46 protein-coding genes (1 of these 46 cut by a window edge) are annotated in these 54,096 nt (G+C 72.2%); 18 read left to right on the forward strand and 28 right to left on the reverse strand.

What is annotated here, in order from left to right; genetic code table 11:
- Nucleotides 1-340, forward strand: the end of a protein-coding gene (locus tag L3K22_RS03230) for a GNAT family N-acetyltransferase (RefSeq protein ID WP_263310120.1). Its footprint begins 935 nt before the window's first position; the window shows 340 of its 1,275 coding nt (coding positions 936-1,275); the start codon falls outside the window, past its left edge; its stop codon occupies nucleotides 338-340.
- 77 nt (nucleotides 341-417) lie between these two features.
- A complete protein-coding gene (locus tag L3K22_RS03235) occupies nucleotides 418-1,047 on the forward strand; it encodes a thymidine kinase (RefSeq protein ID WP_263310121.1) in 630 nt (209 codons plus the stop codon).
- A gap of 51 nt (nucleotides 1,048-1,098) precedes the next feature.
- On the opposite strand, the gene L3K22_RS03240 is transcribed toward L3K22_RS03235, so the two are convergent.
- A complete protein-coding gene (locus L3K22_RS03240; protein WP_263310122.1) occupies nucleotides 1,099-1,503 on the reverse strand; it encodes a hypothetical protein in 405 nt (134 codons plus the stop codon).
- A gap of 282 nt (nucleotides 1,504-1,785) precedes the next feature.
- Here L3K22_RS03240 and L3K22_RS03245 point away from each other — a divergent pair, with 282 nt between their 5' ends.
- A complete protein-coding gene (locus tag L3K22_RS03245; RefSeq protein ID WP_263310162.1) occupies nucleotides 1,786-5,238 on the forward strand; it encodes a bifunctional proline dehydrogenase/L-glutamate gamma-semialdehyde dehydrogenase in 3,453 nt (1,150 codons plus the stop codon).
- A 242-nt stretch (nucleotides 5,239-5,480) separates the two neighbouring features.
- Here L3K22_RS03245 and L3K22_RS03250 read toward each other — a convergent pair whose 3' ends face one another.
- The 3 genes from L3K22_RS03250 to L3K22_RS03260 all read right to left on the reverse strand — a co-directional run bounded on the left by L3K22_RS03250 (nucleotide 5,481) and on the right by L3K22_RS03260 (nucleotide 9,867).
- The gene (locus L3K22_RS03250; RefSeq protein WP_263310123.1) at nucleotides 5,481-6,083 is read right to left on the reverse strand and encodes a hypothetical protein; all 603 of its coding nucleotides are present in this window, start codon (nucleotides 6,081-6,083) and stop codon (nucleotides 5,481-5,483) included.
- Nucleotides 6,084-6,826: 743 nt separating this feature from the next.
- Nucleotides 6,827-8,215, reverse strand: a complete 1,389-nt coding sequence (locus L3K22_RS03255; protein WP_263310124.1) for a UTP--glucose-1-phosphate uridylyltransferase — start codon at nucleotides 8,213-8,215, stop codon at nucleotides 6,827-6,829.
- Nucleotides 8,216-8,217: 2 nt separating this feature from the next.
- Nucleotides 8,218-9,867: an ATP-binding cassette domain-containing protein gene (locus tag L3K22_RS03260; RefSeq protein WP_263310125.1), complete on the reverse strand. Its 1,650-nt coding sequence runs from the start codon at nucleotides 9,865-9,867 to the stop codon at nucleotides 8,218-8,220.
- Nucleotides 9,868-10,172: 305 nt separating this feature from the next.
- Here L3K22_RS03260 and L3K22_RS03265 point away from each other — a divergent pair, with 305 nt between their 5' ends.
- Nucleotides 10,173-10,991: a DUF899 family protein gene (locus tag L3K22_RS03265; RefSeq protein ID WP_263310126.1), complete on the forward strand. Its 819-nt coding sequence runs from the start codon at nucleotides 10,173-10,175 to the stop codon at nucleotides 10,989-10,991.
- On the opposite strand, the gene L3K22_RS03270 is transcribed toward L3K22_RS03265, so the two are convergent.
- Nucleotides 10,985-11,866 (reverse strand): DUF817 domain-containing protein, encoded by an 882-nt coding sequence (locus L3K22_RS03270; RefSeq protein ID WP_263310127.1) that lies wholly within the window; start codon nucleotides 11,864-11,866, stop codon nucleotides 10,985-10,987. The genes L3K22_RS03265 and L3K22_RS03270 overlap by 7 nt on opposite strands.
- A 150-nt stretch (nucleotides 11,867-12,016) precedes the next feature.
- Here L3K22_RS03270 and L3K22_RS03275 point away from each other — a divergent pair, with 150 nt between their 5' ends.
- The 3 genes from L3K22_RS03275 (at nucleotide 12,017) to L3K22_RS03285 (ending at nucleotide 16,195) form a co-directional block, all read left to right on the forward strand.
- Nucleotides 12,017-12,715 carry an HAD family hydrolase gene (locus tag L3K22_RS03275; RefSeq protein WP_263310128.1) on the forward strand — a complete coding sequence of 233 codons (699 nt, stop codon included), beginning with the start codon at nucleotides 12,017-12,019 and terminating at the stop codon, nucleotides 12,713-12,715.
- 11 nt (nucleotides 12,716-12,726) lie between these two features.
- Nucleotides 12,727-14,532: a methionine--tRNA ligase gene (metG, locus tag L3K22_RS03280; RefSeq protein WP_263310129.1), complete on the forward strand. Its 1,806-nt coding sequence runs from the start codon at nucleotides 12,727-12,729 to the stop codon at nucleotides 14,530-14,532.
- Between the two features lie 205 nt (nucleotides 14,533-14,737).
- Nucleotides 14,738-16,195 (forward strand): sugar porter family MFS transporter, encoded by a 1,458-nt coding sequence (locus L3K22_RS03285; protein WP_263310130.1) that lies wholly within the window; start codon nucleotides 14,738-14,740, stop codon nucleotides 16,193-16,195.
- A gap of 30 nt (nucleotides 16,196-16,225) precedes the next feature.
- On the opposite strand, the gene L3K22_RS03290 is transcribed toward L3K22_RS03285, so the two are convergent.
- From L3K22_RS03290 to L3K22_RS03310, 5 genes are all read right to left on the reverse strand, one after another.
- The gene (locus L3K22_RS03290; RefSeq protein WP_263310131.1) at nucleotides 16,226-18,094 is read right to left on the reverse strand and encodes a transketolase; all 1,869 of its coding nucleotides are present in this window, start codon (nucleotides 18,092-18,094) and stop codon (nucleotides 16,226-16,228) included.
- A gap of 96 nt (nucleotides 18,095-18,190) precedes the next feature.
- Nucleotides 18,191-18,919, reverse strand: coding sequence for a PIG-L deacetylase family protein (locus L3K22_RS03295; RefSeq protein ID WP_263310132.1), 729 nt, complete (start codon nucleotides 18,917-18,919; stop codon nucleotides 18,191-18,193).
- Nucleotides 18,920-18,928: 9 nt separating this feature from the next.
- Entirely contained in the window at nucleotides 18,929-20,044 is a 1,116-nt protein-coding gene (locus L3K22_RS03300; protein WP_263310133.1) for an FAD-dependent oxidoreductase, read from the reverse strand.
- 50 nt (nucleotides 20,045-20,094) lie between these two features.
- Nucleotides 20,095-21,399: an O-acetylhomoserine aminocarboxypropyltransferase/cysteine synthase family protein gene (locus L3K22_RS03305; protein ID WP_263310134.1), complete on the reverse strand. Its 1,305-nt coding sequence runs from the start codon at nucleotides 21,397-21,399 to the stop codon at nucleotides 20,095-20,097.
- A 111-nt stretch (nucleotides 21,400-21,510) separates the two neighbouring features.
- Nucleotides 21,511-22,374 carry a siderophore-interacting protein gene (locus tag L3K22_RS03310; protein WP_263310135.1) on the reverse strand — a complete coding sequence of 288 codons (864 nt, stop codon included), beginning with the start codon at nucleotides 22,372-22,374 and terminating at the stop codon, nucleotides 21,511-21,513.
- Nucleotides 22,375-22,485: 111 nt separating this feature from the next.
- On the opposite strand from L3K22_RS03310, the gene L3K22_RS03315 reads away from it, so the two are divergent.
- Nucleotides 22,486-24,003, forward strand: coding sequence for a phytoene desaturase family protein (locus tag L3K22_RS03315; RefSeq protein ID WP_263310136.1), 1,518 nt, complete (start codon nucleotides 22,486-22,488; stop codon nucleotides 24,001-24,003).
- A gap of 102 nt (nucleotides 24,004-24,105) precedes the next feature.
- Nucleotides 24,106-25,644: a peptide MFS transporter gene (locus L3K22_RS03320; RefSeq protein ID WP_373317980.1), complete on the forward strand. Its 1,539-nt coding sequence runs from the start codon at nucleotides 24,106-24,108 to the stop codon at nucleotides 25,642-25,644.
- 205 nt (nucleotides 25,645-25,849) lie between these two features.
- On the opposite strand, the gene L3K22_RS03325 is transcribed toward L3K22_RS03320, so the two are convergent.
- On the reverse strand, nucleotides 25,850-27,166 hold the full coding sequence (locus L3K22_RS03325) for a hypothetical protein (protein ID WP_263310137.1): 1,317 nt from the start codon (nucleotides 27,164-27,166) through the stop codon (nucleotides 25,850-25,852).
- 269 nt (nucleotides 27,167-27,435) lie between these two features.
- Between L3K22_RS03325 and L3K22_RS03330 the strand changes: the two genes are divergently transcribed.
- From L3K22_RS03330 to L3K22_RS03340, 3 genes are all read left to right on the forward strand, one after another.
- Nucleotides 27,436-27,963 carry an HNH endonuclease gene (locus L3K22_RS03330; RefSeq protein ID WP_263310138.1) on the forward strand — a complete coding sequence of 176 codons (528 nt, stop codon included), beginning with the start codon at nucleotides 27,436-27,438 and terminating at the stop codon, nucleotides 27,961-27,963.
- Between the two features lie 83 nt (nucleotides 27,964-28,046).
- Entirely contained in the window at nucleotides 28,047-29,582 is a 1,536-nt protein-coding gene (locus L3K22_RS03335; protein ID WP_263310139.1) for a UDP-N-acetylglucosamine 1-carboxyvinyltransferase, read from the forward strand.
- A gap of 74 nt (nucleotides 29,583-29,656) precedes the next feature.
- The gene (locus L3K22_RS03340; protein ID WP_263310140.1) at nucleotides 29,657-30,274 is read left to right on the forward strand and encodes a TetR/AcrR family transcriptional regulator; all 618 of its coding nucleotides are present in this window, start codon (nucleotides 29,657-29,659) and stop codon (nucleotides 30,272-30,274) included.
- Here L3K22_RS03340 and L3K22_RS03345 read toward each other — a convergent pair.
- From L3K22_RS03345 to L3K22_RS03380, 8 genes are all read right to left on the reverse strand, one after another.
- A complete protein-coding gene (locus tag L3K22_RS03345; RefSeq protein WP_263310141.1) occupies nucleotides 30,264-31,088 on the reverse strand; it encodes an ABC transporter ATP-binding protein in 825 nt (274 codons plus the stop codon). The two genes, L3K22_RS03340 and L3K22_RS03345, sit on opposite strands and share 11 nt — an antisense overlap.
- Nucleotides 31,085-32,029, reverse strand: a complete 945-nt coding sequence (locus L3K22_RS03350) for an ATP-binding cassette domain-containing protein (protein WP_263310142.1) — start codon at nucleotides 32,027-32,029, stop codon at nucleotides 31,085-31,087. The genes L3K22_RS03345 and L3K22_RS03350 overlap by 4 nt, the downstream gene beginning before the upstream one ends.
- The gene (locus L3K22_RS03355; RefSeq protein WP_263310143.1) at nucleotides 32,026-33,027 is read right to left on the reverse strand and encodes an ABC transporter permease; all 1,002 of its coding nucleotides are present in this window, start codon (nucleotides 33,025-33,027) and stop codon (nucleotides 32,026-32,028) included. Before L3K22_RS03355 ends, L3K22_RS03350 begins: the two co-directional genes overlap by 4 nt.
- A gap of 1 nt (nucleotide 33,028) precedes the next feature.
- Nucleotides 33,029-34,039, reverse strand: coding sequence for an ABC transporter permease (locus L3K22_RS03360; protein WP_263310144.1), 1,011 nt, complete (start codon nucleotides 34,037-34,039; stop codon nucleotides 33,029-33,031).
- A 7-nt stretch (nucleotides 34,040-34,046) separates the two neighbouring features.
- The gene (locus L3K22_RS03365; RefSeq protein ID WP_263310145.1) at nucleotides 34,047-35,861 is read right to left on the reverse strand and encodes an ABC transporter substrate-binding protein; all 1,815 of its coding nucleotides are present in this window, start codon (nucleotides 35,859-35,861) and stop codon (nucleotides 34,047-34,049) included.
- A gap of 185 nt (nucleotides 35,862-36,046) precedes the next feature.
- On the reverse strand, nucleotides 36,047-37,942 hold the full coding sequence (locus L3K22_RS03370; protein ID WP_263310146.1) for an FAD/NAD(P)-binding protein: 1,896 nt from the start codon (nucleotides 37,940-37,942) through the stop codon (nucleotides 36,047-36,049).
- Nucleotides 37,939-38,163, reverse strand: coding sequence for a hypothetical protein (locus tag L3K22_RS03375; RefSeq protein ID WP_263310147.1), 225 nt, complete (start codon nucleotides 38,161-38,163; stop codon nucleotides 37,939-37,941). Before L3K22_RS03375 ends, L3K22_RS03370 begins: the two co-directional genes overlap by 4 nt.
- A gap of 74 nt (nucleotides 38,164-38,237) precedes the next feature.
- Entirely contained in the window at nucleotides 38,238-38,363 is a 126-nt protein-coding gene (locus L3K22_RS03380) for a hypothetical protein (RefSeq protein WP_263310148.1), read from the reverse strand.
- Between the two features lie 251 nt (nucleotides 38,364-38,614).
- On the opposite strand from L3K22_RS03380, the gene L3K22_RS03385 reads away from it, so the two are divergent.
- From L3K22_RS03385 to L3K22_RS03395, 3 genes are all read left to right on the forward strand, one after another.
- On the forward strand, nucleotides 38,615-40,165 hold the full coding sequence (locus L3K22_RS03385) for a DUF1846 domain-containing protein (protein ID WP_263310149.1): 1,551 nt from the start codon (nucleotides 38,615-38,617) through the stop codon (nucleotides 40,163-40,165).
- A gap of 138 nt (nucleotides 40,166-40,303) precedes the next feature.
- A complete protein-coding gene (locus L3K22_RS03390; RefSeq protein WP_263310150.1) occupies nucleotides 40,304-41,092 on the forward strand; it encodes a hypothetical protein in 789 nt (262 codons plus the stop codon).
- 149 nt (nucleotides 41,093-41,241) lie between these two features.
- Nucleotides 41,242-41,472, forward strand: coding sequence for an alpha/beta hydrolase (locus tag L3K22_RS03395; RefSeq protein ID WP_308445901.1), 231 nt, complete (start codon nucleotides 41,242-41,244; stop codon nucleotides 41,470-41,472).
- Nucleotides 41,473-41,494: 22 nt separating this feature from the next.
- On the opposite strand, the gene L3K22_RS03400 is transcribed toward L3K22_RS03395, so the two are convergent.
- The 4 genes from L3K22_RS03400 to L3K22_RS03415 form a co-directional block, all read right to left on the reverse strand.
- The gene (locus L3K22_RS03400) at nucleotides 41,495-42,442 is read right to left on the reverse strand and encodes an endonuclease/exonuclease/phosphatase family protein (protein WP_263310151.1); all 948 of its coding nucleotides are present in this window, start codon (nucleotides 42,440-42,442) and stop codon (nucleotides 41,495-41,497) included.
- A gap of 216 nt (nucleotides 42,443-42,658) precedes the next feature.
- Nucleotides 42,659-43,465 (reverse strand): Ltp family lipoprotein, encoded by an 807-nt coding sequence (locus L3K22_RS03405; protein WP_263310152.1) that lies wholly within the window; start codon nucleotides 43,463-43,465, stop codon nucleotides 42,659-42,661.
- Between the two features lie 267 nt (nucleotides 43,466-43,732).
- Nucleotides 43,733-44,074, reverse strand: a complete 342-nt coding sequence (locus L3K22_RS03410) for a hypothetical protein (RefSeq protein ID WP_263310153.1) — start codon at nucleotides 44,072-44,074, stop codon at nucleotides 43,733-43,735.
- A complete protein-coding gene (locus L3K22_RS03415; protein WP_263310154.1) occupies nucleotides 44,071-45,315 on the reverse strand; it encodes a TRAFAC clade GTPase domain-containing protein in 1,245 nt (414 codons plus the stop codon). Before L3K22_RS03415 ends, L3K22_RS03410 begins: the two co-directional genes overlap by 4 nt.
- Nucleotides 45,316-45,428: 113 nt before the next feature.
- On the opposite strand from L3K22_RS03415, the gene L3K22_RS03420 reads away from it, so the two are divergent.
- Entirely contained in the window at nucleotides 45,429-47,081 is a 1,653-nt protein-coding gene (locus L3K22_RS03420; RefSeq protein WP_263310155.1) for a nuclease-related domain-containing DEAD/DEAH box helicase, read from the forward strand.
- Here L3K22_RS03420 and L3K22_RS03425 read toward each other — a convergent pair.
- The 4 genes from L3K22_RS03425 to L3K22_RS03440 all read right to left on the reverse strand — a co-directional run bounded on the left by L3K22_RS03425 (nucleotide 47,065) and on the right by L3K22_RS03440 (nucleotide 49,908).
- Nucleotides 47,065-47,928 (reverse strand): CorA family divalent cation transporter, encoded by an 864-nt coding sequence (locus tag L3K22_RS03425; RefSeq protein WP_263310156.1) that lies wholly within the window; start codon nucleotides 47,926-47,928, stop codon nucleotides 47,065-47,067. The genes L3K22_RS03420 and L3K22_RS03425 overlap by 17 nt on opposite strands.
- An 18-nt stretch (nucleotides 47,929-47,946) precedes the next feature.
- Nucleotides 47,947-48,123, reverse strand: coding sequence for a hypothetical protein (locus L3K22_RS03430; protein WP_263310164.1), 177 nt, complete (start codon nucleotides 48,121-48,123; stop codon nucleotides 47,947-47,949).
- A gap of 386 nt (nucleotides 48,124-48,509) precedes the next feature.
- Nucleotides 48,510-49,007, reverse strand: coding sequence for a nuclear transport factor 2 family protein (locus L3K22_RS03435; protein ID WP_263310157.1), 498 nt, complete (start codon nucleotides 49,005-49,007; stop codon nucleotides 48,510-48,512).
- 55 nt (nucleotides 49,008-49,062) lie between these two features.
- Entirely contained in the window at nucleotides 49,063-49,908 is an 846-nt protein-coding gene (locus L3K22_RS03440) for an SDR family oxidoreductase (protein ID WP_263310158.1), read from the reverse strand.
- 191 nt (nucleotides 49,909-50,099) lie between these two features.
- On the opposite strand from L3K22_RS03440, the gene L3K22_RS03445 reads away from it, so the two are divergent.
- A complete protein-coding gene (locus tag L3K22_RS03445; protein ID WP_263310159.1) occupies nucleotides 50,100-51,647 on the forward strand; it encodes a DHA2 family efflux MFS transporter permease subunit in 1,548 nt (515 codons plus the stop codon).
- A gap of 4 nt (nucleotides 51,648-51,651) precedes the next feature.
- Here the strand turns inward: L3K22_RS03445 and L3K22_RS03450 are convergent, their stop codons facing one another.
- Nucleotides 51,652-52,362: a hypothetical protein gene (locus L3K22_RS03450; protein WP_263310160.1), complete on the reverse strand. Its 711-nt coding sequence runs from the start codon at nucleotides 52,360-52,362 to the stop codon at nucleotides 51,652-51,654.
- A gap of 142 nt (nucleotides 52,363-52,504) precedes the next feature.
- Between L3K22_RS03450 and recQ the strand changes: the two genes are divergently transcribed.
- Nucleotides 52,505-54,096: DNA helicase RecQ (gene recQ / locus L3K22_RS03455; RefSeq protein ID WP_263310161.1), on the forward strand; the 1,592-nt coding region annotated here is incomplete at its 3' end.

A 54,096-nucleotide genomic window follows, 5' to 3' on the forward strand; every position in this document is an offset into this window, starting at 1 on the left:
GCTCGAGGTCACGGACGACACGGTCCCCGCAGGCACCTGCCGTGCCGAGGGGCTCTTCGACGTGCACGTGGCCGACGGGCGCGTGCGCGCCGTCCCGGTCCCGAGGAGCGGGGCGGCCTCGGCGCAGTCGTCGACCGGGCCGTCTCCCGCCCCCTCGGGCGAGGCGACCGCGGGAGGGGTCCTGCTCGACGTCCACTCGGCCTCGCTGCTGCTCGTCGGCGGCCGCTCCCTCGCCGACGCCCGTCGGCTGGGACTGCGCGCCGAGGCCGACGCGCCCGCCGAGTCGCTGCTCGACGCGCTGCTGGCCGGCCCCCGGCCGAGCGTGCTCGACGCGTTCTGAGCCCGCGCACCCCGCCCCTCCGCGCCCGTCCCTGCGCCCACTCCCCCGACCCACCGCGACCCCGGAGCACCCCACCCATGGCCAAGCTGCACTTCAAGTACGGAGCGATGAACTCCGGGAAGTCCGACACCCTGATCAAGACCGCCTACAACTACGACGAACGAGGGCTGGCGACCCTGACGGTCAAGCCCGCCCTGGACACCAAGGGCGAGGACTGGGTGGTGGCCCGCGGCGGGGCGAGCCGGCGCGTGGACGTGCTCGCCCATCCGGGCGAGGACCTGCGGGAGCGGGTCTCCCGGGCCGCCGACGAGCGGGGCCTGCGGCCGCTGCACTGCGTGCTCGTGGACGAGTCCCAGTTCCTCGAGCCGCTGCAGATCGACCAGCTCTTCCGCATCGCGAAGCAGGACGCGATCTCGGTGATCTGCTACGGGCTGCGCACCGACTTCCGCACCACGACCTTCCCCGGGGCGCAGCGGCTGTTCGAGCTCGCGGACAACGTGGAGAAGCTGCCGACGATGTGCCGCTGCGGCGCGCAGGCCGAGTTCAACTGCCGGCGCGTCGGCGAGCGGTTCGTGTTCGAGGGCGACCAGGTCGCGATCGACGAGGAGGCCGGAGGGGCGGTGGTCGACGCCGTCACCTACATGTCGCTGTGCGGGAACTGCTTCATGGACGAGCAGCGGCGCGCCGGCGTCACCGTGCTGGGGTGAGGCCGGCGCGCCGCTGCGCGTCGGGGCGGGCCCGTCGGACCCGGGGCCTGCTCAGGAGCTGAGGGGCTTGTCCTCGCCCACCTCGGCGTCGCCGCCGGCGGCCGCGCTGCCGTCGGCAAGGTCCGTGTCGGCGGAGGCGTCCGCGACCTTCGCCGCGTCCTCGTCGAGGGTCGCATCGGAGCTGTTCGAGAGGCGCTCCTTCGCGGCGCCGGCCGCGCCGACCACCGCTCCCTGGGCGGCGGAGGCGACCTCGGGGGCCTTGTCCTTGACGGTCCCGGCGGTGTCCTGCGCGACGCGGGTCGCGGTGTCCTTGGCCTGCGTCGCGCGGCGCTGGACCTCGGGATCGTCGGCGACCTGGCGGGCAGTGCGCTCGAGGGACTCGTAGGGGCCGCGGCCCGCACGGGACCCGATCACGAAGCCGATGCCGAGACCGGCCAGGAAAATGAACTTCTTCATCGATGCCTCCAGTGGCGTCCGGGTGGTGTGTGGTGCGGTGTGCTCCCGCATCGTGTCACAGTCGCCGTGGTGCTCGGAGCGGATCCTGACCGGACGGTCCGCGCGGAGTCGTCCCGGAACCGTCCCGATCCGGTCACAGGATCTCCACGTCTGGGCGCCGCTCGGGGCCGCCGCGGGCCCGCCGAGGACCTACGATCGGGGTGACGGGCGATGGTGCCCGCGCCGTCGCCCGCGAGGGTCCGGCGAGATCCGTGATCGAGGAGAAGACCCGCGTTGTCCCCCGTGCCCCAGCCCTCCGACCGCGACGCCCTGCGCACGACCGCCCTCACCGCCGAGGACGTCGCCGCCCAGGTGCGCGCCTGGGTGCAGGAGGCCGCCGGACGCGAGGTCCCGGCCGCCGCCGGACTCCTCTCCGACCTGCTGCGCGATCCGAAGGGGCTCGACTTCACGCTCGCCTTCGTGGACCGGGTGATCCGCCCCGAGGACCCCCACGCTGCGGCGGTCGAGCTGCGTCGCCTCGCCCAGGACCCGCCGGCCTTCCTCCCCGCCCCGCTGCGCCGCGTCGTCGGCCTCGGCGGCGCCGCCTCGCGACTGGCGCCCTCGGTCGTGGTGCCCACCGCCCGCGCCGCCATGCGCAGGATGGTCTCCCATCTGATCCTCGACGCCCGGCCCGGGCCGCTGACCGCCTCCCTCTCCCGGCTCACGGCCGACGGGACCACGCTGAACATCAACCTGCTCGGCGAGGCCGTGCTCGGCGCGCAGGAGGCGGCACGGCGCCTCGCGGGCGTGCACGAGATCGTCTCACGGCCCGACGTCGACTACGTCTCGATCAAGGTGTCCTCGATCGTGGAGCACCTGCCGCTGTGGGGCGCGGCCGAGACCGTCGACCACGTGGTCGAGACGCTGCTGCCGATCTATCTCGACGCCGCACGCGCCGACTTCCCCACCTTCCTGAACCTCGACATGGAGGAGTACCGGGATCTCGAGCTGACCCTGGAGGTCTTCGAGACGCTCCTGGACCGTCCCGAGCTCGCCCAGCTGCACGCCGGGATCGTGCTGCAGGCCTATCTCCCCGATGCGCCGCGGGCGATGGCGCGGGTGCGCCGCTTCGCCGAGCGGCGGGTCGCGGACGGCGGCGCACCGGTCAAGGTGCGGCTGGTCAAGGGGGCGAACCTCGCGATGGAGAAGGTCGACGCCTCGGTGCACGGCTGGCCGCAGGCCCCGCTGCCCTCGAAGCTGGAGACCGACGCGCAGTACAAGCGGATGCTGCTCGAGGCGATGGACCCGGGCCGGCTCGAGGCCGTGCACCTCGGCGTCGCCGGGCACAACCTCTTCGACGTCGCCTTCGCCCACCTGCTCATGGCCGAGCGCGGGATCCCCACCGGTCCCGGGCACGGCGTCGAGTTCGAGATGCTCGCGGGCATGGCCCCGGGGCAGCAGGCCGTGGTGCGGGAGGCGACCGGGACGATGCGCCTGTACGTCCCGATCGTCCACCCGCGTCATTTCGACGTGGCCGTCTCCTACCTGGTGCGTCGTCTGGAGGAGAACGCCTCCTCGGAGAACTTCCTCTCCGCGGCCTTCGACCTCGACTCCTCCGAGGAGCTGTTCGCCCGCGAGCAGGACCGGTTCACCCGCGCCCTCGACCTCGCCCGGAGCGAGGACGCCCCGGACACGCACCGGGTCCAGGACCGTGCGGCGGAGACCGGAGCGCGTCTCGAGCTGGGCAGCCTCGCGCTGCCCGCGGTGCCCGGCGCCTTCCACGGCACCCCGGACACCGATCTGTCCACGGCCGGGAACCAGGAGTGGGCCGCCGGCATCACCCATCGCATCCGCGGCTCGGAGCTCGGCGTCGAGGAGTCCCGCGCCGCGCGCCTTACCACGACGGACGAGGTCGAGGCGACGGTGCAGACGGCGCTCGCGGCGCAGCCGGCCTGGGCCGCGATGCCGGTCGAGAAGCGCGCCCTGGTGCTCCGCCGAGTCGCCGGCACCCTGGCAGCGCACCGCGCCGAGCTGCTGGAGGTGATGGCCTCCGAGACGGGGAAGACCTTCGAGCAGGGCGATCCCGAGGTCAGCGAGGCGATCGACTTCGCGCTCTACTACGCCGAGCAGGCCGAGCGCCTCGCCGCGCGGGGCGACCTCGCGCTGACCCCGCGCGCCCTGACCCTGGTCACCCCGCCGTGGAACTTCCCCGTCGCGATCCCGACCGGCGGGGCTCTCGCCGCGCTGGTGACCGGCAGCGCCGTGATCATGAAGCCGGCCCCGCAGGCGCGACGCTGCGGGGCGCTGCTGGGCGGTCTCTTCCACGAGGCCGGGGTGCCGGAGGGCGTGTTCACGCTCGTGGACGTGCCCGAGGACGAGGTGGGCCGCTCCCTCATCGCCCATCCCCGCCTCGACCAGCTGATCCTCACCGGCGCCTACGACACCGCCGCCCTGTTCGCGTCCTGGCGCCCCGATCTGCGGATCCTCGCCGAGACCAGCGGCAAGAACGCGATCATCGTGACCCCGCAGGCGGATCTCGACCTCGCCGCCCGGGACGTGGCGCTGTCGGCCTTCGGCCATGCCGGGCAGAAGTGCTCCGCGGCGAGCCTCGTGATCACCGTCGGCTCCGTCTCCCGCTCCCGCCGCTTCAACGCGCAGCTCGCCGACGCGGTGCTGTCCCTCGAGGTCGGCGAGCCCGTCGACCCGACGGTGCGGATGGGGCCGATCATCGAGCCGCCCGGCGAGAAGCTCGCCGCGGGCCTCACAGAGCTCGGGGAGGGCGAGACCTGGCTCGCCGAGCCGCGACAGCTCGACGAGGAGGGACGGCTGTGGACGCCGGGCGTGCGGATCGGCGTGCGCGAGGGCTCCGCCTTCCACCGCACCGAGTACTTCGGACCGGTCCTCGGCATCATGCACGCCGACACCCTCGAGGACGCCCTGCGGATGCAGAACGGCACCGACTACGGGCTCACCGCGGGGCTGCACTCCCTCGAGCCCTCCGAGATCGCCTGGTGGACCGAGCACGTCGAGGCGGGGAACCTCTACGTCAACCGGGGCATCACCGGCGCGATCGTGCAGCGACAGCCCTTCGGCGGCTGGAAGCGCTCCGCGATCGGGCAGACCGCGAAGGCGGGCGGCCCGCACTACCTGCTGCACCTGCAGGACCTCGCCGACTCCGCTTCCGTCCCCTCCCGCACCGAGGACGGGCAGGCCTGGCTCGAGGCGGCGCGCGACTCCGACCGCGCGGAGATCGACGAGTTCTTCGCCGCGCGCGACGAGCAGGAGGTCCACGGCGAGATCAACCTGCTGCGCCACCTGCCGCTGCCGGTCATGGTCCGCGCGGCCGACGGGACGACGCCTGCCGAGCTCGAGCGGGTGCTGCACGCCGCCCGTACCGCCGACGCCGAGGTCGAGGTCTCGGTCGCCGACGAGGCGCTGCTCCCGACCGCGCGGGCCGGGGACACGCCTGCCTCGGTCGTCCACGAGGACGCGGCGACCTTCGCCGCCCGTCTCGGCCGGCTCGCCCAGCGCCGCGTGCGCGTGATCGGAGAGGTCGACGACGCGCTGCGGGCCGCCAACGCCCAGCGCGTGGAGGTCGCCCTGTTCACCGGCCCCGTGCTCGCCTCGGGGCGCGTCGAGCTGCTGACCTTCCTGCGGGAGCAGGCGATCAGCGCGACGAACCACCGCTACGGGAACCCGCTGCCCCACCCCCTGGACCTCACCGGCGGCAAGGGCTGGGCCACCGGCCCCCGCTGACCGCCCGGGGGCGGGGCCGGCCTGACCCCGTCGGCCGGCCCGTCCCCGCCGGCCCGGCCGCCGCCGCCCGGACGCCGGCACATCGAGTGGCAGGTTTCGATCGGTATCACTGAGCGATACCGGTGGAAACCTGCCACTCGATCTCGTCGGCGGGCCTCCACACCCACCTTTCCGCCGAGGAGCGGCTGGACGCCCGGCTCAGCCCCGCGGCGCGCCGCTCTCCACCCAGCAGCGAGCCGCGCTCAGCCCGGCCGCCACCCGCCCCGCACCAATTCGCGACGCACCTTCGCCACCGCCGGAGCGCAGCCGGCTCGGAGATCCTTCGCCGTCGTACGCAGTTCCACCCACCCCGCATCACGCCGACGATCCCCTCGGTCGATGTCACGGTCCTGCTGCCGACGGTCCAGATGGGACGGGCCTTCGTGCTCGAGCACGAGCTTCCACCGCGGCCAGTGGAGATCCGGCTCTCCGAGCTCGACGACCTCCCCTCCTGCGAGCTCCTGACGTGCCGGTGCATTCGCGAGCGGCTCCGGCAGCCCGGCGGCGACCATCGCAAGACGCAGCGCGGTCTCCGGCGGGGAGTCGCTGGACATCCTCACCTGCGCGATCGCCTCACGTACCCGGCGAGCACCGCGACCACGATGGCCGTCTGCCGCAGCGACGAGCTCGGGGATCGTGGCGTACGGCCGGGACCGTCCCTCGTACTCCTGACGCGGGCTCCGGACCAGGTGGTCACCTATCGCCACCAACGCACCAACGTCGAGGACAGAGCCCAGGCTGAGGAAGGTCCCGACCCGGGACACGAGGCGGACAGCCGGACCGTTCCGCGCCTCGAGGAGCCCCACCGCCTCTGCCTCCATACGACTCCAGCGCACAAGCCGGGTGCCCTGCCGGCGCCTACCGGGTGTAGCCATGTGGACCCGTCTGTCGACGGCACCGCCTCGCGGAGGAAGGATCTCCGAGCCCACGACCACGTGAACCTGCCTGGAAGGTTCGGTCACCGGCATCGAGAAGACGCCGGGCAGGGGCATCCCCCACAGTCGCGCCGCGGTGAGTCCTGCCGCGAAGGCCGTCGGATCGACCCTGCACAGGGCGGCGACGATCTCGCGTTCGGTGACGGTCCGGTCTGCTCTCGCCCAGAGACCTCGGACCAGCGGCCGGAGGTCGCTGCGTGTCAGGCGCGTCGGGTCCACCCCGGCCCCCAGCGCCTCGGTGGTGGAGAAGACGGCGTACCGCAGTGTCTCGGGCAGGGGGCTCGGAGCGCGGGACATCCCGACAGCATCGGAGGTCGTCGCACCGAACCGTCCCAGGCATCCACAACGGCCTGCTCACGGCTCGACGGAGACGTCTCCTCCCCACCACGCCGGCCCGGCGGTGCTCCGGAACTCCGACGCTGAGGGTCGTGCCCCACCCTGTGCGTCCCTGTACACAGATCGAGTGGCAGGCTTCAACCGGTATCGCTCAGTGATACCGGTCGAAACCTGCCACTCGACGTGCCAGCGGACGGGCGCCGGCCCGGTCGGGGCCGACGAGGCGGCTGGTTCGGTGCGAGCCGGCCCGGGGCCGACGGCCCCGGCTCCGGCCGGGGTCAGCCGGCGGCGGGGGTGCCGAGGCGGGCGCCCTCGGGCACCTCGCCGCCCTCCTCGCCGAGCACGGCTTCGCCCACCACGGCGACGTCGGCCCCGAAGGTCCAGTCACCCTGCACGTCCAGGCTCGTGGCCTCCTTGAGCGAGGGCACGCCCTGCGGGAAGCGGAGCTCGAAGTCCTGGATCAGCTTGTAGGAGCCGGACTCCAGGGACACCGACGGCACGCTCTGAACCTGCTGGACCAGGGCGTTCCGCTCGTCGAGAGCGTAGGCGTCGGAGCGGATCAGGAGCAGGTCGCTGGTGGCCTTCACGGGTAGGAACCGGTCGCGGCCCACGACGATCGCGGTCGCGCCGTCGAACACCTCGATCGCGGCGCCCATCGCGGACTCGATCTGGTAGACGGGCGTGGAAGACTTGTCGGAGGGGTCCACGGTCTTCTCGTTGCGGATCAGCGGCAGCCCCATGACGCCGTCGCGCTCCTTGAGGATCGCGTCGAGCTGCTCGAGGTCCCACCACAGGTTGTTGGTGTGGAAGAACGGGTGGCGGTGCTCGTCGGTGAAGTAGTCCATCTCCTCGGCCGGGGTCTGCGCGGTGTCGCGCAGGATGAGCCGCCCGTCGGACTTGCGGAGGGCGAGGTGGCCGCCCTTGCGGTCCGCGGGGGTGCGGCGGCACAGCTCGGCGGCATACGGCGCGCCGGTGGAGGCGAACCAGGCGGCGAGCACCGGGCTCGGCACGGTGCCGAGGTTGTCGGAGTTCGAGACGGAGGCGTACTTGAAGCCGGCGTCGAGCAGCTGCTGGAGCAGGCCCGAGGTCTGCAGGGCGGTGTAGATGTCGCCGTGGCCGGGCGGGCACCACTCGAGGTCGGGGTCCGCCTCCCACTCGACGGGCGTGAGGTCGTCGGTGCGGAGCTTGGGCTCCTTGTTCTGCAGGAAGTCCAGCGGCAGGTCGCCGACGGGCAGGTCGGGGTACTTCGAGAGCACCTCGAGGGTGTCCTCGCGGGTGCGGAAGGAGTTCATGAAGATCAGCGGCAGGCGCGAGTTCGTGCCGCGGCGGGCGGCGAGTACCTGCTCGACGATGAGATCCAGGAAGCTCTTCCCGTCCCGCACGGGGAGAAGCGACTTCGCCCGGTCCAGCCCCATGGAGGTGCCGAGGCCGCCGTTGAGGTTGATGATCGCGAGCTTGTCGAAGACCTTCTTCGCCTCGGCCACGTCGATCTTCACGTCGTCGAGGTGGGTGGGGTCCAGGTACGGCTCGATCGTGTCCTCGGGGATCGTGCCGGTCACCCCCTCCTCGAGCTGCCCGTAGTAGTGGGAGAAGACGTCGATCGCGGTCTGCGCGACCCCTGCGTCCTTCATCTTCTGCTGCGCTGCGGCGATTCCTTCGTTGCTCATGGTCACAGCGTATCGACTCCCGCTCGCCCGGCCGCGCACCGCACCGCCTCGCCGAGATCGAGGCGCGGCCAGTGCGCCAGGCGGCGCAGCACGGTGCGGTCATGGCTGGCGACGACCACGGCCGACGGGGTGCGCTCGAGCGCCTCCAGCAGGTCGTCCACACCGCTGATGCCGAGGTGGTTGGTGGGCTCGTCCACGAGCAGCACGTCGGGCCGCTCGGAGAAGAGCCGGGTCAGGGCCCGGCGGCGCCGTTCCCCCGGGCTGCCGCGTCGCGGCTCCTGTCGCTCGTCCTCCTGGGCGAGGAGGGCCAGGCGGGCACGGCCGAGCACTCGCACCGCTCCTGCGTCCGGCGCGAGGTCGCCCGCGAGCACCTGCAGCAGCGACGTCTTCCCGGCGCCGTTGGGTCCGACGACCAGCAGCCGGTCCCCGCCCTCGAGGCGCAGCGTCGTCTCGGGCAGCCGGGGCGGGACCGACGGGTCCGGTGCCCGTTCCGCACCGGCGGAACCGGCACCGGCGTAGCCCCCACAGGCCGAGCCCGGAGCGTCCCGGCCCCGATCGGCCCGGTCCACCCGCACGCCATCGGCGCGCAGCAGCGGGGTCCCGGCGGACGTGCCGGAGTCCGGCAGCGACAGCCGCGGCGGCGGGGGCGGCACGTCCAGGCGGTGCTCCTCGAGCCGGGCGAGCCGGTCGTTCAGGGCGCGGACGGTGCCGGGTGTGCGGGACTGCCGCTGGTGCTTGCCGGTGCCCTTGTCGGGTCGCCATCCGGTCGACAGGCGCGAGCGGGCCGCATCGGCTCCCGCCTGGAGGCGATGCTGCTCCTCCTGCTGGGCGCGGTAGGCGTCCTCCCAGGCCGTGCGGGCGCGGCGCCGGGCCTGCTCCCAGTCGGCGAGCCCGCCGCCGACGAGCAGGGGGCGTCCGTCCTCGGTGGGGTCGAGGTCGAGCACGGAGGTGGCGACGTCCTCCAGCAGCGCCCGGTCGTGGGAGACCAGGGCGACCGCGCCGGGGTGCTCGCGCAGTGCCCGCGTGAGGTGCGCGAGCCCCCTCGCGTCGAGGTGGTTGGTGGGCTCGTCGAGCAGCAGGATCTCGTCGCGGGCGGCGATCACGCCGGCCAGCCGCACCCGGTACCGCTGTCCCACCGAGAGGGCGGTCAGCTCGCGCTCGCGCTCGGTGACGGCGCCGACCTCCTCGAGGGCGACCTCGAGCCGCCGCGGCGCGTCCCAGGCGTCCAGGGCGGTGACCCGGGCGAGAGCGTCGTCGTAGCGTCGCGCGGCCTCGGCGGTGCCGTCGGCGAGCGCGTCGGCGGCGGCGTCGTGCTCGCGCAGCGCGGCGAGGGGCCGGGCGAGCAGCGCATCGAGCAGGTCGCCGACGGTGCGGGGGCCGGCGGCGTCGGCGGTGGTGAGCTCCTGGCGCACCATGCCGAGGGCGCCGTGGCGCTCGACGGTGCCGGCGTCGGGCTCGAGCGTCCCGGCCAGCGCGTCCAGGAGGGTGGTCTTGCCGCGTCCGTTCTCGCCGACCACGGCGAGCACGGTTCCGGGGACGAGGGTGAGGTCGATGCCGGTGAGGAGGACGCGCCCGCCGCGCGAGAGCTGCAGCTCGCGGGCGCGGAGCTGCAGCTCGCGGGCGCGGAGATGAGAGGTGGTCCGCTGGGACATGGTTCGGGTGCCTTCCGGTGGTGGGTGTCACCGGGCACGGCGGAGCGCCGCCCGGTGGAGGTCCGGACGGCAGCGCGAGGTGGTGGAGGGGCGCCGCCGTCAGCGGCGGGCGCGGGGGCGCGCGATGGCGCAGGTGCCGAGGAAGCAGGTCGTCATGGGGCCACCGTAGGATCGACCCGGCGGCGCTGTCACCCGATTTCCGCCCGGTCGACGCCGGAGGCCTTCCCCCGGCACCCGAGCGGTGCTTGACTCGTGGTGGAGCGCACCGGGCACCGCCGTCCGACGCGCGATCCGTTGGAGGCGACATGACCGACCATCCGCACAGGATTCCTGCCGACGACGCTCCTGCCGACGGCGCCGGCGCTCCCGGTCCCGGCCTGCCCGAGGTGGTGGACCGGGAGACCTGGGAAGCCGCCCGCGCCGAGCTGCTGCTCGAGGAGAAGGCGCACACCCGCGCCGGCGACGCCCTCGCCGCGAAGCGCCGCCGCATGCCGATGCTCGAGGTCGACGGCGACGCGACGGTGGTGGGGGCCGACGGCCCCGTCCCCTTCCGCAGCCTCTTCGAGGGGCGTGACGAGCTGCTCGTCTACCAGCACATGTGGTGGGACGGCGCCCCGCACCAGGGCCAGTGCGAGGGCTGCACGATGACTGCCTGGCATCTGCACGACGCGTGCTATCTGCGCGCCGCCGGCGTGTCCTTCGCGATCCTCACCACCGGCGCCTGGGAGGAGGTCGCGCCGTTCGTGGCGTTCATGGGCTACACCGAGCCGTGGTTCTCGGTGCGGGAGACGGCCCCGCCGATCGGCGGCGACATGGGCTACCTGCAGTGCTACGTGCGCGAGGGCGAGGGCGACCGCGTCTTCCTCACCTACGCGATCACGGGGCGCGGCACGGAGATCTCCGATCCGACCCTCGCACTGCTGGACCTGACCGCCTTCGGCCGGCGCGAGGCCTGGCAGGACATGCCCGCGGGGCGCGTCGCCGAGCGCGACGCCTGCTGGTTCTGGCGCACCGACGTCGACGGGAACCCCACCTGGGGGCCGACGGGCCGGCCGGCGGCGCAGTGGACGCGCCCCGGTGCGACCGCGCAGACCACCCTCGGCCGCACCGGCATGCATCACTGAGCCCGTTCCGGCCTCCGCGGCCGATGCACGAGCGTGACGAGCACGACCGACACCATCATCAGCAGCAGCCAGGAGACGAGCTTCGAGGCCGGCACGAGCTCCCAGCCAGCGCGCTGATGAGGGTAGATCCACGCCCCGGCGGCGGTGCCGACGTTCTCCGCGATCCACAGCAGCCCCGCGACGCCGAGGAAGGCGGCGATCACGGGCATCCGCCGCCAGGGCGCCCGGCGATGGACGCGCAGCGACATCGCGCACCGCCCGTAGAGCAGCAGCGTCGCCGCGAGCAGCACCCAGCGGGCGTCAGGCAGGTAGTGGTGGGTGAAGAAGTTCGCGTAGATCGCCGCTGCCAGCGCCGCGGTCGCGAGCAGCGGCGGGTAGCGGGTGAAGCGCAGGTCGAACAGGCGCATCACGCGCACCATGTAGGAGCCGACGGCCGCGTACATGAACCCTGTGTACAGCGGCACCTCGCCGATCCGCAGGAATCCGTCGGCCTCGTACGCCCAGGATCCGACCGCCGTCTTGAACACCTCCATCGCGGTCCCGACCACGTGGAAGAGGGCGATCACGCCCATCTCCCGCAGGCTCTCCAGGCGCAGGGCCAGCATCGCGACCTGCACCGCGACCGCCGCGAGGACGAGCGCGTCGGCGCGAGCGAGCGGCGCATCGTCCGGGTGGAGCACTCGCGCGGTCACCAGCAGCACGAGCATCACCGCTCCGAACACGCACGCCCAGGCCTGCTTGAGGCCGAACACGACGAGCTCCACGAGGCGGGCCCGCCACGTCCCGACCGTGGTCGCGAGGGCCGAGGTGCGGCGCTGCGCCCACCGGTCGATCCGCTCCTCGAGCGGCGTGAAGGGGACACGGTCAGGGGTCATCCGCCCAGTCTCGTCGCGCGATGCGCAGGTCCTCGCGAGACGTCGTGGGCGTTCCGGGGAGAGGGCGGGGAGCTCCTGAGGAGCCGAGCCGACAGCGGCGGCATCGTCATGGTCGGCCGCGACGCCGCACCCCGGGCCTACGATGAGCGGATGTCCTCCGACGGCACGACGCGCACCGACTCCCTGCTCGCCCTGGGAGAGCTCGTCGCCGAGCACGGAATCCGGGTCGTGGTCTCGGACCTGGACGGCGTGCTGCGGGTCTTCGACGCATCGCTGTGGGACGAGCTCGATGCGATGACGGGGACGACGGAAGGGACGAGCTTCCGAGCGATCCTCGGCCATCCCTACCTCGACGAGGTGGTCAGGGGGCGCGGCACCCATTCCCGCTGGCGAGAGCTCGCCGCGGAGCAGCTCGTGGCCGAGGGCAGCGCTCCCGCCGACGCCCGAGCCGCTGTGAGGCGCTGGGCGGCCACCCCGGCCGAGGTCGACGAGCGCGTGCGCACGATGTTGCTCCACCTCCGATCCGCCGGCGCCCCGGTGTTCGTCCTCACCAACGGCACCGACCGCGTCCCCGAGGAGCTCGCCGCGCTCGGGCTCGAGGACGTCGTCGGCGAGGACGGCCGGTTCCTGCTGAACACCGCGGACCTCGGCGCGGCCAAGCCCGACCCGGAGGCCTTCGCCCGGGCGAGGGCGCGGATCGGCGAGGTGCTCGGCGAGGAGATCCCGCCGGAGCGGATCGCGTTCTTGGACGACTCGCCTCGTCACGTCGAGGCCGCGGCGAGGTGCGGATGGCACGCGGTGCTGCACCGCGCATCGGGGACGGAACGCGCCGCGCCCCGCCTCCCCTAGAATCGGTTCCCATGAGCACAGTCCTGTCCGCGGTCGCCTGGCCGTACGCCAACGGTCCCCGCCACATCGGCCACGTCGCCGGCTTCGGCGTCCCCTCCGACGTCTTCTCGCGCTACATGCGGATGGCGGGCCACGACGTGCTCATGGTCTCCGGCACCGACGAGCACGGCACGCCGATCCTCGTCGAGGCCGACAAGGAGGGCATCTCCGCCCGCGAGCTCGCCGACCGCAACAACCGGCTCATCGTCGAGGACCTGGTCGCTCTCGGCCTCTCCTACGACCTGTTCACCCGGACCACGACCCGCAACCACTACCAGGTGGTGCAGGACATGTTCGTCGCCGTGCGGGATAACGGCTACATGATCGAGCAGACCACCTCGGGCGCGATCTCCCCGTCGACCGGCCGCACCCTCCCCGACCGCTACATCGAGGGCACCTGCCCGATCTGCGGCGCGGGCGGCGCGCGCGGCGACCAGTGCGACAACTGCGGCAACCAGCTGGACCCGACGGACCTCATCGACCCGGTCTCCCGCATCAACGGCGAGACCCCGGAGTTCATCGAGACCTCGCACTGGTTCCTCGACCTGCCGGCGCTCGCCGCGGAGCTCGGCCGCTGGCTCGACGAGCGGGAGGCGACCGGGCTGTGGCGCCCGAACGTGATCCGGTTCAGCCAGAACATCCTCGAGGACATCAAGCCCCGTGCGATGACCCGCGACATCGACTGGGGCATCCCGGTCCCGGGCTGGGAGGACCAGCCGAACAAGCGCCTGTACGTCTGGTTCGACGCGGTGATCGGCTATCTCTCCGCCTCGATCGAGTGGGCGCGCCGCTCCGGGGACCCCGAGGCATGGCGTCGCTGGTGGAACGATCCGGGCACCCTCGCCTACTACTTCATGGGCAAGGACAACATCGTCTTCCACTCGCAGATCTGGCCGGCGGAGATGATCGCCCAGAACGGCGAGGGCGACAAGGGCGGGGAGCCAGGCCGCTTCGGCGAACTGACCCTGCCCACCGAGGTGGTCTCCTCCGAGTTCCTCACGATGGAGGGCAAGAAGTTCTCCTCCTCCAAGGGGATCGTGATCTACGTGCGCGACGTGCTCGAGCGCTACCAGCCCGATGCGCTGCGCTACTTCATCTCCGCCGCGGGCCCCGAGAACCACGATGCGGACTTCACCTGGGTCGACTTCGTCTCCCGCACCAACAACGAGCTGGTCGCCGGCTGGGGCAACCTCGTCAACCGCACCGCCGCGATGATCGCGAAGAACGTCGGGGAGATCCCGGCCGCGGGCGAGCTCGAGGACGTCGACACCGCGCTGCTCGACCAGATCCGCACGGGCTTCACGACCGTCGGGAAGCTCATCGAGAGCCACCGCCAGCGCGCCGCGATCGCAGAGATCATGCGCCTGGTGGGCGAGGCGAACGCCTACGTCTCCCGCACCGAGCCGTTCAAGATGAAGGCCGAGGAGCAGCGTCCGCGCCTGCTTACCGTGCTGCACGTGCTCGCCCAGGCGGTCACCGATCTCAACACGATGCTCGCCCCCTTCCTCCCCCACTCGGCCAACGCCGTGGAGAAGGCGCTCGGCGGGGACCGGGAGATCGCCCCGATACCCCGCATCGACGAGGTCGAGGACCTCGACGGCGGCCCGGGCTACCCGATCATCACCGGTGACTACACGGCCGTGCCCGCCTGGGAGCATCGCCCGGTGACCGTGGGGCAGACCGTGGTGAAGCCGACCCCGATCTTCGCCAAGCTCGACCCGGCCGTGGCCGAGCAGGAGCTCGAGAAGCTCGAGGCGGAGGCCGCCGACGACGCCTGATCTCTCCGGCTGCGGAGCGGGAACCCTGACCACGACCGCTCTGTAGTAACACTTTCGGAGGAAAGTGTTACTACAGGGCCTGCTGGCGATCCTCGACGACTACGCGGAGCAGGTCCGCCGCAGCGGCTGAGGGGCAGTCCTCTCCGCCCCCGGAGGTGTACGGTGACCGGCACGTGGACGACGCGTCTGACGCCGAGCCGAGGAGATGGTCCCCATGAGCGCACCCGCGAAGACCCTCAACCCGAAGGTGGTCGGGATCAGCATCGCCGCGGCCGTCGGCGGCTTCCTCTTCGGCTTCGACACCTCGGTGATCAACGGCGCCGTCGGAGCCCTCTCCGCGGAGTTCTCGCTCGGGGCGGGCCTGACCGGCTTCGCCGTCTCCTCCGCGCTGCTCGGCTGCGCCGTGGGCGCCTGGTTCGCGGGCTCGCTCGCCAACCGCTTCGGCCGCATCCCGGTGATGGTCATCGCGGCGATCCTGTTCTTCGTCTCCGCGATCGGATCGGGACTCGCCGTCGGGGTGTGGGACCTGATCGCGTGGCGCGTCGTGGGCGGGCTCGGCGTCGGCGCCGCGAGCGTCATCGCCCCCGCCTACATCGCCGAGGTCGCGCCGGCGAGGTATCGCGGCCGCCTCGGCTCGCTGCAGCAGCTCGCGATCGTGCTGGGAATTTTCGTGGCACTGCTGTCGAATGCGGTGATCGCGAACACCGCGGGCGGCGCCGCGGAGTCCTACTGGTTCGGGGTCGCCGCCTGGCGCTGGATGTTCATGATCGAGGCCGTGCCCGCCACCGTCTACGGCGTGATGGCCCTGTTCCTGCCCGAGTCCCCGCGCTACCTCATCGGCAAGGGCGAACGGGACAAGGCCTCGAAGGTGCTCTACGACTTCACCGGCGAGCTCGACGTGAACCTCAAGATCGAGCAGATCCGCCGCTCCCTGGAGCGGGAGCAGAAGGAGAGCCTGCGGGACCTGCTCGGGGGCCGCTTCGGGCTGCTGCCGATCGTGTGGCTCGGGATCGCGCTGTCGCTGTTCCAGCAGCTCGTGGGAATCAACGTGATCTTCTACTACTCCACCACCCTGTGGCAGTCGGTCGGCTTCGACGAGTCGCAGGCGCTGCTGACCTCCACCATCACCTCGGTGATGAACATCGTCGCCACGATCATCGCGATCCTGCTGGTGGACCGGGTGGGTCGCCGCGTCATGCTGCTCGTCGGCTCGGCGGGCATGACCGTGTCGCTGGGGCTCATGGCGCTGGCGTTCTCCTTCGGGGAGACGGCGGCCGGCGCGGAGTCGGTCACGCTGCCCGACCCGTGGTCGACCGTGGCGCTGATCAGCGCCAACGCCTTCGTGATGTTCTTCGGCATCACCTGGGGCCCGCTGGTCTGGGTGCTGCTGGGCGAGATCTTCCCCAACCGCATCCGCGCCTCCGCCCTCGCGGTCGCAGCCGCGGCCCAGTGGGCCGCGAACTTGGCAGTCTCGGCGACCTTCCCGACCCTGTCGGAGATCGGCCTGAGCTTCGCCTACGGCCTGTACGCGACCTTCGCACTGCTGAGCCTGCTGTTCGTGGCGCGCTGGGTGCCCGAGACGAAGGGCCGCGAGCTGGAGGACATGGACCAGCTGCGCCTGGGACGGCGGGGGGCGGCCGACGACGTCGCGGCCGACGGCTGAGCACAGTCCCGCCGCCCCCGCGCAGGAGGCTCAGCCCTCCAGCACCGCCCGCGCCGCGCGCGCGATGTGCGCAGCGTCGATGCCGGCCCAGTCCAGCAGCTCGGCGGTGGTGCCGGAGCCCGGCACCCCGTCGACCGCGAGGTGCTCGAGGTGCAGATCGGCGAGCGGCTCGGCGGCCAGCGCCGCGAGCACCGCCGCGCCCAGCCCGCCCTCGGGATGGTGGTCCTCGGCCACCACCACGCGCCCTCCGGTCTCGGCGACGGCCGCGCGGATGCCCTCGGCATCGATCGGCTTGACCGAGTACGCGTCGATCACGCGAGCCTGCACGCCCTCCTCGGCCAGCGCCTCGGCCGCGCCGAGCGCCTCGTGCAGCGTCACGCCGGCGCCGATGAGGGTGACCCCGTCGTGCGCGCTGCGGCGCAGGGTCTTGGACCCGCCGACGGGGAACTCCTCCTCGGGGCCGTAGAGCACCGGGTACCCGCCGCGGGTCGTCCGCAGGTAGCTGACGCCGTGCAGGTCCGCCATCGCCGCGACCAGGGCGGCGGTCGAGGTCGCGTCGCTCGGGTACAGCACGGTCGAGCCCTGCGTGGCCGCCATCATGGCGAGGTCCTCCAGGCCCATCTGGGAGGGGCCGTCGGCGCCGATCTCCACCCCGGCGTGCGAGCCGACCAGTCGCAGGTCGGCCCGGGAGACGGGGGCCATGCGGATGAAGTCCGCGGCGCGGCTGAGGAAGGCCGCGAAGGACGAGGCGTAGGCGATGTACCCGCGGGCGGCCAGGCCGGTCGCGGCGGCGACCATCTGCTGCTCGGCGATGAACATCTCGAAGAACCTCTCGGGATGCGCCTGGACGAAGTCGGCGACGCCGGTGGAGTTCGAGACCTCTCCGTCGAGCGCGACCACCCGCGGGTCGGCGTCCGCGAGTGCGACCAGGGCGGGACCGTAGGCCTTGCGGGTGGCGAGCTCCTCCCCCACCTCGAAGGTCGGCAGCTCGACCGGCCCGCGCGACGGGGCGGGGCGCTCGATCTCGGGCGGTCGGGGGCCGCGCGCCTGCACCGAGCGGACGCCGCCGAGCGCGTCGATCGCCTCCTCGGCGCGGTCCTCGGGCATCGGCTTGCCGTGCCAGTCCTCCTCGTCCTCGACCCCGGGGATCCCCTTGCCCTTGACGGTGCGGGCGAGGATGACCAGCGGACGCTCGAGGTCATCGTCGGCACGGGCGAGGGCGGCGTCGATCGCCTCGAGGTCGTGTCCGTCGACGACGACCGCCTCCGCACCGAATGCCTCGACGCGGGCGGCGTAGGTGTCCATGTCCCATCCCAGCGCGGTCTCGCCGCGCTGGCCGAGCCGGTTCACGTCGACGAGGGTCACCAGGTTCGTGAGGCCGTAGTGGGAGGCGGTCGCGAGGGCCTCCCACATCGAGCCCTCGGCGAGCTCGCTGTCGCCGGCGAGCACCCAGACCCGGTACGGGGTCTGCTCGAGCTTCGCGCCCGCCAGAGCGATGCCGACGCCGTCGGGCAGTCCCTGCCCGAGCGAGCCGGTGGCGACGTCGACCCAGGGCAGGACAGGGGTGGGGTGCCCCTCGAGCCGCTCGCCGAAGCGTCGGTAGCCTTCCAGCAGCTCCTGCTCGGACACGACGCCGGCCGCCCGGAACACCGAGTACAGCAGGGGCGAGGCGTGTCCCTTCGAGAAGATCAGATGGTCGTTGCCGGGGGCGTCGGGGTCGTCCCAGTCGTAGCGCAGGTGGCGCGACATGAGGACGGCCAGCAGGTCGGCGGCGGACATGCTGGAGGTGGGATGTCCCGAGCCGGCGGCGGTCGAGGAGCGGATCGAGTCGACCCGCAGCTGGGCGGCGAGCTCGCGGACCTGCTCGAGGGAGAGTCCGTCGTGCATGGTGGAGGTCATCGGAGAGTCCTTCCGTGGCGGATCCTGCCTGACCTCCCCACCGTAGGAGCCTGCGCGCCGGGCGGCCAAGGGGCGGCCGACCGTTCGGTCCCGCGCTCAGAGCTCGTGCACGCGCAGCACGACGGCGTGCTCGGTGCCCGCGGCGGCACCGCCCTGGCGGAGGATCTCCGGGATGAACTCCTCCGGGACAGGATGGTCGGCGACGTGCGCGAGATAGGCCTCGTGCGCGCGCAGGGAGGCGACCGCGGCGTCGACCTCGCGCTGTCCGACGCACTTGGCGTGGGTGGGGTCGGGGTGCCCGGCCACCGCGAGCGTCCTCGTGCTCCAGGGCGCGAGGTGCTCCTGCTCGGCCAGCTCGCGGAACACCCACGGGTTCGCGGCGTCGCGGCAGGCGTCGACGGCGGCGAGCCCCGCGACCCGGTGATCGGCCTGGTTCAGCCCGCCGTACGCCTCGACCTCGAAGTTCGCGGTGAGCACGAGGTCGGGGCGCACCTGCCGGATCACGCGGGCGATGTCCCGGCGCAGCGGCAGGCCGTGCTCGAGCATCCCGTCGGGGTGGTCGAGATGGCGCAGGTCCTCCACGCCGACCTGTGCGCAGGCGCTGCGCTGCTCCGTCTCCCGCAGCGGCGCGACGATCTCGGGCGGCTCCGCCATCCCGGCCTCGCCGCGGGTCAGCAGCAGATAGGACACCTCCACCCCCGCGGCGGTCCAGGCGGCCACGGCGGCGGAGGCGCCGTACTCCATGTCGTCGGGATGCGCGACGACGCAGAGCACGCGGCGCAGGCCGTCCTCGGGCAGCGGAGGAAGGGCGGTGGGAGCATCCATGACGACACCCTAGGCGCGCACGAGCTCCCGGTCGAGGGAGGCGCCGAGCCCGGCCTCGAGGTCGCGGACCAGGCGGTTCACGGCCGCGCGCCCGGCACGGTTCGCCCCGATGGTGGAGGCGCCCGGTCCGTGGCCGACGAGGTGGATGCGGGGATCGGCGGCAACGGCGGTGCCGTCCATCGCGATCCCGCCGAGCGGGCCGGTGAGGCCCAGCGGTCGCAGATGGCGCAGCTCGTGCCGGAACCCGGTGGCCCAGAGGATCGCGTCCACCGGGGTGCGCGTCCCGTCGGCCTCGATCACGCCGTCCGGCACGATCCGGGTGAACATCGGCCGACGGTCCAGGATCCCGCGGTGTGCGGCGCGGCGCAGCGCCGGGGTCCACAGCAGCCCGGTGTGGGAGACGACGCTGCCGACGGGGCGCCCCTCCCGCACCGCGTCCCACACCCCGGCGACGGCCTCGCGTCCGGTCTCCTCGGTGAACTCGTCCTCGCGGAAGATCGGCTCGCGACGCGTGTACCAGCGGGTTTCGCCCACCTCGGCGATCTCCTGGAGGTGGCCGAGCGCGCTGATCCCACCGCCGACCACCGCGACCCGCTGACCGGCGAACTCGTCGGCGGCGACGTACTCGGCGGTGTGCAGCTGCCGGCCGCGGAACCCCGCCGCCCCGGGAACCGCGGGCACGAAGGGCCGGGTCCAGGTGCCGGTCGCGTTCAGCACCGCACGGGTGCGCAGCACGGGCAGCGCCCGTCCGTCGGCCCCGACCGCGCGGACCAGGAGGGGCCCCTGCCGCTCCCCCGCACCTGCCGGATCGTCCTCGACGCGGATGACGCGCACGGACCGACGGATCGCGAGCCCCGTCCGCGCCTCGAACTCGGCGAAGTAGGCCGGCACCGCGATGTTCGCGGGGACGTCGCCGCCGACCTCCGGGGCCGGGGCGTCGGGCAGCTCGCGGATGCCGTTGACGGTGGCCATGGTGAGGCTGTCCCAGCGGTGGCGCCATGCCCCGCCGGGGCCGTCCTCGGCGTCGAGCACGACGACGTCGTCCACGCCGCGTCGGCGCAGGTGGTAGGCGGCGGAGAGGCCTGCCTGCCCGGCCCCGATCACGACGGCGTCGAGAAGTTCCATGTCCGGCGCAACCCGGCTGCGGCCTGCGGCGTTCCCGGAGGCGAGCAGGCTCACGCCGTGACGGCGCGCGCCTCGGGCAGGACGGCGCGGGCGGCCTCGAGCCCGCGGGAGAGGTCCGCCCAGAGGTCCTCGAGGTCCTCGAGGCCGACGCTGAGGCGCACGGTCCCCTCGCTCACCCCGCAGGCCTCCCGCTGGGCGGGGGTGAGATGGGAGTGGGTGGTGCTCGCCGGGTGGCAGACCAGCGACCGGGCATCGCCCAGATTCACGGCGAGGGACCACAGCTCCAGCGCGTCGCAGAAGGCCGCCGCCGCGTCCTCACCGCCGTGCAGGTCGATCGAGAACACGCCCGAGGTGCCGCGGGGGAAGTCCCGGGCGACGAGATGGCGGTCCGGCCGGCCGGGGAGGGAGGGATGGTGCACCTCGGCCACCTCGCCGGCGGCGGCGAGACGTCCGGCGAGCGCGGTCGCATCCGTGCTGATCTTGCGCAGACGCAGGTCGAGCGTCTCGATGCCGACGAGGATCTGCTGGGCGCTGGTCGCGGGCAGGGTCGCCCCGAGATCGGTGACGTACTTGGCACGGGCGTAGGCGAGCAGCCCCGAGCCGCCGCGCGCGTACTCGTCGGCGAAGGTGACGCCGAAGCGGCGGTTGCGGGTGGTCAGGCGCTCCCACCGCTCGGGACATCGCCGCGGGTCGAAGCGTCCGGTGTCCACGATCAGGCCCGCGATCGTGGTGCCGTGGCCGCACAGGTACTTCGTGGCGGAGTGGACGACGACGTCGGCGCCGTGGTCGCCGGGACGGTAGAGGGCGGGGCTGGCGAGGGTCGAGTCGACGATCACCGGGACGTCATGGGCGTGCGCGATGGCAGTGAGGGCGTCGAGGTCCAGCAGCTGCGCTCCCGGGTTCGCGATCGACTCGACGATCGCGGCGCGGGTGTGCGAGGTGAACGCCGCTTCCCAGGCGTCGAGGTCCCAGGGGTCCGCCACGGTGGTGGTCACGCCGAGGTCGGCGAGGGTGTCGTCGAGCAGCTCGGTGGTGCCGCCGTAGAGGCGCGAGGAGGCGACGACGTGCCCGCCCGGCGCCGCGAGGGCGCACAGCGCGATCGTCGTCGCGGCCTGTCCCGAGGCGACGGCGATCGCCCCGATCCCGCCCTCGAGCGCCGTGATCCGCTGCTCGAGGACCTCGGTGGTGGGGTTCCCGGAGCGGGAGTAGGCGAATCCGTCGGCCCGTCGCTCGAACAGGGCGCGCAGAGACGAGTGGCTGGTCTGCGCGTAGGCGCTCGAGGCGTAGATCGGTGGGGTGAGGGCGCGGTGCGTGTCTGCCCGCGTCCAGCCCGCGTGGATGCCTGCGGTGCTCATGGCGCCTCCCTGCCGTGCTCGATGTCCGTCCTGTGCGATCCATCGTGCGCCGGCGCGGGCGGGCGCGGCGAGAAACGTGACGAAGTGTGGCGCGGTGTCAGCCGCGCCGTGTCAATCGATAGCGCCGATCGGCTCGCGCTTCTCGGCCTGGAACTGGTCCTCGATGCGTCCCAGCGCCCAGTAGGCGGAGATCGAGATCTGCTCGCGGGGGATGCCGGCGTCCTTGACCAGGAGGCGACGCAGCTGCTTCGTGATGCCGCGCTCGACGTGGCAGAAGACGTCCAGGCCCTCGTGGTCCGAGAGGTCCAGCGCCGCGACCTCGTCGAGCAGCTGCTCGCGCGCGCCGAGCACCCAGCGCAGCTCGACGCCCTCGGGGTGCTGGAGCTCGAGTCGATCGTCCTCGTGGTCCAGGTGGATCAGAGCGAGACCGCGGGCGTCCGGGTCCATCGCCTCGAGGCCGGCGGCGATCGCGGGCAGCGCGGCGTGGTCGCCGATGAGCAGGTGGCTCGTCGCGTCGGCCGCGGGTGACCAGCCGCCGCCGGCGCCGTTCATGGCGATGAGGTCGCCGGGCTGGGCCTCGTCGGCCCAGCGGGCGGCGACGCCGTGGTCGTCCTCGCCGGAATCGCCGTGCAGGACCACGTCGATCTCGATCTGCTGCGCCGCATCGTCCCAGCGGCGCACGGTGTAGGTGCGGCGGGTCGGGAGCAGCTCGGGGCTCTCCGCGCGCAGGGCGTCGAGGTCGTACGGGGGCTGCAGACCGGAGCCGGGGGCGGGAAGGAGGAGCTTCACGTAGGCGTCGGTCTGGACGTTGCGGTGCAGGGTGGTGAAGCCCTCGCCGCCGAGGGTGAGGCGCAGCAGGCGCGGGGAGATGCGGGTCTTGCCCAGCACCTCGAGCACGGCCTGGGGGCGCGGCGCCCTGGGACGGCGCGCGGCGGGCGCCTCGGCGGACGGGGACTGGGCGGTGGTGGTCTGCATGCCCTCCACATTACGCTACTTCCGTATTACGTAAATCCGTGCCGGGCTCCCGTCGGCGCCTCAAGACGTGCGCCCTGCCCTGTCGCAGCGCGGCCCACTAGGCTGGCGCGCATGAGCACCTCGCCCGCCGCAGAGACGGACGTCGTCGTCGTGGGCTCCGGCCCCAACGGTCTCGCGGCCGCGGTCACCTTGGCCCGGGCCGGGCTCACGGTCCACGTCCTCGAGTCGCAGGAGACGATCGGGGGCGGGGCGCGGACCCTCGACCTGGGCCTCGCGCCCGGCATCGTCCACGACCTCTGCTCCGCGGTGCACCCCCTCGCGCTCGCCAGCCCCTTCTTCGCGGAGTTCGACCTCGCCGCGCGCGGCGTGCGCGCGATCGCCCCCGAGGCCTCCTACGCGCAGCCTCTCGACGACGCCCCCGCCGCGATCGCCTGGCGGGATGTGGAGCGGACCGCCGACGGCCTCGGCGCCGACGGGCCGGCCTGGCGCGCGCTGCTGGGCACGCTCTCCCGCGACCAGGACCTCGTCGTCGAGCTCGCCCTCGGCGACAAGCGCTCGGTGCCCTCCGCGCTGCTGACCGCACGGACCCTGCGCGCCGCCCCGCTGTTCGGTGCGCTGCTCGCCCTCCAGGGGACCCCGGCCTGGGACCTCCCCTTCCGCACCGAGCGCGCCCGCGCCCTGCTCACCGGGGTGGCGGCGCATGCGATCGGACAGCTTCCCTCCCTCGCGCTCGGCGCCACCGCCTCGCTGCTGGGCACCATCGCGCACGGGGTGGGCTGGCCGATCCCCGTCGGCGGCTCCCAGGCGATCGTCGACGCGCTGGTGGCGGACCTGCGCGCCCACGGCGGGACCGTGACCGCCGGGCACCATGTGCAGACCTGGCGGGACGTGCCCCCGGCCCGCGCCGTGCTGCTGGACATCCCCGCACCCGCCGCCGCGGACGTCCTCGCCAACCGGCTCCCCCGCCCCCTCGAGGCGATGCTGCGGAAGGTGCCCCACGGGGACGGCGCCGCCAAGGTCGACTTCGTGCTGTCCGGGCCGGTGCCGTGGCGCGACCCCGACGTCGGCCGTGCCGGGACCCAGCATCTCGGCGGCACCCGCGCCGAGATGGCCCGCACCGAGGCGGAGGTCGCCTCCGGGCGCTTCCCCGACCGTCCTCTCACCCTGGTCAGCGACCCGTCCGTCGTCGATCCCGCACGGATCCGTGGCGGGCTGCGACCGCTGTGGACCTATGCGCATGCACCGGCCGGGGACCGCACCGACCCGACCGAGCGCGTCACCGCGCAGATCGAGCGCTTCGCCCCCGGCTTCCGCGACCTCGTCGTCGCCTCCCGCGCCGTGCCCGCGGCGGAGATGATCCACCACAACCCCGCCCTCGTCGGCGGTGACATCTCCCAGGGCAGGGTGACGATGGCGCGGATGATCGCGCGGCCCACCCCGCTGCCGGACCCCTACCGCCTGGGCCGCACGGGCTGGTACCTGTGCTCCTCGGCGACGCCTCCGGGGCCGGGCGTGCACGGGATGGCGGGGCTGCACGCAGCCTCCCGCGTGCTGCGGACGGAGTTCGGTATCAGGGAGCTGCCGAGCCTCGCCCCCACCCCCGGGCGAGCCCAGGAGCCATCAGTCTGAGGGATCGGATCCCGCATTCTGCTCAGCGGGATGGGATGGACTGCTCACATCGCCCGGTCGCCGCGTTGCACCGTGAACGGGTGAGGCGCAGGATGGCTCACCGTGAATTCTCCGACCCCTCCAGATCCCTCCGTCCAGCCCCCTGAGCGGACGCCCGGCGACGCCGCCGGGGTCACCGTGGACCCCGCCGACACGCCTGAGGCGCACAACCCCAGCGGCCGCACCTTCATGGGCCAGCCCGGCCCGCTCGCGAACCTGTTCAGCGTCGAGCTGTGGGAGCGCTTCAGCTTCTACGGAATGCAGGGCATCCTCGCGATCTACATGTACTTCGCCGCGACCGACGGCGGTCTCGGCATCGACGAGGGCACCGCCCTCGGAATCGTCGGCGCCTACGGCGGCTCCGTCTACCTCTTCTCGATCCTCGGCGCGCTGGTCTCCGACCGCCTGCTCGGCCCGGAGAGGACCCTCTTCGGCTCCGCCGTGATGATCATGTTCGGCCATATCGCCCTGGCACTGGTCCCGGGCGTGGTCGGCCTCGGCCTCGGCCTGCTGCTGGTGGGCGTGGGCTCGGGCGGTCTGAAGTCGACCGCCGCCACGCTGGTCGGCGCGCTGTACACGCGCGACGACCCGCGCCGCGACGCCGGCTTCTCGATCTACTACATGGGCATCAACATCGGCGGCCTGCTCGGTCCGCTGGTGACAGGCATCGCCCAGCAGCAGTGGGGCTTCCACCTCGGCTTCGGCCTCGCCGCGGTCGGCATGGCGATCGGCCTTCTGCAGTACGTGCTGACCCGCAAGGGACTTCCTGCGAGCGTGCACACCGTCCCGGATCCGCTGCCCCGCGCGCAGCGACCCCTGTGGGCCCTGATCGCCGTCGGCGCCGTGGTCCTCGTGGCAGTGCTCGCCGCGACCGGCGTGCTGAACGCCCAGAACCTCGCGACCGTCGTCGCGGCCCTCGCCGTCGTCGGCGCCGTCGTGATCTTCGCGATCCTGCTCGCCTCGAAGAAGCTCGACTCCGACGAGCGCTCCCGGGTGGTCTCCTTCATCCCGCTGTTCATCGGCACGGCCGCGTTCTTCGCGCTGTTCCAGCAGCAGTTCACGGTCATCACCCTGTACTCGGACACCCGCCTGGACCGCGAGATCCTGGGTTGGGAGATGCCGATCTCGTGGGTGCAGTCCTTCAACCCGTTCTTCATCATCGTGCTCGCCCCGGTGATGGCGGCGCTGTGGACGAAGCTCGGCACGCGCCAGCCGATCACCCCGCGCAAGTTCGGTGTGGGCATCATCCTGATGGGCTCGGCCTTCCTGCTGTTCCTGCCGATGGCCGCCGTCGTCTCGGTGCCGGTGCTGTGGATCGCCATGATCATGCTGGTGGCGACCGTCGGCGAGCTGTGGCTCTCCCCCGTCGGCCTCTCGCTGGCCACGAAGCTCGCGCCGCGGTCGTACCCGGTGATGATGATGGCGCTGTACAACCTCTCCGTGGCGCTCGGCACCGCGCTCTCCGGCGCCCTCGCGGGCTTCTACTCCGCGGAGAACGAGGTGGGCTACTTCGGCGTGCTCGGCGCCGTGACCATCGCGATCGGCGTGCTCATGCTGCTGGTCGCGAAGCCCGTCGGTCGGGCCATGCGCGGGGTGCGCTGACCGACCCCGCCCTCGCGCGCAGCTCCGGGAGCCGCTCCACCTCTGGGTGGGGCGGCTCCTGTGCTGTCGGGGACGGTCCGCCCGGTCCTCAGCTGTCGAGGACCGGCGGAGGGCGTGCACCGGAGACGGCCAGGGAGTCGCCGACGAACGGCGGGAACCGGTCGACGAGGTCACGTGCCCTGGATCCTCCGGGCACCGCCCGACATCAGGGCCGGTCGGTCCGGTCCGCCTCCCCGTCGCGGCGCAGCAGGCCGACGAGCGCGAGCATCAATGCCGGGCCGCCGCGGAACACGCCGTCCTCATGGGTGAGCACCCCGCAGTCGGCGAGGTCGCCGAGGTCGTGCATGACGTGCAGCAGCCGCGCGAGGGCGCGGGGCTCGTGCTCCGGGGGCGGAAGCTCCGGCCCGGGCGGGAGGCGCAGCCCTTCGTCCCCGCAGGCCACCAGGAGCGCCGCGATGGTGTCGGGCATGCCGCGGAACCCGCCGTCCTCGGCGCCGCGGGCCTGACGGCCCAGCAGCGCGGCGGTGATCAGGGCGTGCCCGAACTCGACGAAGCCCTCGGCGTCCTCCGGCGCTGCCGCCGGGACCGGGCCGACGGCGGCGCGGACCCGGCCGTCCGCGAGCTCGAGCCAGCCGCCGTCCAGCAGCGTGGTCCACACCCCGGCCAGCTCCGGCCGGTCCCAGAGGCTGCGGGCGCTGCCGTCGAGGCCGAGGTGCTCGAGCAGCTCCGCGGTGGTCTCCCTCCCCGGTGCGCCGGTCGCGGTCGCGCGCCGTCCCTCGCCGATCACCTCCAGGACGCCCACGGCCCGCCGCACCAGGGGGCAGTCGAGATAGGGGCCGACGCCCTCCTGCTCGGCGAGCTCGCCGAGCGGCTCGCCGTCGTCCTCGAGCGCCGGCAGGAACCAGGGCCAGTCCCGCTCCTCCGCCTCGTCGCGGCGGCGCAGCGCGCGCTCGAGCAGCGGGTCGAAGGGCGTCGAGGGCTGCGCGAGCCGGCCGGTGCCGGAGACGGCCAGGCGCTCCGCGTCGGGCAGGGAGTGGAACCAGTGCAGGTAGTCCGCGAGCGCCTCCTCGTCCTCGAGGTCCACCCCGAGCGAGAGCCCGTGGCCCAGCACGTTGGTGGAGAAGGAGCGGCGGGTGGGATCGTCGGCGGCCTCGAGCGCGGCGAACTCGAGCTCGTGCAGCAGAGCCGGCGCCTCGGCCTCGCGCATCGAGCCGGGCGCCCATCGGCCGGTCTCGACGAGGAAGTCGACCAGGCGGCGCAGCACCGGCACCATGTCCATCAGCTGCTCGCGCGGCTGGACGACGGTGCGGGGCACCACCTCGGTCAGCAGCTCCCGGGTGAGTGCGGCGGTCCACAGCCCCACCTCCGGGCTCCCCAGCCGCTCGGCCTTCAGCCGCAGCAGGGTCTCGAGGGTGCGCACCTCGTCGAGGGCGGGGGCGTCCTCGTCGGTCCGCAGGCGCCAGGCCCCGTACTCGGACAGCACGCGGTCCCGCTCCTCCCGTCCCTGCTCCTGCTGCGCCATTCCCCCAGCATGCCGTCCCACCGCCGGGGATTCCAGCGCTCACAGGCCGCCGCGCCGGAGCGACCCGCGTTCAGCAGCTTCTGCGTACAGGCGCGGCACGCGCTGTTCCTGCGCTGTGCAGGCGATCGTCACCCTCCCGTCGCGGGGGCTCGCGAGAATCCGATGGACCCGCCCGGCCCGGCGGGGGAAGATGCATGTGCTCGGTCCACGAGCTCCTCCTGTGCTCCCGGGCCGTCGCACTTCGACGACGACGGGAAGGAGGTGGCGCGATGCCCCAGGTCAGGGTCTACAACCTCGGCTACGACCCGAAGACCGGGATCGGCGAGCTGCTCCACACCACCACGGTGCGCCACGCTTTCGGGATGATCCGCCGCGAGGTCGCCAATCCCGTCGAGCTCACGATGGTCGACCAGCGGATCGTGCCCCTAGCCCTCGAGCTCACCCGCGAGCTGAGCGGCGCCTGGGTCGAGGGGGCGGGGCGCCGCTCCGTCGGCTTCAGCTATCGCGCGGTCCACGAGCGGGACCACTGGACCTGCGCGTACTGCGGCCGCAGCGTCTCGCGCGCGCCGGCGTGCGAGGCGCTGCTGGCCACCGTGGACCACATCCTGCCCGTCTCCCGCGGGGGTCGCTCCTCCTGGACGAACCTCGTCTCGGCGTGCAAGGGGTGCAACAACCGCAAGGCGGACCGCACCCCCGCGGAGGCCGGGATGCCGCTGCGCTTCGCGCCCTACGATCCGGCCGTCTCCTACCGGGTGGGAGGACACGTCGAGGACCTCCCGGTGCTGCTCGGCGCCTGATCAGGGCGTGGCACGGGCCGACGTGACCAAGAACCCACCAGCCGCGACCTGCTGGTATCTCATCTATGAGTTACTGTCGGCGCATGACTGAGACCACGGAGTTCCTCCCCCGGATCGGCGCTCTGGTGCGCGACGCGCGCCAGCAGTCCGGTCTCACGCAAGCCCAGCTCGCCACGACCCTCGGCACCAGCCAGAGCGCGATCAACCGCATCGAGAAGGGCCAGCAGAACCTCACCCTGGAGATGATCTCCCGGATCGGCAGGGCACTGGACTCGGAGATCGTGGGCATGGGCACCTCGGGCCCGAGCCATCTGCGTGTGCACGGCGAGACCACGCTCTCCGGCGCGATCGACGTCAAGAGCTCCAAGAACGCCGGCGTCGCGCTGCTGTGCGCCTCGCTGCTGAACACCGGCACCACCGTGCTGCGCAAGGTCGCGCGCATCGAGGAGGTCAACCGACTGCTCGAGGTGCTGACCTCCATCGGTGTGAAGGCCACCTGGCTGAACGAGCTGGGCGACCTCGAGCTGCGCGTCCCCGCGACCCTCGACCTCAGCTCGATCGACGAGGGCGCCGCGCGCCGCACCCGCTCGATCATCATGTTCCTGGGCCCGCTGCTGCACCGCGCGGGGAAGTTCCAGCTCCCCTACGCCGGGGGCTGCGACCTCGGCACCCGCACCGTCGAGCCGCACATGGCGGCGCTGCGCCACTTCGGCCTGGACGTCGTCGCGACCGACCACAACTACCAGGCGACCACCGCCGTCGGCACCGGCCCGACCCGCCCGATCGTGCTCACCGAGCGCGGCGACACCGTCACGGAGAACGCCCTGCTGGCCGCCGCCCTGTACGAGGGCGAGACGATCATCCGCAACGCGAGCCCGAACTACATGGTCCAGGACCTGTGCTTCTTCCTCGAGAAGCTCGGCGTGCGGATCCAGGGCATCGGCACCACCACCCTGGTCGTCCACGGCACCTCCTCGATCTCTACCGACGTCGACTACGCCCCGAGCGAGGACCCGATCGAGGCGATGAGCCTGATCTCCGCCGCGATCGTCACCCGCTCCTCGATCACCGTGCGCCGCGTGCCGATCGAGTTCATGGAGATCGAGCTCGCCCTGCTGGAGGAGATGGGCCTGCGCTACGACCGCTCCGAGGAGTACCTGGCGGAGAACGGCAAGACCCGCCTGGTGGACATCACCACCCATCCCAGCGACCTGCGCGCCCCGGCGGACAAGATCCACCCCATGCCCTTCCCGGGCCTGAACATCGACAACCTGCCCTTCTTCGCCGTGATCGGGGCGACCGCGCAGGGGCAGACGCTGCTGCACGACTGGGTGTACGAGAACCGCGCGATCTACCTCACCGAGCTCACCAAGCTCGGCGCGAACGTGAAGCTCATGGACCCGCATCGCGTCCTCCTCGAGGGACCCACCCGCTGGTCCGGCGCGGAGCTGGTGTGCCCGCCCGCGCTGCGTCCGGCGGTCGTGATCCTGCTGGCGATGCTCGCCGCGAAGGGCACCTCCGTGCTGCGCAACGTCTACGTCATCAACCGCGGCTACGAGGACCTCGCCGAGCGCCTGAACAAGCTCGGCGCGCGCATCGAGACCTTCCGCGACATCTGAGCGGTCCCTCCCGCACCGCCGACTGCCCGGTGGGTCGCGCGGGAGAGCGGTCCCGACCTGGATAGGATCGACGGATGACCAGCAAGGAGAAGCGCGCCCGGCCCGTCATCGGCCGGGCCGGCTCGTACGAGAAGGGCGTCGCCCGCCGGCAGGAGATCCTCGAGCGTGCCGCCGAGGTGTTCCGCGCGCGAGGGGCAGACGGCACCTCGCTGCGCCGGATCGCGACGGCGATCGGGGTGTCCCACGCGGCGCTCCTGCACTACTTCGACTCCCGCGAGCAGCTGCTGGTGGCGGTCTACGAGCACGCCGAGGCGAAGCGCGACACCTCGGGCGACGCCGCGGAGTCGGCGATGGACGTGCTGGTCAAGGCCGCGATGATCAACATCGGCGTGCCCGGCATGGTCGAGCTGTACACGACGCTGGTCGCCTCGGCGCTGGCCGCCGACGGCACGCCCTCGAACGAGTTCTTCACCGACCGCTTCGAGCGCATCCGCACGGAGCTGACCGAGCGCCTGGCCGCAGAGCAGGCCGCCGGAAAGGTCCGCGACGACGTCGAGCCCGCCGACATGGCGGCCCTCCTCGTCGCGGCCTCCGACGGCCTGCAGATCCAGTGGCTGCTCGAGCCCTCGGTCGAGCTCGAGCGCACCCTGGCGACCTTCTCCGTGCTGCTGGCTCGCCCGGCTACGTCCTGAGGCTGCCGCGCAGATCGGGGACGTCGGAGAGCAGACGCCGGGTGTACTCGGCCTGCGGGGCGAAGATGACCTCCTCCGTCGACCCGCGCTCGACGACCCTGCCCCGCTCCATCACCGCGACCCGGTCCGCCAGATAGCAGGCCTGACCGATGTCGTGCGTGATGAACAGGACCGTCAGGCCCAGCTCGCTGCGCAGGTCGTGCAGCACGTTCAGCACGTTCACCCGCAGCGTCGCGTCCAGCATGCTGGTCGCCTCGTCGGCCAGCAGCACCTTGGGCCGCATCATCAGCGCCCGCGCGATCATGATGCGCTGGCGCTGCCCGCCGGACATCTGGTGCGGGAACTTGTGGAGCACGTCGCGGGGGAGCATGTCCACGTAGCCCAGGCACTCCTCGATCAGCGCATCGGCCTCGTCGGAGGGGATCCTCGCGAGCGCGAGGCTGCGCCGCAGCAGGGAGCCGACGGTGAAGAACTGGTTGAAGGAGGCGAAGGGGTCCTGGAAGACCGCCTGCACCTCCGACCAGTAGTCCCGCAGCCCCTTCCCGGACAGGGAGGTGACGTCCTGGCCGCGGAACGATATGGTGCCCGAGGTGACGGGCATCAGACGCAGCAGCATGCGGGCGAGGGTCGACTTGCCCGAGCCCGACTCCCCCACCACGGCGAGCACGCTCGCCTCGGGGAACTCGAGGCTGACGTCGTCGACCGCGACCACGGTGCCGCCGGCGACCGAGAACTCCTTGGTCACGTTCGTGCAGGACAGCAGCACCTCGCGCTCCGCGCGGCTGCGGGTGATCATCTCGGGGGTCTCGATCATCGGGCCCCCACCTCCTTCTCGGGCGCAGGGGCAGCAGGAGCGGCGGGGCCGGCGGCGCCCGCGTCGAGACCGGCGCGCCGCCGGCCCCGCTCCCAGGTCTCCCGGCTGGGATCCAGCACCGAGGACAGCAGCGTCCTGGTGTAGTCGTGCTCCGGCTGCTCGACGAGCCGACGGGTGGGTCCGGTCTCGACGATCCGCCCGCCGCTCATGATGGCGAGCCGGTCCGAGACCTGCGAGAGCACCGGCAGGTCGTGCGTCACGAAGACGACGCCCGACATGATCCGCTGCTCCACCATCGCCAGCAGCATCTCCACCAGCATCCGCTGGCTGGAGACGTCGAGCGCTGAGGTGGGCTCGTCCGCGATCAGCAGCCGGGGGTTCTGCAGCGTGGAGATCACCGTGATCATGCGCTGCTTCATCCCGCCGGAGAGCTGGTGCGCGTAGGAGTCCAGCACCCGCACCGGCATCTCGAGCATCTTCAGGCGTTCCCGGGCGAGGTCGAGCGCCTCGTCCCGGCTCACCCGCGGGTCGTGGGCGCGCATCACGTCATGCACGAGGCTGCGGATCCGCAGGGTGGGGCTGATGGAGTTCATCGCCCCCTGCGGCAGCATCGACACGGTCCGCCCCCGGTAGGGGCGGTGCCGCTTGAGGTCCGCGACCGAGAGGGTGGAGAGGTCGATGCTCTCCCCGTCGATCTCGAGCGTGCCGGACAGGACGTACAGCGGCGGGGTCGCGATCATCGCCAGGGCGTTGCCCAGCGTCGTCTTCCCGCAGCCGGACTCCCCGGCCAGTCCCAGGATCTCCCCCTCGCCGAGCTCCAGGGACACCCCGTCCACGGCGGTGAAGTCCTTCTCCCCACCGCCGTAGACGCAGCGGATGTCGTGCGCCCGGGCGAGGATCGCCCGCTCCGCGCGGGCGGGGGCGGCGTCGTCGTGGCTCATGCGAGCTCCTTCCCTCGTGGCGCGCCGGTGGGGTCCTGCACGGTGCGGGCCGTCTGCGCGGCGAGCAGGCGCGCCTCCTCGGCGCGCCGGGCCGCGGCCTGCTTCATCTGCTTGCGCTTGCCGCGACGCAGGCGCGGGTTGAACACCTCGTCGAGGCTGGACTGCAGGAGCAGGAAGCCGAACGAGACCAGGGTCAGCACGATCGTCGGAGGGAGGAAGGCCCACCAGGCGCCGCCGCCCACGGCCTGGAACGCGAGCGCCCAGTGCAGCTGGATGCCCAGCGAGTTCGCCCCCGACGGGCCGAGGCCCAGCATCGACAGGGAGGACTCGGCGAGGATCGCGCCGGCGACCTGCAGGACGAACGCCATCACCGTGTACGACAGGATGTACGGCAGCACGTCCCGCAGGAGGATGCCGGGCAGTCGTGCCCCGGAGAGCCGGGCCACGTCGATGTGCTCCCTCGTCGCGACCGACGAGGCCTGGGCGCGGACGGCGCGGGCGGTCCAGGGCCACGAGGTGATGCCGATGACCACCGCGAGCGACCAGATGCTGCTCTGGGGCAGCGAGATCGAGATGAGGATCAGCACGATGATCGACGGGATCGCGAGGACCACGTTGGTGGTGCCCATGAGCAGCTCCTCGAACCAGCCGCCGATGTAGCCGGCGACGAGGCCGACGATCACCCCGATGACGGTGGCGACGATCCCCGCGACCAGGCCGATGATCAGCGAGGTGCGGGTGCCGGCCATGAGCACCGCGAGCACGTCGTGGCCGAAGTTGTCCGATCCGAGCGGGAGGCCCGCGCCGGGCGGGTCGTACAGCGAGGCGACCTTCTCCCCGGGCCCGGTGGGATAGACGTAGCCGGCCAGGCCCAGCAGGATCACGCCGACGACGAGGACCAGCGCGATCCAGAAACGGCCCGAGAAGTTCAGGGAGCGTAACGGGTTGCCGCGCGGGGCGGCTTTCTCGTCGGCGAGGGGGGCGTTGGGTGTGCTCATGTCACTTCTCCCCTGCGCTCGCCGCGCGGATGCGCGGGTCGATGATGCCGTAGGCGATCTCCACCAGGAAGTTCGCCACGAGCACCGCGACGGTGATGATCAGCGTGACCGCCTGGATGACCGGGTAGTCGTTCTGCGTGATCGCGTTGAACAGCAGGGTCCCGACCCCTGGATAGCTGAAGACCAGCTCGGTGATCAGCGCGCCCCCCACGAGGGTGCCGATCGCGAGCGCGAGCCCGGTGATCTGAGGGAGCATCGCGTTGCGGAAGATGTACTGGGTGATCCTGTTGTCGCGGATGCCCATGGCGCGGGCGTAGTTGACGTAGTCGCCGCCCAGCTCGTAGATCGCCATGGAGCGCATGCCCACCGCCTGCCCGCCGATGAACACGACCACCAGCGAGAGGAAGGGCAGCCAGTAGTAGCTCACCGCGTCCCAGAGGAACGCGACGGAGAACTCCGGGGTGAGCCCCAGCGAGTAGGCGCCGCCGACGGGGAAGATCCCCGCCACCACCGCGAAGCCGTACAGCAGCAGGATGGACAGGCAGTAGTACGGCATCGCGGAGAGGAACAGGGCGCTGGTGAAGACGCTGCGGTCCCAGTTCCCGCCGCGGAACGCCGCGATCGCGCCGACCAGGTTTCCGGCGATCCATCCGATCAGCACCGCGGGCAGCTGCACCGCGATCGACCAGGGCAGGGCCTGGCCGATCAGGTCGTTGACCGAGGCCGGGTAGTTGGCGAAGGACGTGCCGAGGTCACCGGTGAACACCTTGCCGAGGTAGGTCAGGAACTGCTGCCACAGGGGCGCGTCCAGACCGAACTCGGCGACGAAGCCTTCGTAGATCGCCTTCTGCTGCTCGCCGGTGACGGAGCCTCCGCGGGCGAGGTTCGAGACGATGACGTCGACGGGATTGCCCGGGACGAGCCGGGGCAGCAGGAAGTTGAGGCTCACTGCTGCCACCAGCGCGACCAGGTACCAGCCCGACTTGCGGGCGATGTATCGGCCGAGGGTCACGGGAGGCTCAGCCGCCGATCTTCTTCAGCTGGAAGATCCATTCGTTGCCGGCGCCGCGGAACATCGGCGGGGCGTAGTCGTTGTCCTCGGCGGGCCAGTTCGACCAGTTGCTCGCGTTGAACTCGAAGAACTCGTCGGGGCGGTACATCAGCGGGAAGGCGGGCACCTCGGCGCGGTAGATGTCGTCCAGCGCCGTGAGCGCCTCGAGCTTGGTCGCGTCGTCCGGAGCGGCCGCCGCCGTGGCGAGCAGGTCGTTGACCTCGCCGTTCTCCCAGCGCCCGAAGTTGCGGTAGGCCGTCTGCCCCAGCGGCGCCATCTCGACGTTGCTCATCACGTCGCTGAAGCGCTGCCACGGGGTGGAGGGTCCGGTGCCGGCGACGTACCAGCAGGCCATGTCGAAGTCGCCGTTCTGGATGGCGGTCTGGGTCTGCGCCTGCTGGGGGAAGTTCGTGCTGGCGTCCACGCCGATGGCCTGGAGGTTATTGGCGACGACCTCGAGGGCGGCGTTCCAGTCGGTCCAGCCCTGCGGCGTGATGAGCTTCCATGGGCCGAGCTTCTGGCCGTCCTTGGCGTAGAAGCCGTCGGCGCCCTTGGCGTAGCCGGCTTCCTGGAGCAGGGACTCGGCCTTCGCGGCGTCGAAGGTCCAACCGTCGGCGGCGGCCTTGTCCCGGTCCAGCCACTGGTCCTCGGCGCCGTCGGGGATGATCAGCGAGGCGAGCACCTGGGAGGAGTAGCCGCTCATGGCGGTCTCCGCGATCGAGGCGTAGTCCACCGCATGCGCGAGGGCCCGGCGCACGGTGGGATCGTCGAGGCCCGGCTTCGTGGTGTTGATCAGCAGCATCGGCATCGAGCCCGGGGAGAAGTACGGCTTCTCGCGCAGGTAGGTGCCCACCGGCTTCCCGCTCTCCCACATCTTCCAGATCTGGGGGACGAACTGCTGCATCACGTCGAGCTCGCCGTTCTGGAACTTCAGGTTGCCGTCCTCGTTGGACTTGAAGATCGGGTGGATGATCTTCGTCATCGCGGGCAGACCGCCGTAGAAGTCCTTGCCCCAGTACTCCTCGTGGCGGGCGAGGATGATCTGGGTCTGGTCCGCGAGCTCGAGGGTGAAGGGCCCGGTGCCCATGGCCTCGGTGGTCTCCCAGCCGGCGATCTTGTTCCCGGTCTCCTGCGCGGCCTTCTCGAACACCGCCTTGGGGACGATGAACTGGGTGGCCAGGGAGTTCAGCACGGCGCCGACGTTCTTGCGCTCCTTGTTCACCGCGATCGAGATCGTGCTGCCGTCGGCCGTCATCTCGTCGACCTCGGTCCAGAAGGCGGCGACGCCCAGGGAGGGGTCGATCTTGCCGAGCTCGAAGGTGTACAGCACGTCCTCGGCCGTGAACTCGCTGCCGTCGTGCCAGGTGATGCCCTCCTGGAGGGTCAGCGTGATCGACTCGCTGCCGGTGATCTCGTGCGAGGCGGCCAGTCCCGGCAGCAGCTCGCCGGTGACGATGTGGAAGCGTAGCAGCGTCTCGTAGATGTACTGGGCGACGTTCGAGGACGCCGGCCAGGCCGGAGCGCCGGCGAAGGTGTTGAAGTTGGTGGGCGGGCTCCACTGGAAGCCGGCGATGAACAGCTGGTCGGCGCCGTCGCCGGCGCGGCCGGAGCCGGCCTGCCCTCCGTTGCCGACGCCGACGAGCTCCTCGCCCCCTCCCCCTCCTCCTCCGCCGGTCGCGCCGCCGCAGGCGGCCAGGGCCGCCGCGCCGCCGAGCACGCCGGTGCCGGCGAGGAATCGGCGGCGTGAGGCGCCGGGACGAGGGAAATCTGCAGACTCGGACATGGAAGACCTGCCTCTCGGGAATCGCTCCGCCGTTGGAGCGCCGGATCGCCGTCGATCCGTGCAGGAATTGAACCGCGCCCGACCCGAAAACCTCCACTGGTAGGCGTCACGGTCCTATAACGATCGTGACCTCGGTCACTGCTTGCTACGGTCGTACGCGCGCGACCTTCTCCCGAAACCGGTCCTCAGAGGCGCGCCGACATCTGTGCCCGGGCCACGATCTGTCGCGCCGCGATGTCCGCGCCCGCGAGCAGCGGCGAGGGCACCCCCGGGGCCGCCCCGATCGCGGAGCCCGGCTGGGTGGACTGCGCGGGGATGCCGAGCACCACGATGGCGGGATCGACCTCACCGTCGGCAGAGACCAGGTTGTGCCCGCCCTCGGCGTCCTCGGCGATCTCCGCGCCGGTCGCCTCCATCGAGTGGGTCTCCACCCCGTCCACGGTGTGGATCCGGGCGCGGCCGGAGTCGAGCAGGGCGCGCAGCAGCGGATCGTCCGTGTCCGGGACCTTCCCCTTGGACATCCGTGTCTCGAGCAGCACCTCGGAGGAGACCTCCCGACCGGTCACGGCGGAGGAGGCGCGGAAGAGCCCCGCGTCCTCGTCGGCCTCGACCGCGGTGCCGGGTCCGAGGAGCTCGACCACCCCTGCCTCCAGCAGCGCCAGCACCAGGCGCGTCCGCTCCGCCGGCGGGCCCGAGGCGAGGGCGAGCGAGTCGCCGTCGAACCATCCCAGCACGTCACGGGCCAGCGAGACGCCCGTGAAGGCGCCGCGGGCGGTGAGGAGACCGACCTGACGCCGCAGCGCCCCCATCGCCCCGTTGACCGCGGCACGGGGGTGGCGCCAGGGATCGGACATGGAGCCGAGCTCGTCGCGGACCAGGCGGCGCACCAGGCGGGCCCAGCCGTCCGGGCCGACCTCCTCGCCGCGGGTGGGCCGATGCAGCTCCTCGAGGGCCCAGGCCCACTCCTCCTCACCGATCGAGGCCTCGAGCACCGCGTCGATCTCCTCGACGGTCGAGGCGGCCTCGAGCCCGGCGAGCCAGTCGCCGCCGACGGCCTGCGGGCGCAGCTCGCCCAGCGCCTCGAGGTAGACGCGGGCGAACTCGCGGCCGAGCACCGGCCACACCTCGGCGGCGAAGTCGATGCCGCCGCGGGCGGCGAGGGCCGCGAACCACTCCGGGCTCGCCCAGCGCGGCACGAAGGGGCGCACGGAGCGCCCGCCCTCGGGCTTGGAGCGGTAGGGGACGCCGCGCCGCGAGCCGACCAGCAGGCGCGGCTCTCGGCCGCTGGGCAGATAGCGCAGACGGCCGTGCGGATCGCCGTCGACGGGCTCGAACGCGCCGCCCCACTCCTCGGCCAGCTGTCCGAGGACGTCGAAGAGGTTCGCGCCGAGCCCGCGCACCAGCACGTCCTGCCCCGCGGGGAGGCCCGTGAAGTCCCGCTCCGCCGGCATGCCGGGCTCGACGTAGCGCAGGCCGTGACGTGCGGCGAAGCCCGCCAGCTCCTCCACCTCGCGGCTCCGCCGCCCCTGCACCATCCCCTGGGCGAGGACGACGGCGGGCGCGCTCAGCCGGCGACCGTCCTCGAGCACGACGGTGCGCTGCGCGCCCGTGCCCTCGAGGGCGACGGCGCGGCCGAGGACCTCGGTGAGCTCGACGGCGCCCGTCCCCGCGGCGGCCTCGAGCTGGTCGCGGTAGTAGACGCCCTGCAGGCGCCGGGTGGGGAAGGTCACGCCGGTCAGCGCCGACGCCTCCTCCACCACCCACTCCCCCGCCGGGTGCGTGCCCTCGGCCCGGACCCGCCGCGCCCAGTCCACGAGGTCGGGCCCGGGGGCGGGCGGGCCGCTCATGCGGGTCGAGTCGTCGGGATGGACGGTCGTGGCGTCGGCCTGGGTGTTGTTGAGGTACGCCGCCGGCTGGTCGAGGCGCCAGGTCGCGCCGGGTCCGATCGCGAGGGCGTCGAGGAGCGCGACGCGCAGCGGCGCGGCCCCTTCGGCGCGGACGCGCGCGACCAGGCGCAGCACGGTGGCGACGCCGCGGGGTCCGCCCCCGACGATCACCGCGTCGAAGTGCTCCGGGCTCATCGGGGCACGGCGGCGACGGCGTCGGCGCGGATCCCGCCGTGCTCGTCGAGCTCGGCGAGGCGCGCGCCGGTGCGGGTGAACCCGGCCGCGTCGACTCGTGGGCGCTCGCGGGTGTGCTCGCGCACCGCGGGCCGGAGCACGTCCGTCGCCACCTCGCCCGTCGGGGTCAGGATCGCGTCGAGGAGGTCGTGGGCGGTGCGGGGCGCGATCTCCAAAGACATATGGAGAGCTTAAGGGTGCCCAAAGGGTCAGTTCTCGCCGTCGGGTTGTGCATCGGCTCACCCCGCCGGGTCGCTCAGCCCGCGAGCCACTGCGGCTCCACGAGCGCGGGCGCCCCGAAGAGCAGCAGCCGGTTGCACTCCTCCTCGAGCGGCCGCTCGACGACCATCCGGCCGAGCATCCCGAAGTCGAGGTCGACCACGGAGCCCTGCGGGAACTCCTCGGGCTTCCGATCGTGAAGAAGGGCAGGCCGGACTCGATCACGGGCGCGAGGCGCTCGTCGATGCGGTCCGGCTCCATCAGGATCAGGCCCTCGCGCACCCCGTTGCTCGTCACGCGGCGGATCCCGTCCATGACCTGCGATGAGACGCTCTCGTGCTCTCGCCCACCTGCCGTCTTCGGAAGACCCCCGGTGACGGTCCGCGTCGGGCCCCGCGGTGCTAGCGTGCCGGGGTGACCGCTTCGGAACCCCGCTCCCCTGCCTCGCCCACCGCCTCCTCCCCGGAGGATCCCGGCGCACGGATCGGGTTCGATCGCGAGAAGTACATCGAGCTGCAGTCCCGCCACATCCAGCAGCGCCGCGAGGAGATCGGCGGGAAGCTCTACCTCGAGATGGGTGGCAAGCTCTTCGACGACCACCACGCCTCACGGGTGCTGCCCGGCTTCACGCCGGACAACAAGATCGCGATGCTCGAGCGGCTGCGGGACGAGCTCGAGATCCTCGTGTGCCTGAACGCGAAGGACCTCGAGCGCCAGAAGGTCCGTGCGGATCTGGGCATCACCTACGAGGACGACGTGCTGCGGCTGATCGACGTCTTCCGCGAGCGGGGCTTCCTGGTCGAGAACGTGGTCCTCACCCAGCTCGAGGAGAAGAACCACATCGCCCACGCGTTCATCGAGCGCCTGCAGCGCCTGGGCCTCACCGTCGCACGCCACGGGGTGATCCCCGGCTATCCGCAGGACACGGCGCGGATCGTCTCGGAGCAGGGCTTCGGCGCGAACGAGTACACGATCACCAGCCGCGACCTCATCGTGGTCACCGCGCCCGGACCGGGCTCGGGCAAGCTCGCCACCTGCCTCTCGCAGATCTACCACGACCACCAGCGCGGCATCCCCTCGGGCTACGCGAAGTTCGAGACCTTCCCGATCTGGGACCTGCCGCTCGAGCACCCGGTGAACCTCGCCTACGAGTCGGCGACGGCGGATCTCGACGACCTGAATCTCATCGACCCCTTCCATCTCGCCGCCTACGGCACCCAGGTCACGAGCTACAACCGGGACGTCGAGGTCTTCCCGCTGCTGCGCACCCTGCTCGAGAAGCTCACGGGCTCCTCCCCCTACGCCTCCCCCACCGACATGGGCGTGAACCTCGCCGGGTCCTGCATCACGGGCGACGAGGTCTGCCGGGAGGCGGCGCGCCAGGAGATCATCCGCCGCTACTACAAGGCGTTGATGCACGAGCGGATCCAGGACGAGGACGACGTCGTCTCGCAGCGGATCGGGATGGTGATGTCGAAGGCGGGCTGCTCGCCGAGCGACCGCTCGGTCGTCGAGCCGGCGCTCGCGGTCGAGGCGCGCACCGGCGAGCCGGGTGCAGCGATCGAGCTGGCCGACGGCACGATCGTTTCCGGCAAGACCTCTGCCCTGCTCGGCTGCTCGGCGGCGATGCTGCTGAACGCCCTGAAGCATCTGGCGGGGCTGGACGATGCGGTGCAGCTGCTCTCCCCCTCCTCGATCGAGCCGATCCAGACCCTGAAGACCGAGCACCTCGGCTCGCGCAATCCCCGCCTGCACACCGATGAGGTGCTGATCGCCCTGTCGGTCTCCGCCTCGAGCGACGAGAACGCCCGGCAGGCCATCGACCAGCTGCGCAGCCTGGCCGGCTGCGACGTGCACACGACGACGATCCTCGGGACGGTGGACGAGGACATCTTCCGCAACCTCGGCATCTCGGTGACCTCCGAGCCGCGCTTCCTGCGCAAGGCGCTCTACCACAAGCGCTGAGCGCCTTGCCGCCCCCTCTCGCCCCTTGCGCCGCATCGGGCGAATCGGTCCAATGGTGATCGGCCCCACTCGGACAGTCGTCCATCACGAGGGTGGGCACGGGGCGGGGCCGTGCACGTCGATTCGAGGGGGATCACCATGCACGCCGTCCGTCGCACACTCGCCGCCGCCGCGGCGGCACCGCTGCTGGTCGCGGGCCTCGCCGCCTGCGGGAGCTCCGAGGAGCCGGCCGCCAGCGAGCAAGCCCCGACCGTCGAAGAGCAGAGCCAGGCCGAGGAGCCGGAGGATTCCGAGGCCCCCGAGGGTTCCGAGAGCCCCGAGGACCAGGGGTCCGACGGGCCCGAGCACTCGGAGGGCGAGGAGTCCGGGGACTCCGACGACGCCGGGGAGACGGAGGCGACCGGCTCCGGCACCACCTCCGTCGAGCACCTCTGGATCGACGACTCCTGGACGATCGAGGAGACCGACGACATCTGCGGCGAGATGGACCTCTCCCCCGCCAACTACTCCGACCAGGAGGGCTTCTTCAGCTGCGGCCCGACGGCCGCGAGCGCCCTGGCCTGCCAGGTCGAGGCCGAGAACCTCGTCTACTGCATCACGAACGCCCCGGGCCGCAACGCGATCAGCTTCGCCTCGGACAAGGCCGCGGAGGATGCCGGGACGATGCCCGCGAACGAGGACGCCCTGCCTCTCCAGGTGACGCTGCCCGGAGGCGTGACCTGCCAGCCGATCTCCCACGATCACGACCAGCACTTCGAGGACATGTTCAGCTGGTACTCCTGCGACGACGGCTCCGAGCTGCTGACCGACGAGGACATCACCAACACCTTCGCCGTCGAGGGAGAGACCTGGACGGTGCAGCGGTCCGTCGACAAGGGCGCTCCCGAGGAGGTCGTCGCCGCGACGGTCACCTTCGCCGGGACCTGACTGTTCACCGCCGGCTCCGGGGAGGGTCTGCTGGCGTCCGCGCGTGCCCAGCCCGCCTATTCGGCGAGACTCTCCGGGCTGGTCACCGAGCTCGGCGTGACGGTCGTGATCGTCGATCCGCCGCGGACCTCCCCACGTCGGAGGTGCCGGTGCTGAGCCTCTCCGGCAGCGAGGACGGACTGTCCACGCCGGAGAAGATCGCCGAGCACCGCGAGGCCCTGCCGGGCGGCGCCGAGATGGTCGAGATCGCCGGAGCGAGCCACGCGAGCTTCGGGGACTACGGGCCGCAGAGCGGCGACGTCACGGCGACCATCGACGACGCCGAGATGGACGCCGCGGTCGAGGACGCCGTCGCGGAGCTCCTCGGCTCGATGCCCTGACCTCGGCGCACGCGCTCTCCGGTCAGGGCAGCTCGATCAGAGCCTGGACCGGGGCGTGGTCGGAGGGGTAGGCACCGGACGCGTCGCGCCACACGTTGATCGCCGCCTTGGTGGTGACCAGGTCGTCGGTGGTAAGCACCCAGTCGATGCGGTCGCCGTCCTCGACCGGGTCCTCGTAGCCGGGGAAGGTCCCCCACGCCGGGGTGACGCGCTGCGCTGCGGAGTCCCAGGTGTCGACCGTCGGCCCGTCGGTGACCAGCGTCGTGTAGGCGCCGGAGTCGTGGGCATGGGAGTTGAAGTCGCCGGTGACGATGGTGGAGAGCCCGTCGAGCTCGCCGCCCTGGAAGAGATCGATCATCGCGTCGGCGCTGCGGATCCGAGCCGGCTCGCTCCGATGGTCGAAGTGGGTGTTGATCATCGCGAACTCGGCGCCGGAGGCGAGATCGCGCATCCGCGCCCAGACCACGATGCGGGTGACGGTGTTGCCCCAGGTGGCCGAGCCGATCACGTCGGGGGTGTCGGAGAGCCAGAACTGGTCCCACTGGAGCACCTCGAGGCGGGTGCTGTCGTAGAAGATCGCGGAGTACTCGCCGGCGCTGCCGCCCTCGCGGCCGTAGCCGATGCTGCGGTGGCGCGGCAGGGCGGACTCGATCGCGGTCAGCTGCCCGTACAGCGCCTCCTGGATGCCGAGCAGGGTGGGCTTCTCCCGCTCGAGCAGCTCGATCAGCAGCGGCCGACGGGTCGGCCAGTGGTCGGGGTCGCCCTCGACGGTGCCGCCGCCCGAGGAGCGGTCGTAGCGGATGTTGAAGCTCATCACGTGGAGCTCGTCGCGCTTTGCGCGGCCGATCAGCGCTCGGGAGGGGTTCTGCGCGGGTGCGGCGCCCGCCGGGGCGGCGGCCGCGGCGAGGGCGGCGCCCCCGGCGGCGCCGAGGCCGGTGAGGACGGTGCGACGGGCGGGGGCGACGGCCATGGGGCTCTCCTGGGCTCGGGGTCGGGACCGCGACCGACCGTAACGCCGAACTCAGAGGTGACCAGGGGGTTCGCCCGCTTCAGGGCAGAGCTTCACCGAGTCGATGCCCGACGGCCATGGTCGTCCTGGCACCGGCGCCGTGCGGCGGATGCGCGACGGGGCGCCCGCCGTGCGGCGGACGCCCCGTCATGGGTGTGCGGGCGGGTGCCCGCGGCCTCAGCCGTCGAGGTTCTCGACGGCGTAGTCGGCCTCCTCCTGGGTGAACTGGTCCCCGTACTCGGAGGAGAGCTGGTCGCGGATCGCCTCGGGCGACATGTCCATCGTGTCGCGGTAGGACTTCGCGGACTCCAGGGCGTTCTGGTTCCAGTCCGCGACGATGGTGTCGATCGCGTACTGGGCCTGCTCCTCGGTGAACTGCTCGCCGTACTCGGAGGTGAGCTGGTCGTAGATGCCCTGCTTGGACATGTGCAGCGTCTCGGAGTAGCTCTCCGCCGACTTCAGGGCGTTGTCGTTCCAGTCGGCCTCGAGGTTGTCGACCGCATACTGCGCCGCCTCCTCGGAGAACTGGTCGCCGTACTCGGAGGTGAGCTGGTCGAAGATGCCCTGCTGGGACATGTGCAGCGTCTCGGAGTAGGACTCCGCGCTGTTCAGCGCCGAGGTGTACTCCGCGGGGACGTCCCCCTCCGCAGGAGCCTCCTCGTCGGCGGGCACCTCCTCGTCGATCGCCGCCTCCTCGGGCGCGGCCTCCTCGGCGGGCGACTCCTCCTCGACCGCGGCAGGAGCGGCCTCGGTGGTGGTCGAGGAGTCCTCGCCGTCGACGGAGCTCGTCGCGACGATCGCGCTGCAGCCGGCGATCGCGAGCGCGATGATCGCGAGGCAGCCGCAGCCGCCGGCGATGAACCACTTGCCGCGCTTCTTCTTCTGCGGGGCCGGGGCGGGGGCGCCGGCGGGCATCCCGAAATGGGGCGCGGAGGAGGGATCGGGAGCGCCGGGCTCCGGGGACGGGGGGAGGGTGCTGTTCACAGCGGGTGTCCTCTCTGGACAGGATTCGGAGGCCCCCGGACGCGGGGGCGCCGAGGGGTACTGCTGGGAAGAGAGGCCTGCTGCGGTGTGCGGATGCTCCGTGACCGAGTGCGTCGATCGACCGCGCGGGGCCTGCACTGTGAACCTTGCACCACCGGTGGGACAGACGAAGTCCTGTACACCTGCAATGGAAGGCAGATCACAGGGTAACCACGATCCCCCAGGTCACAGAGAGGTCACGGCGCTTCGGTCACTTCGGCGACCCGGTCAGTCCGGGGCCGGGCCGTCCCACAGAGAACCGTAGCGCTCGGCGAGCAGCGGCCAGACCTGCCGGACGACGTCGGCCGTCGAGATGATGCCGTCCGCGCCCGCGCCGTCGAGCACGAGCTCGTGCGGGATCACTCGTCCAGCCTCATCGGCGCGGCCCTCGGGATCCCGCAGCCGCACGGCGAGCAGCCCGTCGGTCCTCCAGCAGCCCTCGTCCTCGTCCTCGTGTCCGGTGAAGGCCCGTTCGTACAGCGGCAGCGGATCCGCGTCGGCGCCGGTGCCGTCGACCGGCAGGAAGCGGAAGCCCCAGGTCCGGCCGCGGGTCGCCCAGAGCAGGATCATCGCCTGCTCCGACGCAGCACACCCTCGCGCTCGGCGCGCTCGAGATCGATCTTGAAGCCCGTGAGGATCGCGGCGAGGCTCTGCTTCTTCTCGAGCGCCCGGTCGTGGACGCCCCGGAGCTTCTCCCCCGCGAGCGAGGCGGCGTCCTGGACCATGTCCTTGCTGAGCAGCGGCACCACGGTCGCGAGCGCCGTGGAGATCAGACCGAGCCGTCCGGGCAGGCGGTGGCGGGCGCCGAACATCGCCAGCGCCATCGCCCCGGTGCCGATGGTGCCGGCGTTCTCGGCGAGCTCCCGGGCCACCTTCGCGGGGATCTCCTGCCGCCTGGCCCAGGTGACATGCCGCTCGAACGGCAGCATCGCGGCGAGCGGAAGGATCACGTCCACCCCGATCCTCTCGCGCACGGCGATGCGTCCCGGCGTGAACCGTGCCGAGGACAGCAGCAGCGCGTCCTCCCCCACGGCGAGCGCCTCGTCGCCGACCACCATCGACTCGATCGCCTCGCGCAGCTGGCCGAGCTCGTCGGCGGCCTTCTCGAGCACGAGCGCCTTGAAGCGGTCCACGTCCATCTCCGGCAGCAGGTCCGCCTTGGACAGGGCGAGCACCCAGATGCGGGGGAAGCGCACCAGTTCCTTCCCGCCGACGAGGATCTCGTCCCGCAGCCGCACCAGGCCCGTGCGCAGGGTGTGGAAGAGCGCCTTGAGGTAGCGCTCCTCCTCACCGCCCGCGTCCTTCAGCTTCTGCCCGTCGACCATCAGCAGCGCGACGTCGGAGACGAGCAGGGCGCGGAAGGCCTCGACGCGCCGTCGCTCCTCCTCCGGTCCGCTGACGGAGCGCTCGAACCACTCCCCGGGGTAGTCGTGCCACACCAGCTGCACGGCGTCGACGGGCATCGCCTTGCGCTCGGCGGCGCTGGGGGTGCTGCGCAGCGAGAGGGTGAAGCGATAGGGCTCGGCGCGGAAGCGGTTCCCGGCGGGGACCTCGGCGGAGTTCTCCATCCGGAAGTAGTTCTTCAGCAGCCGGTCGCCCTGGGTGGTGTCGTCGGCGACGAGGTCGTAGAGCTGCCTACCGGTCCCGGGCCCGCGTCCGGTGGCGTCCTGGGCCGCGCCGTAGAAGGAGGACAGCAGCACCGTCTTACCGCTGCCGCTCTCCCCGAACACGGCGATGTGCTGCTCGAGCTTCCTGCTGCGGGGCGCGGGCCGTCGCGGGGTGCGCCGGATCGTCTTCTCGCGAGCTGCCATGCCCCGAGACTAGGGCACCGCCCTGCGAGTCGGCCCCTGCATGGACCGAGGTCGGTCGACGTCGATAGCCTGGTCCCACCAGCAAGGACGCCCACGCCGCACCGAGGAGCACCATGCCGCGCACCCTTCCCGAGCAGCCGGACTTCGCCAGCGCGGCCGAGCAGGAGGTATGGGAGCACCTGATCGAGCAGCTGCCCGCCGAGGCGGTGCTGATCGCCGGGCAGCGCGTCACGGCCCGCGGCGAGGAGGTCGAGGCGGATCTGCTGGTGCTCTGGCCGGGCATCGGGATCGCGGTGATCGAGGTGAAGGGCGGTCGGGTCTCCCTGGAAGACGGCGCCTGGCGGCAGACGGACCGCTCCGGCTCGAGGGAGCTCGCCCGCTCCCCGATCGATCAGGCCCAGCGCGCGAAGCACCATCTGCTGGAGTACCTCAACGGCGCCTCCTCCCGTCCGGTCGGTCGTGCCGTGCACCTCGCGGTGCTGCCCTACACGCAGCTGCCCGCGGACTGGGGCCCGCCCGAGGCGCCGCGCACCCTCACGCTGGACGCGACCGACCTGCCCCGCCTCGCGGGCCGGATCGTGTACGCCCTGAACTCGCAGACCCGGGAGGCCTATGCCCCGCTGGACGCCGCGCAGTGCGAGCACGCCGTGAAGATGCTGCGCCGCACCCACCGCGCGATTGAGAACGAGCAGCTGCTGGCGAAGGAGATCGCCGACGAGGGCAACCAGCTCACCCGCGAGCAGGAGCGCGCGATCGCCCTGCTGCGCTTCCAGCACCGCGCCCAGATCATCGGCGGGGCCGGCTCCGGAAAGACGCACCTGGCGATGATCAAGGCCCGCACGCTCGCCCGGGACGGCTTCCGCACCGCGCTGCTGTGCTACTCCCGCGGCCTCGCCAGGCACTTCCAGCTCCTCTCCGCGACCTGGCCGGAGCAGGAGCGTCCCGCCTATGTGGGGCTCTTCCACGACCTGCCGGTGGGCTGGGGCGCTGAGACCGAGCAGGAGTTCGGCGGCTCCCCGGTCGAGTACTACGAGGAGCACCTCCCGGCCCGTCTCGCGCACCTCGCGGGCGAGACCGACGAGGAAGAGCTCTTTGACGCGATCGTCGTCGACGAGGCACAGGACTTCGCCGACGCCTGGTGGGAGGCGCTGCAGCCCTGCCTGCGCGACCCCGCGGAGGGTGTCCTGTTCGTGTTCGCCGACGAGCACCAGAGCGTCTTCGACCGCGAGGGTCGCGCCCCGATCACGCTGAACCCCTTCCCGCTGGACGACAACCTGCGCAGCACCCGCACGATCGCGCACGCCTTCGCGCCGCTCACCCCGGGGGAGCAGACCCCGCGGCTGCCGGCCGGCGCGCCCGTGCGCTATCTCGCCTCCTCCGCCGAGGACGCGGTCGCGACCGCCGACGACACGGTCGAGAAGCTGATGGACGAGGGCTGGGAGCCGGGGCAGATCGCCCTGCTGACCACCGGCAGCCGCCACCCCGAGCAGAGGACGCAGATCGAGCACGAGGGGTACGACGGCTATTGGGACGGGTTCTTCTCCGCGACCGACGTGTTCTACGGGCACGTGCTGGGCTTCAAGGGGCTCGAGCGGCCCGTCGTGGTGCTCGCGGTCAACGGCTTCGGCGCCGCGGAGCGGGCACGCCAGCTGCTCTACGTGGGCCTGTCCCGGGCCCGCTCGCTGCTGGTGGTGGTCGGGGACGGCGGGGAGATCTGGGACGCGGGCGGGCCCGTAGTGTGGGAGCGGATCAGCGGGAGCCGGTGAGCCGGCGCACCACCACCAGCGTGATCACGGTCGCGAGCGTCGGCAGCACGATCCCCAGCAGCACGAAGGCGGCCGCGCTCCCTGTCCGCTCCTGCATCCAGGCGAAGTTCATGCCGAAGAAACCGGTCGCGAGCGTGAGCGGCATGAAGATCGTCGCGACCAGGGTGAGCCGCTCGTTGACGACGGCGCCCTGTTCTGCCAGCAGATCGCCGAGCACCGTGTGAAGGCGTGCGGCGGCGGAGCTGTTCGCCTTGAACTCGACCGCGGCCCGACGCAGCCGGTGGCGCAGCTCCTTCGGGAGCTCCTGGGAGAGCTGCTCCTCGGGGAGGCACAGCCGGTGCATCGCGGCCTGGGCCGCCTGGATGCGGAAGAGCTCCGAACGCCTCCTGCCCAGCAGGCGCCGCTGCGCCGCGGCGGCGTAGCCGTCGGCGCGGTCCTCGAACTGCTCGCTCTCGTCCTCGAACCCGTCCAGCACCTCCTCGCCGCGCTGCGCGACGGCCAGCAGCATCCCGACGACGGCCTCGCGGACGCCGTCGGCGGCCGTCGCCTCCGCGCGCACCGCCTCCAGCGCCTCCGGCGCCCCCATGACGAGCACCCCTGCGGCGGCGGCGTGGATCCGCACGGCCAGGTGCTGTGCGCCGCAGTCCGGCAGGAGCAGCACGAGCTCGATCCGCCCTCCCGTCAGGTGCGCGAAGGGCCGACGGGCGAGCTCGTCGGTGCGCGGACCCTGGATGTCCCAGCTCCGGACGGCCGCCTCGACGACCGGGTCCTGGCGGTCACGGGCGAACGCGCACCCGGGCGCGTCGCCGAGCGCCTCGAGACCTTCGACGGAATCGACGACCTGCATGCGGGGTCCTCCTCGGGCTCAGAGCGAGCCGATCAGCGGCGTCGCCCCGACGACGAGTCCGGAGGCGATCAGCGCGATCGTGGTGCACCCGAGGATGCCACGCATCGTCAGCCCGGCGATCGCCGGCCGCGGGAGCGTCCGGAAGAGCGGGATCATGGTGATCCGCTGGCCGCCGTCGGAGAGGACGCGGACCATCGCAGGCGCGCGAGCTGCCCGGAGTGTTCGTTTCCCCTGGTCCCGCCCGGCCCGTCGGGCGCGGCTCCTTCGCCAAGACCCTCGTCGGCACCGGCGTGGAGATGTTCGACTGGACGATCTACTCGACCCTCGCCTCCTTCTTCGCCACGTCCTTCTTCGGCGCGGATCTCCGACACCCGGCGGCGCCGCGCCTCGCTGCTCAGGCGGCACCGTCCCGGCCCGGCAGGCGTGGATCGGCGGGACCTGGGGGCCACAGTACTTCGCCCTCTACGTCACCGCCGCGGCGGTCGTCTCCATCGTGGTGGTGCTGGCCACGGTCCCGGAGACCCGGGCCAAGGACCTGCACGCGGAGACGACCACCGCGGACCTCGCGCGCTGAGGGGCGCTCAGTACCAGCTGTCCTTCTCGAGCGTGTAGCGGATGTCGGCGAGGTCCGCCTCCGCCACCTGCACGCGGTCGCGGGTGATGGACTTCAGCGCCAGCTCTCGACGGGCGATCCGCCAGCCGTCCTCGCCGCGTACCAGGTCGTCGACGTAGATCCCGGTGCCGCGGATGAGCAGGAAGGTGCCCTCCTCCTCGGTGGTCTGCAGGGTCGTCCACAGCGCCTCGGTGACGGCGTGCGCGCTGTCGCCGTCGATCCGGTGACGGGTCTTGCCCACGAGGTGCTGCCCGCCCAGGCGGGTCGCGTCGTTGCGGGAGAGCAGCTCGACGAGGGAGCGGGGGTCGAGCACCTTCTCGCGGTCGATCAGCACGATCTCGGCATCTGGCGTGAAGGCCTCGGGCAGGATCGACCAGTCGCGCTGGTCCAGCGCGTGGGAGTAGGCGTTGATCGCGTCGTCGATGCCGGCGCGGTCCAGCAGGTCCTGCACGGTGGTGGCGGTCATGAGGGATCCTCTCGGTGCAGCGGGTCAGGCGCGGGAGCCGGGATGGGGCCGACGCTCAGCCCCACTTGATGGTCGAGCCGGCGTCGATCGGCAGGTGAACGCCGGTGATGTAGCGGGCCTCGTCGGAGACCAGGAAGAGCACCGCGTTGGCGACGTCGATCGGGTCGATCCACGGCACGTCCAGCAGCTTGCCCTTCGAGAAGCCCTCGACGACGTCCGCGGGCTGCGGGTCCTCGAGGTCGGGACGGAACTTCCGCATGAAGTCCCGGTTCAGCACCAGCTCGGTGCCCACCGCTGTGGGGTGGGTGGTGTTGACCCGGCCGCCGAAGGGGCCGAGCTCGTGGGCCCAGGTCTCGGCGAGGCCGACGAGCGCCGTCTTGGCCGCGGTGTAGGCCGACGAGTTCGCGCCGCCGCGGATCCCGGCGGTGGAGGAGGCGAGCACCACGGCCGAACCGTTCGGGTTCTGCTTCAGCACCGGGAATACGGCGCGGGCAGTGTTCATCACGCCCGTCAGGTTCACGTCCAGGACGGTGCGCCAGGTGGAGTCCGGGAGATCCTCGACCGGCGGCTCCTGGAGCAGCACCCCGGCGTTGGCGAAGACGATGTCGATCCGCCCGAACTCCTCGACCCCGCGCGCCACGGCGGCGTCCAGCGAGGACCGGTCGGTGACGTCGGCGACGACCGGCAGGAGGGCGGAGGGGTCCGGCAGGGAGGCACGAAGCGCCTCGAGAGCCTCCTGCTGACGCTCGAGGTCGGCAGCGATCACGCGGGCACCCTCCTCGATCAGCCGCTGCGCGGTCGCGGAGCCGATGCCGCCCGCGGCGCCGGTCACCAGGGCGATCCGGTCCTGGACGCGCCCGGCGGGGAGGCTCGGGGTGGTGGTGCTCTCGGTGCTGGTCACGGCTGTCCTCTCGCGCGGTGGATCGGTGCGGCGGGCTCCGTGCCGCTCCCCTGTTCTACAGCATCGGCCCGGGAGCGATCCGGCACGGTTCACACGACGACGCACAGGCCAGGAGCGCACCAGGCGTACTCTTCCTCTGCCTCGTCCCCTGCGCCCCCGCCGATGCGCCGCTCCCCTCCTGGAGGACATGCATGCCCGACGCCACGCGTCCCAGCCCCGCCCGCGACCCCCGCCTGGACCGTCCCTGGCCCGCACTGTGGTCGATCGTGCTGGGCTTCTTCATGATCCTGGTCGACACCACGATCGTCACGGTCGCGGTCCCGCGGATGCAGGAGGACCTGGGGGCGGAGCTGACCGGCCTGCTGTGGGTGACCAGCGCCTATCTGCTCGCCTACGCGGTGCCGCTGCTGATCACGGGGCGGCTCGGGGACCGGCTGGGGCTGAAGTCGGTCTATCTCGTCGGGCTCGTCGTGTTCACCGCGTCGAGCCTGTGGTGCGGGCTCGCGGGGAGCGTGGAGATGCTGATCGTGGCGCGCGTGGTGCAGGGCCTCGGTGCGGGGATGATGACCCCGCAGACCATGTCGATGATCACCCGCATGTTCTCGCCGCAGCGGCGAGGTCAGGCGATGGCCGTGTGGGGCGCGACGGCAGGGGTCGCGAGCCTCGTCGGCCCCGTCCTCGGCGGGCTGCTGGTGGACGGGCCGGGCTGGGAGTGGATCTTCTTCGTCAACGTGCCCGTCGGGGTGCTCGCGATCGCGCTGGTGCTCCGCAACGTGCCGCGCTTCCCGCGCCGCTCGCACTCCTTCGACTGGCTCGGCGTGGCGCTCTCGGCGACGGGCCTGTTCCTGCTGGTGTTCGGGATCCAGGAGGGCGACAGCTACGACTGGGCCACGATCACGGACTCCCTCGTGATCGGCCCCGTGGACACGGGCGTGCCCGTGACGGTGCCCGGGATGATCCTCGCCGGGGTGCTGGTGCTGGCGGTGTTCGTCCTCTGGCAGGCGGTGATGCGGCGCGAACCGCTGGTGCCGCTGTCGCTGTTCCGCGACCGCAACTTCTCGGTCGCGAACGTGGCGATCGCGATGATGGGCGCGACCGTGCTCAGCTTCGCGATCCCCACCACGCTGTTCTTCCAGCAGGTGCTCGGCATGTCGCCCACGCAGGCGGCGCTGATGACGGCACCCTCCGCGGTGCTCTCGCTGGTCCTCGCGCCGCTGGTCGGCCGCTGGATGACAAGCCACGACCCGCGACCGCTGGCGCTGATCGGCTTCGCCTCGCTGGCGGGCGGGCTGCTGTGGCTCTCCCTGCTGATGGACCCGGACGCCTCCGTGCTGGTCCTTCTGCTGCCGTTCGTGCTGATCGGGATCGGGAACGCCTGCATCTGGGGGCCGCTGTCCCTCACCGCGACCCGCAATCTCCCACCCTCGCAGGCCGGCGCCGGATCCGGCGTCTACAACGAGATGCGGCAGGTCGGCTCGGTGCTCGGCTCGGCCGGCATCGCGACGCTCATGGCCGACAGGATCGCGGCCCGCCTCGGCGAGGCGACCAGGGGCCAGGGCGCTGCGCCAGCGGGCGCGGAGTCCGGAGCAGGCTCCCTGCCCCCGTTCCTGCACGCCCCGTACGCCGCGGCGATGGCCGACGCCATGTGGCTTCCCGTCGGCCTCGCCGCGATCGGCCTTCTCGCCGCGCTCGCCATCGGCCGACCGGTCGACACCGGGGTGTGGGCGAAGGACGAGTGAGAGCTCAGCGGTGGCCGCCCGGCGGCCAGGCGCCCGGGATCTGGGCGACCGCGTCCTCGCGCCGCCCCGTGACGGGGATGGGCCGCAGTCCCTCGTGCGGGGCGAACCCCGGCGGGATCGCCCCGTCCCGGCCGATCGCATGGAGGATCTCCTCCGCGATCCGCGCCGCGTTCCGGTGGGAGAACAGGAACAGCGACTTGCGCACCGGGCGGCGGTGACGCGGCTGTCGGGGCGCCTCGATGTCGGCTCCCCACGGCCCGTTGAACACGACGGCGTGCACCCCGAGCGCGCCGGGGAACGTCTTGTACTGGAAGAAGAAGAACGGCATGCCGAGCTCCGCGGCGGTCTTCGCCCCGTCGATGACCACAGCGACCGTGCGCGGGTCGATCTCCCGGCCGGCGATCACGTAGGTGGGGCTGAAGGGGAGGCCGGGGACGAGCCTGCCCAGGAGGATCCCGCGCTCACACACGACCAGTCGCGCGTCGATGGTGAACAGATACACGCCGAGCATGAACAGCGCCATGAAGAGCGTGAACCCGATGGTCAGAGCAGGGCTTTCGCCCGGGCTGAGCACCAGCAGCAACCAGATCAGCACCACGACACCCGCCAGGAACAGAGGAAGCAGCGGGCCGGCACCGACCCGCCAGGACCGCAGCGGCTTCCCGACGAGCTCCCGGTGGCGCCGGGCGATGAGTCGTGCTCGCAGCGGGATCATCCCGTCCTCCCCTCCCAAAGCCAGTGTCACCGCAGGGTAACCGGGGAGGCGTCCCGGAGCGATGGGGAGCACTCCCCACCGCCGTCCACAGCCGGGCCCTCCCGCTCGCGGCCCGTCGGCCCCGCGGCCTAGAGTGGCGGGCATGAGCACCCCTCCTCCCGTCGATGCCGTCTCCGCGCTGCGAGAAGGCGACGCCGGACGGACGGAGGAGGCACTCGCGATACTCTCGCGGGTCTTCGGGTACGACTCCTTCCGGGGCGAGCAGGCCGCGATCATCGACCAGGTCGCCGGCGGCGGGGACGCAGTGGTGCTGATGCCCACCGGCGGCGGCAAGTCGCTGTGCTACCAGATCCCCGCCCTGCTGCGGGAGGGCACCGGAATCGTCGTCTCGCCGCTGATCGCGCTGATGGCGGACCAGGTCGCGGCGCTCGAGGCGGTCGGCATCCGCGCCGCGTACCTCAACTCCACCCTCGAGATGCACGAGGCGCAGGCCGTCGAGCAGCAGCTGCTGGCCGGGGAGCTGGACCTGCTGTACATGGCGCCGGAGCGCCTGGTCCTCCCCCGCACCGTCCAGCTGCTGCAGCGCGCGCAGCTCGCGCTGTTCGCGATCGACGAGGCGCACTGCGTCTCCAAGTGGGGCCACGACTTCCGCCCCGACTACCTGGGCCTGTCGATGCTCGCCGACGCCTTCCCCGGCGTGCCCCGGATCGCGCTGACCGCGACCGCGACCGAGGCGACGCACCGCGAGCTCACCGAGCGCCTGCAGATGCAGCAGGCCCGGCACTTCGTCTCGAGCTTCGACCGCCCCAACATCCAGTACCGCATCGAGCCGAAGGCCTCCCCGCGCGAGCAGCTGCTGCGCCTGATCACCGCCGAGCACGAGGGCGACTCCGGGATCGTCTACTGCCTCTCCCGCAAGTCGGTGGAGACCACCGCGCAGTGGCTCGCCGACCGCGGCATCCCCGCGCTCCCCTATCACGCGGGCCTGCCGCCGGAGGTGCGCCAGGACCACCAGGAGCGGTTCCTGCGCGCCGACGGGCTGATCATGGTCGCGACGATCGCCTTCGGCATGGGGATCGACAAGCCCGACGTGCGCTTCGTGGCCCATCTCGACCTGCCCAAGTCCATCGAGGGCTACTACCAGGAGACGGGCCGCGCGGGCCGCGACGGCCTGCCCTCGACCGCGTGGATGGCCTACGGCCTCGGCGACGTGGTCAGCCAGCGGAAGTTCATCGAGGGCGGCGAGGGCTCCGAGCAGTTCAAGCGCAACGCCCGCTCGCACCTCGACGCGATGCTCGCCCTGTGCGAGACGGTCGACTGCCGGCGCGTGCAGCTGCTGCGCTACTTCGGCCAGGACTCCTCCCCGTGCGGGAACTGCGACACCTGCCTGAACCCTCCGCAGACCTGGGACGCGACGGTCGCGGCGCAGAAGCTCCTCTCCGCCGTGATCCGCCTGGACAGGGAGCGCGGCCAGCGCTTCGGCTCCGGCCAGGTGGTGGACGTGCTGCTGGGCCGCGAGTCCGAGCGCTCCCTGGGCTCCCGCCACCACGAGCTGAGCGTGTGGGGCATCGGCGAGGAGCTCTCGGAGAAGGAGTGGCGCACCGCGATCCGGCAGCTGCTCGCACGGGGGATCCTCGAGGCGGAGGGCGACTACGGCGTGCTCGTCCCCGGCCCGCAGGCCGGCCCCGTGCTCCGCTCCCAGGAGACCGTGCAGCTCGCCGTCGACCGCGCCCC

The organism is Brachybacterium atlanticum (genome assembly GCF_025669985.1).
In the GTDB taxonomy this organism is placed as follows: Bacteria; Actinomycetota; Actinomycetes; order Actinomycetales; family Dermabacteraceae; genus Brachybacterium; species Brachybacterium conglomeratum.

Coding starts and splice junctions, on each gene's coding strand:
- L3K22_RS03330 (WP_263310138.1), top strand. CDS start 27,436: ATGCCCCAGGTCAGGGTCTACAACCTCGGCTACGACCCGAAGACCGGG.
- L3K22_RS03350 (WP_263310142.1), bottom strand. CDS start 32,029: ATGAGCCACGACGACGCCGCCCCCGCCCGCGCGGAGCGGGCGATCCTC.
- L3K22_RS03305 (WP_263310134.1), bottom strand. CDS start 21,399: ATGAGCACCGCAGGCATCCACGCGGGCTGGACGCGGGCAGACACGCAC.
- L3K22_RS03260 (WP_263310125.1), bottom strand. CDS start 9,867: ATGTCCCAGCGGACCACCTCTCATCTCCGCGCCCGCGAGCTGCAGCTC.
- L3K22_RS03300 (WP_263310133.1), bottom strand. CDS start 20,044: ATGGAACTTCTCGACGCCGTCGTGATCGGGGCCGGGCAGGCAGGCCTC.
- L3K22_RS03295 (WP_263310132.1), bottom strand. CDS start 18,919: ATGGATGCTCCCACCGCCCTTCCTCCGCTGCCCGAGGACGGCCTGCGC.
- L3K22_RS03335 (WP_263310139.1), top strand. CDS start 28,047: ATGACTGAGACCACGGAGTTCCTCCCCCGGATCGGCGCTCTGGTGCGC.
- L3K22_RS03425 (WP_263310156.1), bottom strand. CDS start 47,928: ATGCAGGTCGTCGATTCCGTCGAAGGTCTCGAGGCGCTCGGCGACGCG.
- L3K22_RS03390 (WP_263310150.1), top strand. CDS start 40,304: ATGCACGCCGTCCGTCGCACACTCGCCGCCGCCGCGGCGGCACCGCTG.
- L3K22_RS03310 (WP_263310135.1), bottom strand. CDS start 22,374: ATGCAGACCACCACCGCCCAGTCCCCGTCCGCCGAGGCGCCCGCCGCG.
- L3K22_RS03240 (WP_263310122.1), bottom strand. CDS start 1,503: ATGAAGAAGTTCATTTTCCTGGCCGGTCTCGGCATCGGCTTCGTGATC.
- L3K22_RS03285 (WP_263310130.1), top strand. CDS start 14,738: ATGGTCCCCATGAGCGCACCCGCGAAGACCCTCAACCCGAAGGTGGTC.
- L3K22_RS03355 (WP_263310143.1), bottom strand. CDS start 33,027: ATGAGCACACCCAACGCCCCCCTCGCCGACGAGAAAGCCGCCCCGCGC.
- L3K22_RS03375 (WP_263310147.1), bottom strand. CDS start 38,163: ATGTCTTTGGAGATCGCGCCCCGCACCGCCCACGACCTCCTCGACGCG.
- L3K22_RS03315 (WP_263310136.1), top strand. CDS start 22,486: ATGAGCACCTCGCCCGCCGCAGAGACGGACGTCGTCGTCGTGGGCTCC.
- L3K22_RS03290 (WP_263310131.1), bottom strand. CDS start 18,094: ATGACCTCCACCATGCACGACGGACTCTCCCTCGAGCAGGTCCGCGAG.
- L3K22_RS03345 (WP_263310141.1), bottom strand. CDS start 31,088: ATGATCGAGACCCCCGAGATGATCACCCGCAGCCGCGCGGAGCGCGAG.
- L3K22_RS03275 (WP_263310128.1), top strand. CDS start 12,017: ATGTCCTCCGACGGCACGACGCGCACCGACTCCCTGCTCGCCCTGGGA.
- L3K22_RS03410 (WP_263310153.1), bottom strand. CDS start 44,074: ATGATCCTGCTCTGGGCGACCCGCGGCCGGACCTGGGGCTTCCGCTTC.
- L3K22_RS03270 (WP_263310127.1), bottom strand. CDS start 11,866: ATGACCCCTGACCGTGTCCCCTTCACGCCGCTCGAGGAGCGGATCGAC.
- L3K22_RS03265 (WP_263310126.1), top strand. CDS start 10,173: ATGACCGACCATCCGCACAGGATTCCTGCCGACGACGCTCCTGCCGAC.
- L3K22_RS03370 (WP_263310146.1), bottom strand. CDS start 37,942: ATGAGCCCGGAGCACTTCGACGCGGTGATCGTCGGGGGCGGACCCCGC.
- L3K22_RS03255 (WP_263310124.1), bottom strand. CDS start 8,215: ATGAGCAACGAAGGAATCGCCGCAGCGCAGCAGAAGATGAAGGACGCA.
- L3K22_RS03365 (WP_263310145.1), bottom strand. CDS start 35,861: ATGTCCGAGTCTGCAGATTTCCCTCGTCCCGGCGCCTCACGCCGCCGA.
- L3K22_RS03435 (WP_263310157.1), bottom strand. CDS start 49,007: ATGACCGCCACCACCGTGCAGGACCTGCTGGACCGCGCCGGCATCGAC.
- L3K22_RS03430 (WP_263310164.1), bottom strand. CDS start 48,123: ATGGTCCGCGTCCTCTCCGACGGCGGCCAGCGGATCACCATGATCCCG.
- L3K22_RS03415 (WP_263310154.1), bottom strand. CDS start 45,315: ATGGCAGCTCGCGAGAAGACGATCCGGCGCACCCCGCGACGGCCCGCG.
- L3K22_RS03420 (WP_263310155.1), top strand. CDS start 45,429: ATGCCGCGCACCCTTCCCGAGCAGCCGGACTTCGCCAGCGCGGCCGAG.
- L3K22_RS03235 (WP_263310121.1), top strand. CDS start 418: ATGGCCAAGCTGCACTTCAAGTACGGAGCGATGAACTCCGGGAAGTCC.
- L3K22_RS03400 (WP_263310151.1), bottom strand. CDS start 42,442: ATGGCCGTCGCCCCCGCCCGTCGCACCGTCCTCACCGGCCTCGGCGCC.
- L3K22_RS03445 (WP_263310159.1), top strand. CDS start 50,100: ATGCCCGACGCCACGCGTCCCAGCCCCGCCCGCGACCCCCGCCTGGAC.
- L3K22_RS03340 (WP_263310140.1), top strand. CDS start 29,657: ATGACCAGCAAGGAGAAGCGCGCCCGGCCCGTCATCGGCCGGGCCGGC.
- metG (WP_263310129.1), top strand. CDS start 12,727: ATGAGCACAGTCCTGTCCGCGGTCGCCTGGCCGTACGCCAACGGTCCC.
- L3K22_RS03325 (WP_263310137.1), bottom strand. CDS start 27,166: ATGGCGCAGCAGGAGCAGGGACGGGAGGAGCGGGACCGCGTGCTGTCC.
- L3K22_RS03450 (WP_263310160.1), bottom strand. CDS start 52,362: ATGATCCCGCTGCGAGCACGACTCATCGCCCGGCGCCACCGGGAGCTC.